Origin of the sequence: Paenibacillus sepulcri (genome assembly GCF_042647105.1) — a bacterium.
GTDB classification, from domain to species: Bacteria; Bacillota; Bacilli; order Paenibacillales; family Paenibacillaceae; genus Paenibacillus_Z; species Paenibacillus_Z sepulcri.
In genome coordinates, this window is record NZ_JBHRUP010000001.1 from 2,479,870 (window position 1) to 2,537,540 (window position 57,671).

Annotated in this window: 52 protein-coding genes and 1 pseudogene (2 of these 53 only partly in view); 10 read left to right on the plus strand and 43 right to left on the minus strand. The window is 51.9% G+C overall.

All coding sequences use genetic code 11. The features are described from left to right. The 12 genes from ACFOLF_RS11000 to ACFOLF_RS11055 all read right to left on the minus strand — a co-directional run. A protein-coding gene (locus ACFOLF_RS11000; RefSeq protein WP_210038196.1) for a DUF6382 domain-containing protein crosses the window boundary here: on the minus strand, nt 1–1,566 show its 5' portion. It extends 249 nt beyond the left edge of the window; 1,566 of the gene's 1,815 nt are visible here — the first part of the coding sequence; the start codon lies at nt 1,564–1,566; the stop codon falls past the left edge of the window. An 18-nt stretch (nt 1,567–1,584) separates the two neighbouring features. Continuing rightward, nucleotides 1,585–2,103: an A24 family peptidase gene (locus tag ACFOLF_RS11005; RefSeq protein WP_210038195.1), complete on the minus strand. Its 519-nt coding sequence runs from the start codon at nt 2,101–2,103 to the stop codon at nt 1,585–1,587. A gap of 30 nt (nt 2,104–2,133) precedes the next feature. Next, a complete protein-coding gene (locus ACFOLF_RS11010) occupies nt 2,134–3,105 on the minus strand; it encodes a TadE/TadG family type IV pilus assembly protein (protein WP_210038194.1) in 972 nt (323 codons plus the stop codon). Then, nucleotides 3,068–5,305 (minus strand): hypothetical protein, encoded by a 2,238-nt coding sequence (locus ACFOLF_RS11015; protein WP_379219447.1) that lies wholly within the window; start codon nt 5,303–5,305, stop codon nt 3,068–3,070. The genes ACFOLF_RS11010 and ACFOLF_RS11015 overlap by 38 nt, the downstream gene beginning before the upstream one ends. A gap of 29 nt (nt 5,306–5,334) precedes the next feature. Next, nucleotides 5,335–5,994 (minus strand): pilus assembly protein, encoded by a 660-nt coding sequence (locus ACFOLF_RS11020; protein ID WP_210038192.1) that lies wholly within the window; start codon nt 5,992–5,994, stop codon nt 5,335–5,337. Between the two features lie 43 nt (nt 5,995–6,037). Next, nucleotides 6,038–6,226, minus strand: coding sequence for a Flp1 family type IVb pilin (locus ACFOLF_RS11025; protein WP_210038191.1), 189 nt, complete (start codon nt 6,224–6,226; stop codon nt 6,038–6,040). 95 nt (nt 6,227–6,321) lie between these two features. After that, a complete protein-coding gene (locus tag ACFOLF_RS11030; protein WP_210038190.1) occupies nt 6,322–7,203 on the minus strand; it encodes a type II secretion system F family protein in 882 nt (293 codons plus the stop codon). A 19-nt stretch (nt 7,204–7,222) separates the two neighbouring features. Next, a complete protein-coding gene (locus ACFOLF_RS11035; RefSeq protein ID WP_210038189.1) occupies nt 7,223–8,062 on the minus strand; it encodes a type II secretion system F family protein in 840 nt (279 codons plus the stop codon). Further along, entirely contained in the window at nt 8,059–9,297 is a 1,239-nt protein-coding gene (locus ACFOLF_RS11040) for a CpaF family protein (RefSeq protein WP_210038188.1), read from the minus strand. Before ACFOLF_RS11040 ends, ACFOLF_RS11035 begins: the two co-directional genes overlap by 4 nt. Then, nucleotides 9,263–10,405, minus strand: a complete 1,143-nt coding sequence (locus ACFOLF_RS11045) for an AAA family ATPase (RefSeq protein WP_210038187.1) — start codon at nt 10,403–10,405, stop codon at nt 9,263–9,265. Before ACFOLF_RS11045 ends, ACFOLF_RS11040 begins: the two co-directional genes overlap by 35 nt. A 207-nt stretch (nt 10,406–10,612) precedes the next feature. After that, a complete protein-coding gene (gene ndk, locus ACFOLF_RS11050) occupies nt 10,613–11,086 on the minus strand; it encodes a nucleoside-diphosphate kinase (RefSeq protein WP_210038186.1) in 474 nt (157 codons plus the stop codon). A gap of 136 nt (nt 11,087–11,222) precedes the next feature. Next, on the minus strand, nt 11,223–13,046 hold the full coding sequence (locus ACFOLF_RS11055; RefSeq protein ID WP_210038185.1) for a M3 family oligoendopeptidase: 1,824 nt from the start codon (nt 13,044–13,046) through the stop codon (nt 11,223–11,225). Nucleotides 13,047–13,239: 193 nt separating this feature from the next. On the opposite strand from ACFOLF_RS11055, the gene ACFOLF_RS11060 reads away from it, so the two are divergent. Both ACFOLF_RS11060 and ACFOLF_RS11065 read left to right on the plus strand, forming a co-directional pair. Then, nucleotides 13,240–13,431, plus strand: coding sequence for a YycC family protein (locus ACFOLF_RS11060; RefSeq protein ID WP_210038184.1), 192 nt, complete (start codon nt 13,240–13,242; stop codon nt 13,429–13,431). Beyond that, nucleotides 13,428–13,658, plus strand: a complete 231-nt coding sequence (locus tag ACFOLF_RS11065) for a hypothetical protein (RefSeq protein ID WP_210038183.1) — start codon at nt 13,428–13,430, stop codon at nt 13,656–13,658. Before ACFOLF_RS11060 ends, ACFOLF_RS11065 begins: the two co-directional genes overlap by 4 nt. A 103-nt stretch (nt 13,659–13,761) precedes the next feature. On the opposite strand, the gene ACFOLF_RS11070 is transcribed toward ACFOLF_RS11065, so the two are convergent. Together ACFOLF_RS11070 and ACFOLF_RS11075 are read right to left on the minus strand one after the other, a co-directional pair. Further along, nucleotides 13,762–14,466: a DUF2225 domain-containing protein gene (locus ACFOLF_RS11070; RefSeq protein WP_379113924.1), complete on the minus strand. Its 705-nt coding sequence runs from the start codon at nt 14,464–14,466 to the stop codon at nt 13,762–13,764. A gap of 4 nt (nt 14,467–14,470) precedes the next feature. Next, complete coding sequence (locus ACFOLF_RS11075) at nt 14,471–14,869, minus strand: globin domain-containing protein (RefSeq protein WP_210038181.1); 399 nt, start codon at nt 14,867–14,869, stop codon at nt 14,471–14,473. 511 nt (nt 14,870–15,380) lie between these two features. Between ACFOLF_RS11075 and ylbJ the strand changes: the two genes are divergently transcribed. The 3 genes from ylbJ to ACFOLF_RS11090 all read left to right on the plus strand — a co-directional run bounded on the left by ylbJ (nt 15,381) and on the right by ACFOLF_RS11090 (nt 19,012). Then, nucleotides 15,381–16,406: a sporulation integral membrane protein YlbJ gene (ylbJ, locus tag ACFOLF_RS11080; RefSeq protein WP_379114081.1), complete on the plus strand. Its 1,026-nt coding sequence runs from the start codon at nt 15,381–15,383 to the stop codon at nt 16,404–16,406. Nucleotides 16,407–16,472: 66 nt separating this feature from the next. Further along, a complete protein-coding gene (locus tag ACFOLF_RS11085) occupies nt 16,473–17,270 on the plus strand; it encodes an NAD kinase (protein ID WP_210038179.1) in 798 nt (265 codons plus the stop codon). 2 nt (nt 17,271–17,272) lie between these two features. Continuing rightward, nucleotides 17,273–19,012: an ABC transporter ATP-binding protein gene (locus ACFOLF_RS11090; RefSeq protein WP_210038178.1), complete on the plus strand. Its 1,740-nt coding sequence runs from the start codon at nt 17,273–17,275 to the stop codon at nt 19,010–19,012. 105 nt (nt 19,013–19,117) lie between these two features. Here ACFOLF_RS11090 and ACFOLF_RS11095 read toward each other — a convergent pair whose 3' ends face one another. From ACFOLF_RS11095 to lipA, 3 genes and pseudogenes are all read right to left on the minus strand, one after another. Beyond that, entirely contained in the window at nt 19,118–19,717 is a 600-nt protein-coding gene (locus tag ACFOLF_RS11095; RefSeq protein ID WP_210038177.1) for a nitroreductase family protein, read from the minus strand. Between the two features lie 185 nt (nt 19,718–19,902). Further along, nucleotides 19,903–20,652, minus strand: coding sequence for a YutD family protein (locus ACFOLF_RS11100; protein ID WP_379114079.1), 750 nt, complete (start codon nt 20,650–20,652; stop codon nt 19,903–19,905). Between the two features lie 22 nt (nt 20,653–20,674). Continuing rightward, a pseudogene (lipA, locus tag ACFOLF_RS11105) lies at nt 20,675–21,628 on the minus strand (lipoyl synthase); the annotation flags it as partial. Nucleotides 21,629–21,695: 67 nt separating this feature from the next. Between lipA and ACFOLF_RS11110 the strand changes: the two are divergent. Then, entirely contained in the window at nt 21,696–22,730 is a 1,035-nt protein-coding gene (locus ACFOLF_RS11110; protein WP_210038174.1) for a M23 family metallopeptidase, read from the plus strand. A gap of 150 nt (nt 22,731–22,880) precedes the next feature. Here ACFOLF_RS11110 and yunB read toward each other — a convergent pair whose 3' ends face one another. The 3 genes from yunB to ACFOLF_RS11125 all read right to left on the minus strand — a co-directional run bounded on the left by yunB (nt 22,881) and on the right by ACFOLF_RS11125 (nt 25,575). Further along, nucleotides 22,881–23,744, minus strand: a complete 864-nt coding sequence (yunB, locus tag ACFOLF_RS11115; RefSeq protein ID WP_210038173.1) for a sporulation protein YunB — start codon at nt 23,742–23,744, stop codon at nt 22,881–22,883. Nucleotides 23,745–23,871: 127 nt separating this feature from the next. Continuing rightward, the gene (locus ACFOLF_RS11120; protein WP_210038172.1) at nt 23,872–24,558 is read right to left on the minus strand and encodes a TerC family protein; all 687 of its coding nucleotides are present in this window, start codon (nt 24,556–24,558) and stop codon (nt 23,872–23,874) included. Nucleotides 24,559–24,708: 150 nt separating this feature from the next. After that, a complete protein-coding gene (locus ACFOLF_RS11125; RefSeq protein WP_210038171.1) occupies nt 24,709–25,575 on the minus strand; it encodes an AraC family transcriptional regulator in 867 nt (288 codons plus the stop codon). Nucleotides 25,576–25,717: 142 nt separating this feature from the next. Between ACFOLF_RS11125 and ACFOLF_RS11130 the strand changes: the two genes are divergently transcribed. From ACFOLF_RS11130 to ACFOLF_RS11140, 3 genes are all read left to right on the plus strand, one after another. Then, the gene (locus tag ACFOLF_RS11130) at nt 25,718–28,381 is read left to right on the plus strand and encodes a family 78 glycoside hydrolase catalytic domain (protein ID WP_210038170.1); all 2,664 of its coding nucleotides are present in this window, start codon (nt 25,718–25,720) and stop codon (nt 28,379–28,381) included. A gap of 263 nt (nt 28,382–28,644) precedes the next feature. Further along, nucleotides 28,645–31,734 (plus strand): hybrid sensor histidine kinase/response regulator, encoded by a 3,090-nt coding sequence (locus tag ACFOLF_RS11135; RefSeq protein ID WP_379113922.1) that lies wholly within the window; start codon nt 28,645–28,647, stop codon nt 31,732–31,734. Nucleotides 31,735–31,901: 167 nt separating this feature from the next. Then, nucleotides 31,902–33,116 (plus strand): aspartate aminotransferase family protein, encoded by a 1,215-nt coding sequence (locus ACFOLF_RS11140; RefSeq protein WP_210038168.1) that lies wholly within the window; start codon nt 31,902–31,904, stop codon nt 33,114–33,116. A gap of 186 nt (nt 33,117–33,302) precedes the next feature. Here the strand turns inward: ACFOLF_RS11140 and ACFOLF_RS11145 are convergent, their stop codons facing one another. Next, nucleotides 33,303–34,049, minus strand: coding sequence for an MBL fold metallo-hydrolase (locus ACFOLF_RS11145; protein WP_210038167.1), 747 nt, complete (start codon nt 34,047–34,049; stop codon nt 33,303–33,305). A 129-nt stretch (nt 34,050–34,178) separates the two neighbouring features. On the opposite strand from ACFOLF_RS11145, the gene ACFOLF_RS11150 reads away from it, so the two are divergent. Beyond that, on the plus strand, nt 34,179–34,607 hold the full coding sequence (locus ACFOLF_RS11150) for an Lrp/AsnC family transcriptional regulator (RefSeq protein ID WP_210038166.1): 429 nt from the start codon (nt 34,179–34,181) through the stop codon (nt 34,605–34,607). Nucleotides 34,608–34,733: 126 nt separating this feature from the next. On the opposite strand, the gene ACFOLF_RS11155 is transcribed toward ACFOLF_RS11150, so the two are convergent. From ACFOLF_RS11155 to ACFOLF_RS11265, 22 genes are all read right to left on the minus strand, one after another. After that, a complete protein-coding gene (locus ACFOLF_RS11155) occupies nt 34,734–35,816 on the minus strand; it encodes a mandelate racemase/muconate lactonizing enzyme family protein (RefSeq protein WP_210038165.1) in 1,083 nt (360 codons plus the stop codon). Next, entirely contained in the window at nt 35,813–38,245 is a 2,433-nt protein-coding gene (locus ACFOLF_RS11160; RefSeq protein ID WP_379219449.1) for a hypothetical protein, read from the minus strand. Before ACFOLF_RS11160 ends, ACFOLF_RS11155 begins: the two co-directional genes overlap by 4 nt. Beyond that, nucleotides 38,172–38,660 (minus strand): hypothetical protein, encoded by a 489-nt coding sequence (locus ACFOLF_RS11165; RefSeq protein ID WP_379219451.1) that lies wholly within the window; start codon nt 38,658–38,660, stop codon nt 38,172–38,174. The genes ACFOLF_RS11160 and ACFOLF_RS11165 overlap by 74 nt, the downstream gene beginning before the upstream one ends. Next, on the minus strand, nt 38,623–39,156 hold the full coding sequence (locus tag ACFOLF_RS11170) for a hypothetical protein (RefSeq protein ID WP_379219453.1): 534 nt from the start codon (nt 39,154–39,156) through the stop codon (nt 38,623–38,625). The genes ACFOLF_RS11165 and ACFOLF_RS11170 overlap by 38 nt, the downstream gene beginning before the upstream one ends. Nucleotides 39,157–39,161: 5 nt before the next feature. Beyond that, a complete protein-coding gene (locus ACFOLF_RS11175; RefSeq protein WP_210038163.1) occupies nt 39,162–41,558 on the minus strand; it encodes a helix-turn-helix domain-containing protein in 2,397 nt (798 codons plus the stop codon). 113 nt (nt 41,559–41,671) lie between these two features. Continuing rightward, a complete protein-coding gene (locus ACFOLF_RS11180; RefSeq protein ID WP_210038162.1) occupies nt 41,672–42,532 on the minus strand; it encodes a carbohydrate ABC transporter permease in 861 nt (286 codons plus the stop codon). A 15-nt stretch (nt 42,533–42,547) separates the two neighbouring features. Then, the gene (locus ACFOLF_RS11185) at nt 42,548–43,510 is read right to left on the minus strand and encodes an ABC transporter permease (RefSeq protein WP_210038161.1); all 963 of its coding nucleotides are present in this window, start codon (nt 43,508–43,510) and stop codon (nt 42,548–42,550) included. Nucleotides 43,511–43,664: 154 nt separating this feature from the next. Next, complete coding sequence (locus ACFOLF_RS11190) at nt 43,665–45,230, minus strand: extracellular solute-binding protein (protein ID WP_210038160.1); 1,566 nt, start codon at nt 45,228–45,230, stop codon at nt 43,665–43,667. Between the two features lie 550 nt (nt 45,231–45,780). Then, complete coding sequence (locus ACFOLF_RS37990) at nt 45,781–46,299, minus strand: DinB family protein (RefSeq protein ID WP_446686460.1); 519 nt, start codon at nt 46,297–46,299, stop codon at nt 45,781–45,783. 150 nt (nt 46,300–46,449) lie between these two features. Then, nucleotides 46,450–47,016 (minus strand): hypothetical protein, encoded by a 567-nt coding sequence (locus ACFOLF_RS11205; RefSeq protein WP_210038159.1) that lies wholly within the window; start codon nt 47,014–47,016, stop codon nt 46,450–46,452. A 130-nt stretch (nt 47,017–47,146) separates the two neighbouring features. Further along, nucleotides 47,147–47,890, minus strand: a complete 744-nt coding sequence (locus tag ACFOLF_RS11210; RefSeq protein WP_210038158.1) for an SDR family oxidoreductase — start codon at nt 47,888–47,890, stop codon at nt 47,147–47,149. Between the two features lie 243 nt (nt 47,891–48,133). Further along, on the minus strand, nt 48,134–48,721 hold the full coding sequence (locus tag ACFOLF_RS11215; protein WP_210038157.1) for a TetR family transcriptional regulator: 588 nt from the start codon (nt 48,719–48,721) through the stop codon (nt 48,134–48,136). 182 nt (nt 48,722–48,903) lie between these two features. Continuing rightward, a complete protein-coding gene (locus tag ACFOLF_RS11220; protein WP_210038156.1) occupies nt 48,904–49,104 on the minus strand; it encodes an undecaprenyl diphosphate synthase family protein in 201 nt (66 codons plus the stop codon). Then, on the minus strand, nt 49,067–49,627 hold the full coding sequence (uppS, locus tag ACFOLF_RS11225) for a polyprenyl diphosphate synthase (protein ID WP_379113920.1): 561 nt from the start codon (nt 49,625–49,627) through the stop codon (nt 49,067–49,069). The genes ACFOLF_RS11220 and uppS overlap by 38 nt, the downstream gene beginning before the upstream one ends. Before the next feature lie 254 nt (nt 49,628–49,881). Then, on the minus strand, nt 49,882–50,160 hold the full coding sequence (locus tag ACFOLF_RS11230; RefSeq protein ID WP_210038154.1) for a hypothetical protein: 279 nt from the start codon (nt 50,158–50,160) through the stop codon (nt 49,882–49,884). Between the two features lie 67 nt (nt 50,161–50,227). After that, entirely contained in the window at nt 50,228–50,974 is a 747-nt protein-coding gene (locus ACFOLF_RS11235) for a class I SAM-dependent methyltransferase (protein ID WP_210038153.1), read from the minus strand. 186 nt (nt 50,975–51,160) lie between these two features. Next, on the minus strand, nt 51,161–52,459 hold the full coding sequence (gene melA, locus ACFOLF_RS11240; protein ID WP_210038152.1) for an alpha-glucosidase/alpha-galactosidase: 1,299 nt from the start codon (nt 52,457–52,459) through the stop codon (nt 51,161–51,163). A gap of 136 nt (nt 52,460–52,595) precedes the next feature. After that, the gene (locus ACFOLF_RS11245) at nt 52,596–53,480 is read right to left on the minus strand and encodes a carbohydrate ABC transporter permease (RefSeq protein ID WP_210038151.1); all 885 of its coding nucleotides are present in this window, start codon (nt 53,478–53,480) and stop codon (nt 52,596–52,598) included. Nucleotides 53,481–53,496: 16 nt separating this feature from the next. Further along, nucleotides 53,497–54,393, minus strand: coding sequence for an ABC transporter permease (locus ACFOLF_RS11250; protein ID WP_210038150.1), 897 nt, complete (start codon nt 54,391–54,393; stop codon nt 53,497–53,499). Between the two features lie 38 nt (nt 54,394–54,431). Beyond that, nucleotides 54,432–56,099: an extracellular solute-binding protein gene (locus ACFOLF_RS11255; protein ID WP_210038149.1), complete on the minus strand. Its 1,668-nt coding sequence runs from the start codon at nt 56,097–56,099 to the stop codon at nt 54,432–54,434. A gap of 254 nt (nt 56,100–56,353) precedes the next feature. After that, entirely contained in the window at nt 56,354–57,388 is a 1,035-nt protein-coding gene (locus tag ACFOLF_RS11260) for a response regulator (protein ID WP_210038148.1), read from the minus strand. After that, a protein-coding gene (locus tag ACFOLF_RS11265) for a histidine kinase (protein ID WP_210038147.1) crosses the window boundary here: on the minus strand, nt 57,357–57,671 show its final stretch. 1,452 nt of this gene lie beyond the right edge of the window; 315 of the gene's 1,767 nt are visible here — the last part of the coding sequence; the start codon falls outside the window, past its right edge — the gene reads right to left on this strand; its stop codon occupies nt 57,357–57,359. Before ACFOLF_RS11265 ends, ACFOLF_RS11260 begins: the two co-directional genes overlap by 32 nt.

Below are 57,671 nucleotides of genomic sequence, written 5' to 3' on the forward strand. Positions count from 1 at the left end.
GGCCACCATGGACACCTTGTCCATCTTGCCATCCGCTTCTCTTTCCAGCCATGGAGCAACCAGCTGTCGCTCCTGGGCTGCGGCAGCGTCACCTCCTAGCAGCACGGTTATATCCTGTTGAACCTCCATATTTTGCGTGGGCCCGGACCCTTCCTGGGAGGGAACAGTAAAAGAAGGCGATGGGGCTGCCTTTCCCCGTCCTGCATCCGAATCGTTAATAGATTGTTGGTTTGAGCGATGATAATCAAATCCTTGTGGTGAATGATTCATTGCGGATGCATCTGAAAAGACATCCGGGACTGCCATGGATGGTCCGGAAGGAACAGGGGGGCGACCCTGTGCGAATGCCAATGCCTGCGCTTTGAGACCTGACAGACGGGTTGACCAGGAGCTCATCACGGCTGGAAGCTCATGATTCATCGTAACGCTGCCACGATTTAATAACGATGAATCTGGTACAAACCCCTCTTCATCGTCGGACCATTTGCCCACGCTCTCCCCCTCAAGATCAGAATCCTCACTACCGCCGACTTTCCGTTTATAGAACAGCATCCCAGCTCCCACCATTAAAGTGAGTCCCAAACTGATCAACAGACTGGTCCGTGTAGGCGAAGCCATATACAGATATCGCCATATCAAGGCGGCAGCCAGAATAAACAGGCAGCCCAGGATCCATTTCGGTCTCGAAGAGCCGGCATCCGCTTCATCCCTCGCCTCCTCATCGTCAAGCTGCAAGAATGGCAGCTCTCCTCCCTCTGGAAGTGCTGAAAATCTCCCGTCTCCGGCTTTTTTTCCTGCAGCTGCTTCAACCTTCGGTGCCAGAGGTTCAGCTCTGCTTCGCGATATCGTCTCTTCCTGCACCGTTATGCCAGGCTCACTGAGAACAGGCTGCAGCAGGCTGTTCGGCTGTCCGGGAATAACCCTGCCCTTATTCAATTGAATCGATTCGGCAGGAGGAGGTACAGGTACTCTGTCCCGGACACCAAGGTGATGATCCTGAACCAAGGTCAGCAAGGTTTGTCTTAGTGCTCCCCAGGAAATATACTCACCCTTCAAATGCTGGAATACCCGCTGCAGCCCGATGCCATCCGGTTGATCAATATGCGCGATCCAGCGCACAGCCATCGCAAGCATAGCTTCACCCGCTGGGGGAAGAACCCCTTCCCCGCTCAGAGGGATATATGCGAGGCCGATATCCTGCCAACGCTCACCCACAAAGAGATACTGCTCATGCAGCATAAATCCGGCAGGCCTGAGCATATAATGCTGGCAATCATCGATTGCCTCCACGATCGCCAGCAGCAGCAAGTAGAAATCCCCCATCGTTAGCGTATGCGATTGCAGCTTATGCATGAGCATTCGTTTTCCGTTCAACGGATAGCGAAAGCTGACTCTCCCGTCGATATCAATCCATTCCACATCAAGCAGCTTAGGGATTTTTTGCGCCTGCAGCATATGAATTTCAATCTCATCCAACATCTCGCGGGTTATGCCCGATTCCCGGTCAACGATCATCTCGTGGCCGTGATTCATCGAAAAATCGATGCGAAAAGCTTCTAATCCCATCCTGCATTCCTCCTTCCTCTACAAACCAATGATTAACCAGAAGGTCAAAGCCCCGGGAGCAACCGCCAGCATAAATGGAAAACGCAAACCCTCCGCAGCCAATTCCTTGAACGACTCCCGCTTGCTCCATACGTTCGGAACAAGCAGAGAATACAGCCATGCTTTCATGCGTCTTCCGAGTTTGCTGTGAAAGAACAATAACACAGCACCAGCTGCACCAGCATATAAGATGGCGTACATCATGACCTGAACAACCGCCGCAGCGCCAATCCATGCGCCAAGCGCCCCGAACAGCTTTACATCTCCAGCTCCAATTCCCTTGAGCGCATATATGGCGAGCAGCGGCAGGAAACCCGCCAAAGCACCCAGCAACGAATGGTAACCGCCATTGATGCCGCCGGCGAACAGATGATAGCAGCAGCCAGCGACAAAAAAAGATGCCGTAAGCACATTTGGAATTCGCATTGCCCTGATGTCGCTAATGAAGGCTGCTAACAGCAGCAGCGCAGCGGCAGCGCCGGAAATCCATGATTCCATAACGGCAATCCCCCCTCTGTAGGGGAATGGTTACCCCGTTCTCTTCTGTACCACAAAATGTCTGGTAACCTTCGTACCATCATTAGCCGTAACCGTCAACTCCCATACGCCAGGTGTTGTATTGCCCGAAACCAGCCACTGCCAGACCACTTTACCTTCACCATCTGCCGTGGCTGCCCCCAAATGCTTCGCCTGGCTCCGCCCGCTCTTATAATCGATAACCAGATCAAGTGTCCGACCGGGATCTGTCTGAACGACCAGGCTCGCCTGACGCCCTGGTCTGAGAGGATCAGGTTCAATGGACACAATCTGGATCAGAGCCTCTGCTGTCTCCCCACCCTCTGCATCTCCACGCGGAGCCTGAATAGCATCGCTGACCCATACACGCTCCTCAGCCTGATCCTTAAGAACAATCGTTTTTTGGGTGAATGGAAAACCGAGCTTGAATGTATATTCCGCTTCGATCCGAAGATAAGGTTCGGCGCGATCTTCCAGATCCGGAAGTGAAAGGAGGCTCAGCTTAAGCTGGTCCGGCTCAAGAATCGACTGATCCGCCTCTTGCCGCAGCATCGGTTCTATTACTGCACGCGCCAGTTCGGTCGTTGCGGCATCCTGTACAGGCTTCCAATCTCCCGTCAACATCGCCGTCATCAACAAACCGGCAGGGGCAGGAAGCCAGTCCTCCAGCTTTTCAGCAACAAGGGGTATACCTGGAAGAGGCGGCTGAAATGCAGACGGTGAAGAAGGTTCGGATGAAAGCAGTTGCTCCGAGAGATAATGGGAAGCAAGCTCAACCGGACGGATATTGGCAGCCGCCTGCCGGACCGTCTGCGATGCCGCACCATGAAGAGCCATCTGCACCGAACATAAACGGATCAGACAAATGAAGAAAATAATGACCATAAGCACAATCGGCATGATAAGCGCTGCTTCAAGCGCAATGCTTCCCGATTCGCCCTGACGTCTACTGGTACGACCAGCCGATCGTTTTTGTCGCTTCATAGCGGCTGCCCTTCACCTTTCCATTCAAAATACCGGATGCCGTAAAGCTTTTCAGCAGCCCCGGCAAAAACCACAGATTAACCGAAGCGGTCAGCTCACCGGATACGCCCGTTGAGGTTCCGGACAGCGTGATTCCTGTATTCTGCTCGATAACTGCGATCGTCCGCGCTGTCCGCTTGTCACTGCTCCCATGCACCAGCAGAAATACCCGCAAATAATCAGGATAGGTTAAATCCGTGGAAACATATTTGGACAAGGGGGTCTTCCCTTCCTTGGCCAGCATCATCATATCCCCGATGGATTTCTCCAAGCCATAAAGTAAAGCCCCGGCAAGCACAAGCAGGGGATGCCCCAAACCTCTGCTTTCGACCAGGCCCTCCATGGTCCTGATTGCAAGCCGAAAAGCAAATATTTCACCGTATGCAGCGGCAATATTGGCAGCAGGATCGTGAAACCCGTACAATATATATTCCACCTCCTGATTGTCCAGGCTCAGGGAATCTGAAAATTCGCTTCCGCCTCCGCTTGTCATAATAGACTCAAAATGCTTCGGATCATAAGCATGGAAGCGGTGAACGATATATTCGTTCATATACAAGGGATCGCGAATGCCTGTCAGCATGTCGGCCATCCCCGAGAATATCGAACCCATGCCGTCCATGGAGGATGCTGCAGCATCATAAGGATCAAGCTGTTCAGCCTCCGGCAGCTCATTGTCTCCAGTCAGCTCATTAAAGTGAAGATTGGCTTCGAAACGCTGTTTGACTTCATCGAAAGCTTTTTGATTTTCCGAATTTGCGGAAGCGCTCATCCCACTCATCCAGCCGCGAACCTCGCTCCACTTGGATTTGGCCTGTTCTTCCTTCTGCTTCCGCTGTTCGTCTGATGACTGGCGCCCATTCATCTCATTGGCCCTGGCGCTGATAATTGCAGCCGGCCTAATATAGTTGGCCGTATAATGATTGAATTCATTTTGCAGTCCACCCGCGCTGGCAGACATTAATGAGCTTGAACCTGGGTTTGAGAGAGCCATCGATACAGCGCTTTGAAATTCCGCTGTCCCGTCATCAAATGCAGCAAAACCCGCCGTCTGTGCGGATAATTCCCCCTTGTATGCAGTAAACCAATCATCGGAGAGAAGCATATCCTCGGAACTCTGTCTAGCCTGCTGCAGCTGCGAAATATTCGCCGAAGCATCAGACGCCGGCTGATCATCCGTTTGCTCGCCGTCTATCCGGTCATAACCGCTGCTGTCCTGATTTTCCTGCAGCTGTTGAATAACCGTCCTCATCTCATTATTGCAGCGCCGGGCTTCCTCCAATTCCTGCGAAGCTTTCAGCTCAAGCTCCCGATGCCGCGCCAACGCTTTATGGCTTGCTTCTAATAATTCATTGGAGGCAGTTCTCGCCGAAAAAGCATAAGAGCTTATTTCCATCGCATACATGGGTCTCTCCCCTTCAGGGAGTGCAGAATCATGGGCAATCCAGCCGAGATATGAGCTATAACCGGATATAATATTTGCAGCCGTTCCCCCTGACGAGCCCGAACCGCCCGCCGGAAAGAAAGCAGCGATCCCCTCTTCCGCAGATTGAGCCGATTTTCGCTGCAGCTCCAATGCTTCCCGCAGATGCTTTTCCCGCTCGTCATACAGCTTGCGAACTTCTTCGAGCACCTCAACGGAAGCCGCAGCTTCCTTCATCGCCCCGGCCAAAGGAGCGAATTTGGAGACCACTTCGAGTGTAAAATCAATTGGAGCTTTATATTTCATCTCTTCCAGCACCTGCCGCTTAAAAACCTCATGCGTACCAAGAACCTCATAGCTGTTCACATGTGAGTTCTCTGATTGTATACGCAGCATTTGAAAAGCATTATGATCACCCATCCAGTTGTTCTGCGTGACATGCTGAAATATTTCATTCCGGTCCGTTCCGCCGGCGCCAAACAAGCCATACTTCTCATACAACGGGCCATCATATGCAGACAGCGCAGAGCGGACGCCGGATTGTGCCGCAACCTCCAGCTGCTTCTGAAACGCGGCGATCCGCGCATAATCAATAAGCAGTGATGTCAGCAGCAGAATACCTGTAGTGGCAACGATAAGATAAATCGAAACTGCACCATCCTCGCTATTTATAAATCCTCTCCGGCGCTCGCCTTGCTGATCATAATGCTTATATCCTCTGACGATCATCCCCTCCATTCGCAGCCTTTTTCCAAATCGGCTCCCTTCTACTTTTTCATCAGGGAACGTTTCTCAAGCACCTTCGAGGCTTGCTTTCGCTTGGAATCGGCGTCAGGCGCATTTCCGAATTTTGCTGTATAATACCTCACCAGATCGATGTTCCGAATCAGCTCTACAGGATCAACAACAGCAGCTTCGCTGACGGCTCTGGGCTCGGAATGCCCCAGCATAGTTTCCAAAGGCCCAATGGACAAAGGCTGCCTCAGCTTGACTCCGATTCGTTTCTGGAGCAGTCCGTAGGAGTAGCTCATTTCGCCCTCGAAGGGCTGCGGAATCCTCTGTGCGATCTTGCCCATTTTAGCTGCCGGAAGTGCGGAGGGAGTCTCGTCCACACTTTCATCCTGACCGCTGACGACGTCGCCACCTATAGCCACAACAAATTCACCGCTCCCGCTGCTCTCTCCAAAACCGAAGAGCGATTGCAGAGCGCCATTATCGGACATCCGCCAATAGAGACCATCATAATGACCTGTCTGCCCCATGCCGCTCAACGGGTCACGATAGCTGTTATCCCAACGGAATGCGGCCCGCTCCGCAGAGACCGAGGCGGCATCATAAAGAACGACCTTCTGGTACATATACATGCTCAGCATTATGAGAGTGAGGAGAGCGAAAAAGATAGCCGGAAGCACCATGGATGACTCCAAAGTGAAACTCCCCTCCTCCCCTTTAAGCCAACGCTGAAGCCGGCTATTCATTAAAAATTTCGTTGGCTTTGTTATCCGCTTCGCCCATGAGATTCTGCAGCAAGCCGATAATCCAATCCTTGAATAAAAGCGCCAGAATAATAATTACAGCAATAATAAGCACGATTTCCAGTGTGCCGATACCGTCATCGTCACTCCAAAATTTACGAAGACCGTTCATTTGTTTTTCCATATTCAAGCTCTCCTTTTTGTCGCTGCGGATATTCGCACTTATAATGAATTTATGTGTTTGCCGGCCATTGAACGCAAGTGCCGTATCGGCAGACTCTACCCGCCCATCAGCATAATAGCCGGTGAGGCAACGAGCACCATTAGAATAAGAAATATTCCTACAAGAGGAAAAACCAGCTTCGAGGATGCCTCTTCGCCCATGGATCTGGCAACGGCCTTGCGCTTGTCCCATAAAGTATACGACAGCTCCTTGAGCGATAGAGAAAGCTTGTCTCCACCGCGGCGGTAATTGAGCAGCAGCGTCGTGGTGAACAACGATACCTCCTGCACCGCGCAGCGTCTGCTGAAGGCTTCCATTGCGGCTGCGAAGGACTCGCCATTGCGGATGCCTTCATTGGCCCGGCGTAGCTCTTCGAGCAACACGCTCGACTGCTTGCCATCCTTCCGCAGAGTGCATCGCAGAAGCGCCCGCTGAACCGTTTCTCCCGCTCCCAGCAACAGCATGAGCTTGCTCAGCACTTCAGGAAGCATCAGCAGGATCTCCTGCTTGCGCCGCTCAACTTTCTTCCCCGCGTCCCTCCATCTGGCTGCCGGAATCCCTAACCCAAGCAAACCTCCGACAAGCAGCAGGGTGTTCTCCCCGCTGAGCCAGCTGAGCCAGCAGCTGGCGACAATGGCCAGGTAGCCGATTCCCACTGAAAAAGCAACAAACTGCCTTGTCGACTCGATTGTCCAGCTTGTTCCGCCCAGAATAAGCAGTTTTCCATGCAAACCTGCCAGCAGCGTCTGTATGCGATCCCAAACGCCGGACCTGTCCAGCAGAAAATAAAACGGCTTGATCACTATTTTTCGATTATTCTGTGTATCCAGCAACGATTGGCCGGTCAATGAGGCCGCGTAATGCTTGTCTTTTTTCCCCGCCATAATGAAGGCCCAGGCCCACACGAAGGTCAAAGCCGCTCCAAGCAGCAGGCTCATGTTTTTCCCGCCTTTCTCCTTACATCCGGATATCCATAATTTTAGTCATAATCCAGTAGCACAGAAGCAATAACAGAAGAGAAACCGTCAGCAGCACATAGCCGATTCCTCCATAAAGAGGTTCCATATAGTCGGGAGCACTGAATCCAAGGAACGCCAGGAATACGAATGGAACTGCCATCATAATCCGGGATTCATAACGTTTCTGTGCAAGCATAACCGTTATATCCTGTTGAATATCCAGCTTCTCTCCAATGGTTTGCGATGTCCTGCGGATCACTTCAACCAAATCTCCGCCTGAACGCTTGCAGGTTGCGAACACATCAACAAACTGGGCGATATCATCGATTCCAGCCCTCTGACTCAAATCTTCCAGTGCATGCTCAAGAGGCTCCCCATAGGCCATGCGGGTTCGGATAATTTCAAATTCGACCAACACCTCGGTATCGGGATCCGGGTAAAGCAGTTTCAGGTCATCCAGAGCAGTAACAAATGCGTTCTCCACGGAGCGCCCTGCAGCAAGTGAGGAGGTAACGGAATACAACGCCTCTTTGAACTGAAGAGTTAATCTCACCCTTCTCCTGACCAGGAGGCTCTTGCGGTTGATCCGTGGAGCGATCAAGCCGGCCAAAGATAGAATAAGCGCGACAATTACAGAGCGGTAGAAAAGATAGGCCGCGGCAAACATTAAAGCCCATCCGACAGCCGCGGCGAGAATGAACTGGCGTCTGCTCAGATGGTATACCGAATAATCCGGCAAACCGTTAATGCTCTGAACCTTACGGACCGAGTCAGCATCCAGAGGCCAGCCAAGCCATTCCAACCAGCCCTCATTGTTCTTCCTGATTTTCCGCTTCATCCCACCTCCTCCCTGATTGCATCCTCTAGACCTGCCATCTGGAGCTTCCATCTTCGCTTCAGCCGATTGCCGGTAGGCTTCAAGGCGCCGATTACCCGCCCGGCTGTCTCCCCCTCCTCCTCGAAACGGTAAAGCGACTGAAGCGACACTTCCCCATTCTGAACGCCGGTAATTTCACAGATCTCCGTCACGCGGCGCGTACGGTCGCGCAGGCGGGACAAATGGACGATAATGTCGATGGCCGAGCCGATCTGCTGACGGATAACCGTAATAGGCAGATCGGCTCCACTGAGCACCATCGTCTCCAGTCTGGCCATCATGTCGCGGGCGCTGTTGGAATGCCCGGTTGATAAGCTCCCATCATGTCCGGTATTCATCGCCTGCAGCATATCGATGGATTCCCCGCCGCGGACCTCGCCGATGATGATGCGGTTGGGCCGCATCCTCAGCGATGCCTTGATCAGCTCGCGCATGCTGATCTCGCCTTTGCCCTCGGTATTGGCATTGCGAGTCTCCAGCGAGACCAGATTGGGTATCGAGGCAATTTGGAGTTCTGCTGAATCCTCGATTGTAACGATTCGCTCATCAGCGGGAATAAACTGGGACAAGGCGTTTAGGAAGGTGGTTTTGCCCGATCCCGTTCCCCCGCTGATAAAAATATTGTATTTGGCGGCGACGAGCTTGCGCAGCATAGCCGCAGCTTCTTCCGTGAGCGCCCCGAGCGCAATCAAATCATTCATGTGAAGCGGCTGCTCCGGGAATTTGCGGATCGTCATCGTCGGCCCCTTCAAGGCAACAGGCGGAAGCACAACGTGGACACGCGACCCATCCTTCAATCGGGCATCAACAATGGGAGAAGACTCATTAACGACACGGTTGACTCCGGCCACTACCGCCTGAATCAGATCCTCCAGCCGCTCGCGGCTTTCGAAGGACTGCGGAAGCCGCGTCAGCTTGCCGGCACGCTCTATGAACATCTCCTCATGGCTGTTGATCATAATCTCCGTTACCGTCGGGTCATCCATCAGCGGCTGAAGCAGATCAAGCCCCCGGAATGCGTGGAACAGGCGGCGGACCAACTGCACCTTCTCGCTTGCAGTCAAGGGATGCTCGCGGGACCATTGAAAAACAGTCCGTTCAATCATTCCCATGAAATCCGCATCGGATATCGCATTATCCATGTCAAGCTGGCCGCGTATCTTAGCTTTTAGCTTCAGTACGATTTCCTCTTGCATCTTCCCCTCCCCTTTCCAAAATAGCCAGTCGGACCAGCAGCGCTTCAACAGCGCCCCGGTACAGGGGTGAGCTGCTGCCATCCGCCCCCTTATGCTCGTTCATCCATTCCGTCACAAAAGGCAGCGCCCCCTCCAGACGGAGCTTCAATGCCTCCTCGCAGATGGAATCATTATTCCAGAAACGGGCGTTAACAAATTTGAACTTTCGCCTGTAAGCCAAAAATTCATCTCTCCATTTCTGCTCGCCGTAGCGCAGGGCAAGCTGTGTTTTGCGGAGCACTCCCGCGTCCCCGGTTACCAGCCAAAGGGTATGATCTGCAGCCTGAAGCACCGCATGATGAAGCTCTTCCAATCTGCTGTCCAAATCAACGATGACCAGATCGTATTGCCGGGAACCGGCGATTGTATTGATTAACAGCCTTGTCTGATCCCCGTTTAACGACAGGAGCTCCCCGGCGTTTCCGCCCGGTGCAAAATAATCCATCTGGAGCGTAGGATGGCGTTTGCGCAGCTCCGGTAATCGAAGTGACGATTGCTCCGGCTGGGCCTGCAGGGTGTAAAGCATTTGCGAGAAATCCTCCGGACCGTCATCTCCCAGCCACAGCGACGTCGCATTCCACTGTTCCAGATTCAAATAAAAAACACGTGCACCGCGGACTCCCGCCTGCTGGGCAAGCTGAATCGCAAGTGTCGTCTTGCCCACTCCTCCGGCCGCCGAATAGACGGCAATCACAGGCGCATTCGCTCCCCCCTGCCGAACTCCCGTATGCATGCCTGCTGCGGCATGGACAGCGGACATAGCCTGCAGCAGCTGCGGCAGAGGCTGGTATTGCAGCACCTCCGTGCCTTGCGGATATTGCCCTCTTTGGTCGATAAGCGCTGCAACCGGTACGCCAATTGGCGGCTCGCCCATCTCTTCAAGAATGGATGGCTGGGCTGCAATCAGATCCACAGCATAGCCCCCGCGAATAAAATGCCGCAGAGCAGCCGGATTTGTAAAAGCTGTCAGCTGCCATTCCTCTCCGAACGGGGAATGACGGATATACTCGGCTAAGCGCTCGATATAGCCCGATTCCTTGACGGCCACGATCAAACTTCGTTTGTTCACGCTGTGTCTCCCCTCCCTGCTTTGCCTGATAAAGAGTCTGAAAAACACAAAAAAGCACCATAACAACGCAGATAAACTGCGCAATTACGGTGCTTCCGTATCGAACTATGAATGACCACAATTTACCACGACATCCTGCATATCGTCAACCCCCAAATTAACAAGATGAATTTGACCCGGGGTTGGGATTATGGAAGCTTCACCAACCTAGTGAACCGTGCCCTCCACCGGATAGCTATCAATCTCATCAATATTAAATCTTGGGATATCAGGCTCCTCTGCGTCTCCGAAAAACAAAGCGATTTCCCGGCCGGCACTTTCAGCGGAGTCCGAACCATGGATAATATTCTCCGAAACCTCAAGCGCAAAATCCCCTCGTATCGTTCCTGGCGCGGCGTTTGCCGGATTGGTCTGGCCGATGAGAAGACGGGCGCCAGCTATTGCATTCGGCCCTTCCCACACCATCGCACACACCTTTCCCGACGTCAGAAAGCTGACCAGTTCCCCGAAAAAGGGTCTCTCGCGGTGCTCCCCGTAATGCTGCTCCGCCAGCTCGCGATCAATCATCATCAGCTTCAGATCCTGGAGCTTAAAGCCCTTTTGCTCAAAACGTGTAAGGATCGGACCGACTAATCCCCGCCTTACCCCATCCGGCTTAACCATAACAAATGTGCGTTCCATGCGGCTTATCTCCTTTGAGTATCGGCTCGGCGGCGCAGCAGTGTATGCCGCACCGCCACATCTTTATAAGTCTTTCCATAATCCGCCAATATCCATTCATCGGGAGAGAATACATCCACAGCCGCAGGAAAACAGCCTATTTATTCTTTAAATCTTCCGTCAGTTCCAAAAAAGTTCGTACATCCTCTGTGGTCAGGGCAACCGCCGCGCGCCAGAATTCCGGCTCATCGAGGCGTACGCCCAAATGCTTCTGCGCAAGCTCCTCCACCGTCATCAGGCCCGTATCCCTAAGCAATGCCACATAACGTCCAGCAAATGCAGGTCCCTCCTGCCTGGCCTGCGCATAAATACCGCTGCTGAACAGATAACCGAAGGTATAAGGGAAATTGTAAAAAGGCACATCCGTCAAATAAAAGTGCAGCTTGGATGCCCAGAAATGCGGATGAGCCTCGCCGAGAATGCCGCTGTAGGCTTCGCGCTGCGCTTCCTCCATCAGTTTGCAGAGCTGCTCATGATCAACCATTCCCTCTTTGCGCATCTGGTAAAAACGGGTTTCGAAGAGGAAGCGGGCATGAATATTCATAAAAAATGCCGTCGACCGTTGAAGCTTATCCTCGAGCAGAGCCAGCTTCTCTTCGGGATCCTCCGCCGCCTGCATGGCCGAATCGGACACGATCAGCTCGGCAAAGGTGGATGCTGTCTCCGCCACATTCATAGCATATTCCTGGGCAAAGGGAGGCATATCATTCATCACATGCTGGTGATAGGCATGGCCCAGCTCATGGGCAAGCGTGGAAATATTGGATGCCGTGCCGGAATACGTCATAAAGATCCGGGTCTGTTCGCTTTTCGGAAAGGCCGTACAGAAACCGCCGGGCCGCTTGCCCGGACGATCCTCCGCTTCGATCCAGCCGTCGCGGAAGGCCATCTCCGAGAAATCGGACAAATCCGGACTGAACGCGCGGAACTGCTCCAGAATGAACGCCGCTCCTTCATCGTAGGAGACCGTCCGTGTGGCGGATCCAATCGGCGCGTCTACATCATGCCAGTCGAGCTTGGCGACGCCAAGCAGCTCCGCTTTGCGCTCCAGGTAGCGGACAAGCTCGGGTTTGCCTTCATTAACGGCTGCCCACATGGCGTCCAGCGTCTTCTCGCTCATCCGGTTCATGGACAAGGGCTCCTTAAGCACCGAATCCCAGCCACGTCTGCCATACAGCTTGAGCCGGAATCCGGCGATCCGGTTAAGCGTCTCCGCGCTCAGCTCAGCCTGTTCTCCCCATACTCGTTCCCATTCGGCGAAGGAAGCCTCACGTATCGCTCTGTCCCCGCTGGAGAGACGGTTGTGCATTTGTCCTGCCGAGAGGGATTTCACTGTTCCATCCTTCTCCACGGCTTCAAACCGCGCGCGGGATACGATCGTGTTGTAGAAATCGCCCCACCCGTGATAACCGTCAACCGCAAGCTCTCCGGCCAGCGCCTCCAGACTCGGCGGAAGCTTCTCTTTTGCCGCGCTGCGGCGCTCATTCAAGGTAAAGGCAAGCGGGCTTATATCCTCTTGTTTCAACCAGCTCTGCCACTCGGTCTCATCTGTCAATCGCAGCTGCTCGTCATAATCGGTGAGCGCTGCATTGAATTTGGAGGCCAGTGTTTTCACCCGGTCGCTAAGTCCGCTTGCCGCCATGTCCTTCACCTGCTGCGCCATCAGGCAGGAGACGAAAGATTCCGACTGGCGGAGCCTGAGCAGGATGGACTGAATGCGCTGCGTCCAATCCGAAAGCTGCCCCAGGGAAGCAGTCGATGCAGGCTCGCCCTGCCCCCCGGCTGCAGACGATTGCAGCCCTGCAGCCAACGCATCAATATCCGACCCGATGCCTTTTAATTCCGCTGCGAAATCCTCCGACTTTGAGCCTCCTTCGTACAGAACGTCCAGATTCCAACTTTGTGGATACACTTGCTCCATTGCCGCATTCCTCCTCCAAACTGATAATTGCCCTATCTTTTGCTCTCGCGTTGCGATTTCCACGTCATCGGTGTATAACTGAATTATAACGAAAGCTTGACCCCTATTGCCAATATTTCGTTATTAGGCTTGAGTTTTCGCGCGGCGAGACGGGATTTGCCCGGCGCCGGCCGCCATACGAGGAGTTGATTGCATGTCCAAACCGTTACAGCTCTCGGCCGAAACGGCCATCAAACTGTCCAAAGAGTTGAATGTTCCGCTTGAGCATCTGATGCATATGCCCAAACATATTTTATTGCAAAAGCTGGCTGAGCTTGCCAAGGCAAGTCCTGCTCCCGAGAATCCCGGATCTGATGAATCCGGCAAAGGAGCCTCCGATTCGTGATTCCCTTCGAGCGTACCTGGCCTTATGACATTCTCATGAAAGACCTTTACGTGCCGTCCTGTCCGTTCTGCGGCAGGGATAACGTGCTGCTGCCGATGAGGCCCAGGGAACTGGCTGATGTTCGAAGCGGCAAGAAGCGTCTGCTTGTTTTCCCCTGCTGCAACAGCCGTGTAACGGTCATTGATGCGGATCAGGACTATTTGCTAACGGATACCAAGCTTAGGTGACTTGTCTCAGACCTGTTCTTTCATACCATTTTCACTCCATGACAAAGAAGCCGCCTATAACCGGACGGCTTCTTTTTTGCATATTCCTTCAGAGACCCATTGCTTATGCGTTAATCTTGGCCTGCACACCATCAATAAAATCCGTATTTCCGGCATTCTCCAAGCGCAGCAGCTGCCATTGCTCGCGGGAAGCGCGGATCATCGAACCGTCCGTAATTTTCTTGTCGTTCACCACGCGTGAGAACCAGCGCACAGCGTCGATTGGCTCACCTAATCTCCGGTGCAGCTCGCCGATCAGAAACATCAGCTTGGCATTGTTCAAATCAACGCCTTCCGTCTCATAGACACGGACATAAGCACCGAGTGCAAACCGCAGAAAGCGAAGCTCCTGCTCCGTCTGCTCCTTATACCGGTAAATCCATGCGATATGATGCAGGATGCCTGCGATAACGCGTTCCTTGTCACCAATCACCTGGGCGCATATCAAAGCGAACTTGTAGCATTCGAGTGCCTGGTCCTGAGTCCGGCTCCCACCGTAGTCACGCACCACCCAATGCATTCCAATCCTGTCGTAATAAAGCTTCTTCTGTGCATCGCTCAGCTGTTCAGCGCTATTCTCAGTGGAGGCGAAGCCGCATTTGGGACATACCCGAACCACATAATAATCAGGATTGATTTCACTCTTGAAATGCGCACAAAAATCGCTGTCACGCGATGAAGCCTTCTTGAAGCTTGGTCTAACGCGCGAGCTCTGATACTCCGCTTCACAACAAATGCAAGTGACCGAGGTTAAATAGAGCGGCTCCATGCAATCACGTCTCCTGTTCGTTCGTCTCATTCGTGTTCACAAAATGATGGGCAGGGCCGGACAGCCGCTCAAGTACGATTTCCTGAAGCTCTGCCGGCAGGCCGTTCTCTTCCAGCGCTCCGCGCATGCAGGACAGCCATGCTTCGGCGCGTTCCGGCGTAATTGGAAACGGCATATGCCTTGCACGCATCATGGGATGGCCGTATTGATCGGAATAAAGCGCCGGACCGCCAAAAAATTGGGATAAAAACAATGCTTGCTTCTCCATAACGGGAAAAATGTCCTCCGGGAAAAGCGGGGCCAATAAGGGATGCTTTTGCACTCTGGGATAAAAAGCCTCGACAATTCGGGTTATGCCTTCAAATCCGCCAACAGCGTCATAAATAGTTCTATAGTTATTCATCGTCATATGCATCTCCATTTTGTAGGTCTTTGGTAATAGTTTACAAGTTATTTTTTTACGCCTTAAGTCTTAGGTGGTCAAACAAAAAAAATGCCCTTCTAAAGGAGGGCATTCGGTCATTGGATAGTACAAATAAGCAACGAAGGTCAGCTCTCATAATCCTCTTCACCGGGAGCCATCAATGACTCACGGATTACGTAAACGAATGCGCACACGAGGATGCCGGCAATAAAACTCATAAAGTCATCACCCCAAGCGTTCGATATACTTCTAGTGTACCATAAACATGTCGAAAATAATACCTGAATTGCAAGCGTTTTCTTTATTTATTTTTACAGAAAACTGTCAACAAAGCATCCGTCTTTATATATATATTACCCACAATTGTGATGATTGTCCCATTCCGCTCATATATCGATTAGTAGGCCTTTTATTAGATCGATTGGAGGGGGACTTTGTGCATATTGTCCGGTATTTGATCCGCCCGGCTGTTATCCCGGCCTGGTCCGCCATGCTTTTTGTTTTGCTTCTTGCCGTTTTTCCCGCCGCTTCGCTGGAAGCCTCCATTCGCGGACTTTCCATCTGGTGGCAGGTGCTGTTTCCGGCGCTTTTTCCCTTCTTTGTTATATCCGAGCTGCTTCTGGGTTTCGGAATCGTCCATTTCTTCGGCAAGCTGCTGGATCCCTTGATGCGTCCGCTGTTCCGGCTGCCGGGCATCGGCGGCTTCGTCGTGACAATGGGCTACGCCTCCGGTTATCCTGTCGGGGCCAGATTGACTGCCCAGCTGTGGGAACAGCGCCTTGTCAACCGCGCTGAAGGGGAGCGGCTTGTAGCCTTCACCACTACCTCGGACCCGATTTTTTTGATTGGCGCAGTATCGGTCGGCTTCTTTCATAATGTGGCTCTCGCCCCGCTGCTTGCAGTTTCCCACTATGGCGGCGGATTGCTCATAGGTCTTATGATGCGCTTCCATGACCGAAAATATGAATCATCGGCACATACGCAAGCCGCTCCCCCCGCAGGGAGGCGCAAGTCACGCCTTGTCGAGGCGGTTAAGGCCATGCACGAGGCACGGCTGCTGGACGGAAGGCCCATTGGCAGGCTGCTTCAGGATGCGGTACAAGCAGCCCTGAGGCTGATGATCGTCGTCGGCGGACTTGTGGTCGTCTTCTCCGTTATTATGGAGCTGCTGACAAGCGGAGGAGCGATCGGCGTGCTCACACATATACTCGGCGGAATCATGAATCTGTTCGGCCTGCCGCTGTCCCTTGCCAATGCCGTGATTAACGGATTGTTCGAAGTGACCCTTGGGGCGCAAGCCTCAGGCTCCGCAGCAGGAACCTCACTTGTCCATCAGGCTGCGATTGCGGCATTCATACTTTCCTGGGGCGGATTATCCGTACATGCGCAGGTTGCCAGTCTACTCAGCCGGACGAATCTTAGGTATATCCCATTTCTGATCGCTCGCTTGGTTCACGGCATCCTTGCCATGGCGCTTGTTTATCTGCTCTGGAACAGCCTGGGTCCCATCGGTTGACATTGTATTCAAGGGCGTTTTCCGATATGATCGAACTATCTACCGTTTTGGAAGGAGCTTGTTTCTTTGAACTACGCAGTGGTCGATCGAGGCGATAAACTGTCCCAGGAGCTGGCACAGCATTTTCACATCAAGGCAGCGGAAAAAGGATTTACGCGGAATGAGGAAAAACCGGATATCGTCATTTCCATCGGCGGTGACGGAACGCTGCTTCAGGCCTTTCATTCCTATTCCGACCGGGTCGCCAGCGTCGCATTTATCGGCGTTCATACGGGTCATCTCGGTTTTTTTGCCGATTGGAAGGCTGATGAGCTCGACGAACTGGTTCGCATGATGGCCGAAGATGAACCGAAGATCGTACGGTATCCCATCGCGCAGATTGAACTGGACACGACCGAAGGCATTTCAACACATTATGCGCTGAATGAATTCACCCTTAAAGGCGTGGACAATACTTTGGTTGCCCAAATCGATATCAATGACGAGCTCTTTGAAATGTTCCGGGGCGATGGCATCGTCGTTTCCACTCCATCGGGCAGTACCGCTTATAACAAAAGCCTGGGCGGAGCCGTTATCCATCCTTCCATAGAATCGCTGCAAATAGCGGAAATCGCCTCAATCAACAATCGGGTATACCGCACGCTTGGCTCTTCCGTCGTTCTGCCGCAGCATCATCATTGCGATATTATTTCGCGCAAGGATCAGCGGCTGCAGCTATCGTTCGATCATTTAAACATTACAAGAAACGATATCCGATCCATCCGCTGCAGTGTTGCGGGACATAAGGTCAGCTTCGCCAGGTACCGGCCCTTCCCGTTCTGGAACCGGGTGCGTGAGGCGTTTCTTGGATACGATGTGAAATAATTATGAAGCTTTTCCGATCTTATTTGCAATTTGTAAAGCCATACCGCTGGCTGGTCGCGTTCACACTGATCATCGGCATTATGAAATTCGCCATCCCACTGACGATGCCGCTTTTTATCAAATACGTGGTGGACGAGATCCTCACCGCAACGCTGCCCGCCAGCGAGAAACTGGATAAATTGGCGCGCGTTATTGGACTGGCTTTTGTGCTGTTTGTCATCGTCCGCTACCCCATTGAATACTTCAGGCAATATTTCGCGCAGTTCACCACAAGCCGTGTTTTATTCGATCTGCGCAACAAGCTGTATTCCCACCTGCAGCTGCTATCCATCCGCTTCTATCAAAACCGCAAATCCGGCGAGATCATATCCCGGGTCATGAACGACGCCGAGCAGACCAAGTCCTTGGTTGAAACCGGCCTGATGAACATCTGGCTCGACATGTTCACGCTGGTCATTGCGGTGGTCATCATGTTCAATATGAATGTGCCGCTCACCTTTGTAGCCATCGCCATCCTGCCTCTGTACGCTTATGCGGTCAAGAAGCTTTACAAGCGGCTGCAGGCTTATTCGCGTTCCAGATCCCAGTCACTGGCCGAGATGCAGGGCTATCTTAATGAGCATGTCAACGGGATTCCGGTGGTGAAAAGCTTCACTCTCGAGGCTCACGAGCAGGAGCAGTTTCAAGTCCGCAACCGGAGCTTTCTCGAACGGGCGTTTGCCTTGACCCGCTGGAACGCTCTGACACAATCCATCACCAATACTCTGACCGAGATCGCTCCGCTCCTGGTTCTTGCCTGCGGCGGTTATCTGGTCATCAAGAAGCAGCTTACCCTTGGCGAGTTCGTCGCGTTCTACGGGTATCTGGACAGGCTCTACGGCCCTCTGCGAAGGCTCGTGAATTCATCCACCGAGCTTACGCAAGCCTCCGCTTCGCTGGAGCGGGTCATGGAGCTGCTGAACGAGGAGCCTGAGATCAAAGATGCGCCGGATGCCATCGAGCTCAAGAAGGTGCGTGGAGATATCGAATTCCGCGATGTATCCTTCCGCTACCTGGATACCGGCGAATGGGTGCTGCAGCATATCAATCTCACAATTCCACAGGGCCATACCGTGGCGCTGGTCGGGATGAGCGGCGGCGGCAAATCGTCTCTGGTCAGCCTGCTTGCAAGGTTTTATGATATCCAGGAAGGGCAAATTACGGTTGACGGCCGCGATATTCAAGCCTTCAGGCAGCAAAGCCTGCGATCCCATATCGGCATGGTGCTGCAGGATAATATTCTGTTCAGCGGCTCGGTGAGGGATAATATACGGCTTGGCGATCCCGCAGCTTCCGAAGAAGCCATCATTGAGGCGGCGCACAGAGCCAATGCCCATGAGTTTATTACTGCGCTTCCTGCCGGCTATGACACGGAAATCGGCGAACGGGGCGTGAAGCTCTCCGGAGGCCAGAAGCAGCGGATTGCCATTGCCCGGGTATTTCTCAAGGATCCAGCTATTCTGGTTCTGGACGAAGCAACCTCCGCGCTGGATCTGGAATCCGAGCATGCGATCCAGGAATCGCTCGCGGTGCTAGCGCGGAATCGCACAACGCTGATCGTGGCGCATCGCTTGTCGACGATTACCCATGCGGATACAATCGTCGTCATTGAGCACGGGTCAATTGTCGAGCAGGGCAATCACGAGGAATTAATGAACAGAGACAGCGCCTATGCGCGGCTGTACAATGTCCAGCATTTATAAGATTAATTGAGAGCTGTTATTCATGAACGATCAAAAAGAGTACAGCAAGCCTGAAGAAGGCTCAGCTGTACTCTTTTGATTTTGCAAAGGATATTGCGGATTATATTATTTGAACACTTTCATGCGGTCTTCAATGGGGCTGAATTGTTTGTCGCCAGGAACTGCTGTAGGATTGCCAAACGGCATTTGGGCAACAAGCTTCCAGCTTGCCGGTACATCCCATTCCTGCTGCACAGCTGCATCAATCAACGGATTGTAGTGCTGCAGGGATGCGCCGAGTCCTTCATTCACCAGACCTGTCCATACCACCAGCTGAAGCATGCCGGACGCATGATGAGACCAGATCGGGAAGTTATCTTTATAAGAAGCAAACTGCTCTTGAAGTCCTTTGACCACATTCTCGTCTTCGAAGAACAGGACAGTTCCGTAACCGTTGTAGAATCCGTTGATCCGCTCTTCAGTGGAAGCGAACTGCTCAGCCGGAACAATTTTGCGAAGCTCTTCTTTAGTCAGATTCCACAGCTTGTCATGCTGCTCTCCGAGCAGGACAACAACGCGCGAGCTTTGGGAATTGAAGGATGATGGCGTATGTTTAACAGCCTCGGAAACGAGTTCTTGAATGCGGTCATCGGATAAAACGGATTCTTTTGAAAGCCCGTAGAATGTACGTCTTTCTTTGACTGCTTGATAGAAATCTTTAGCCATGTGTTTGAATCTCCTTTTTGTTGGTAATATTTTTTCACTAACTTACTTTAATATTGTAACTCATTTTTCATAGAAATCAAATTTTTTTATCGTAAATTTCCGCAAAGAAAAACCGCGTATACGGAAAGTAAACCGGATACGCGGTTTTTTAGTTTTGATGGGTTCGGCACATAGCCTGGCAAATCTTAAGCTTTTGGTCCGGAATCCTTCTGACGATTTCCCTGATTCTGCTTTGAATGCGTCTGGATTTCTGCTGCTGCCGCTACAGGTGCTTTAGGCGCGGTAAAATGAGGCTTGCGATGCCGGCCGCTGCGTTCGCGCTCTCCATTATTGGGCCGCTCCTCCTGCTGAATTGCCGACTGCTGGCGCCCGCCGTCCCTGTCCCGGTCTTTATCCTTGTTAAACGGCTTGCGGTTTTCCTTAACCGGTTCTTTCTCGACATCCTTGGGCGAATCCTTGCGAAGATGCTTGGGATGGTATTCACGTCTTTGATGCTCTCTGACGATCCGTGGAGTCGTCCGTGCCTGCTCCTGACCGGTTTCTTCACCTTGGATTACGTCACTGGCCTGTATAGAAAGCTCATAGGCATCTTCAATACCCTCAAACAGTTCTGCGTTATCCGTCTCGGAATCGAGCTCGCTGCCGTCCTCACCCTGGCGCTTGACGCCGGGATGCCTCTGCAGGACAAAATAAGCGCAGCCGAAATTGCAGTATTCATTAATATAATCAAGCATACTTGAGAACGCGCTGTCTCTTGTCGCTTTAGGATGATTATCCCGAAAAAAGCCCTTCAGACGAAGCTGATTATAGCCCCAGTCTCCGATAACATAATCGTAGCGCTCCAGCACCTCGCTGAAACGTTCACGAAATGCTTCGGGGTTCCAGCCGTCCTTGTTCTCGTGAATCAATTCATAGGCTCTGCCATTGATATGCATCAAGGGTGCTCCCCACTCCTTCTCACAATGTTGCTGTTCTTGCCTCCGTTGCCGATTGCACCTGCTCATGGGCATGATAGGAGCTCCGCACCAGAGGAGCAGATTCCACATGGCTGAATCCGCGGCGCAGCCCCTCTTCCTTCAGCTTGGCAAACTCGTCCGGGTGCACATAACGTTCCACCGCCAGATGATTGGGTGTCGGCTGCAGGTATTGTCCCAATGTCAGTATATCCACATTAGCCGCGCGAAGATCATCCATCGTCTGGAGGATTTCATCCCATTCCTCGCCAAGTCCAAGCATAATGCTTGATTTGGTCGGGATCCCGGGCTGCATGGCTTTGGCACGCTTGAGCAGCTCCAGGGAACGGGCATATTTCGCTTTGGCGCGAACGCGGTCCGAGAGACGCTCAACGGTTTCGATATTATGATTGAGGATATCCGGCTTCACATCCATTACGGTTTGCAGCGCGGCCTCGTTGCCCAGAAAATCGGGAATCAGCACTTCCACGCTGCATAGCGGCATGCGGTTGCGGACCGCTTTGACGGTCTCGGCGAAAATCATCGCCCCGCCATCCGCCAAATCATCGCGGGCTACAGAGGTGACCACGCAGTGGCGCAGTCCCATCTGCTCCGCGGCTTCCGCCACACGTTCCGGCTCCTGTAGATCAAGCTCGGTCGGAAGGCCTGTCTTAACAGCACAAAAACGGCACGCACGCGTGCAAATATCGCCTAATATCATAAAAGTTGCAGTCCGGTTGGCCCAGCACTCATAGATGTTCGGGCATCGGGCTTCTTCACAAACGCTATGCAGTGTCTTGGAACGCATCATATCTTTAATCTCGGCATAGTTGCCGCCTGTTGTTAATTTTATCCGCAGCCAGTCCGGCTTTGGCATAGCGTTCTTCTCTTTTGTCTTCATTGAAGCATACCTGCTTTCTGTAGTCTCCTGCGTCTTATTATAGCACGTTTCGGATAAAAACCAATGATTTGCAAATGATAACTACAGTCCATTTGGCCATTTCCGTCTGAGGAGGAGGGGATCCATGAAACGGTTTTTACTTTGTCCCATCTTGCTCCTGATATGCATGATGGGTATGCTGCAATCATTTGGCACCATTGCAACAGCGCAGGAGAAGCCCGCCGAACCGCCCAAGAAGGAAAATGAGTTCGAGCAGCGGAAGGCGCTGTATCTGCAAATAAGCAGCCTGACCGGCATTCCCTGGTACCGGCTTGCAGCCATTGATCAGTATGAGCGGACCATCACCAAAGTCCGCCCGAAAACAAGAAAACAGCTTGGAGAGTTTGTCAGTGTATTCGTCACGGAGCCCGGATGGACAGGCGAGCTGAATCCTGACACGGAGGATCAGCTTCCCGCTTCTATCCGCTGGTTCAGCGGCATCGGCAGGGATGGGGATGGCGACGGTCTCGCGAAGCGGACCAGCGACACCGACCTGCTGTATTCAGTAGCCGACCATTTTACGCACTTCGGGCCGTCGGAAGAGGACTTCGCCATTGGCGCCTGGCAATATTACCACAATACCCGGGCTGTCCAGCGGGTCCGCCAATTCTCCGCGTTGTATGCACATTTCGGCCGTCTGGAGCTCTTCGAGCATGCCTTTCCGCTTCCTATCGGAACCAACTACTCTTATCGCGGTACCTGGGGAACAAGCAGAAGCTGGGGCGGCTTCCGCATTCATGAAGGGACCGATATCTTCGCCAATTATGGAATCAATGTGCGAAGCACCTGCTACGGCATTGTTGAAATTAAAGGCTGGAATCCCTATGGCGGCTGGAGGCTCGGCATCCGCGATTTGAACAACAATTATCATTATTACGCGCATCTGTCGGGCTATGAAAAAAACTTGCGGGTCGGCAGCATCGTAAAGCCCGGCCAGCTGGTGGGCTTCGTCGGAAGCTCCGGCTACGGCAAGCCGGGAACGCAGGGAAAATTCCCGCCGCATCTGCATTATGGCGTTTACCGGGACAGCGGTCTGATCGAATGGTCCTTCGACCCCTACCCGCTGCTGCGGCAATGGGAAAACAGCGAGCGTAGGCAGCTGAGGCAAAGCAACCATTAATTTCGATGCGTAAAACAGGAAAAACTCCCGCCGCATATTATTGTAAGATCTAACGGAGCCTGACATTTCCCTTCTAAAAAGGAAGAAGCCGGTTATTTCAGGAAAAGGCGCCTGTCCTTGATGACAAGCGCCTTTTCCTGTATCTATTTTTCAACTGCCGTCATTCGTCGACCAGTCATTATCGGATTCGTTCAAATAATCAGTCGAGGTATCCGGCAGCTGCTGTTCATTGTCCGTCCCGCCGCTGTTTCTCGGGCTCGTCGTGGTAACGCCGTCCTGGCCTTCCTGCATGGGCAGTGAGATACTGGGAGCTCCTGACGCCGAATCCCCGACAGGATTACCCTTGTTATCATAGTAATACATGGGCACATCGCCTACCACGAGCAGATAGGAAATGGGAATTTCCGTCTCCACAAGCTCAGGTTGAGTATCGAAGGGAATGATGATCGAAACCTCTGCCACGATGCGCATATAAACTTCAACCAGAATCATATTGATTCCGGCATCCTGCTGCCTGGTCTCCAGATCCACCTTGACCGCTCCAGCCGGCTCGAATTTCACCGGAACGCGGGGACCGTAGGAAGCAATGATCGCACTGCCGAGCGCCTGGCCGACAGGAATCTTCTCCGGGATGTGTTTAATTTCATTCAGCATGCCCTGCACGCGGTCGGCGGTCTGGGAGGTAATCCGCATATGCTCCGCATAATTCAGCATAAACCCGGATATTTTTCCGCTATTATTGGTTTTCCATTCAATCAGCTTCTCGACATCGCCTTGGCTTGCGACCTGGTCGGTGATGGCTTTGTTAATTGCCTGCGTAGCCACCTGCTTGACCCTGACCTTGGCGACCGTCATCAGCGGTCCCTGCAGATTGCGCTCTACGAATATAAACAGCTGGAAAATAAACAGAAATACAATAAGCATGATGAGCAGCCACAGCCTCCGGCGGCTGCGGGGTTTGCCGTTCCGGCGTTTGCCGCTGCTGTGCCAGCCCCGTCTTCCCCACTTCGGCATAACTTTAGCGCCCCCTTTTTGCACCTTCGTCCGCCTTTTCTATCCAAGCTTATGCAAAGGGACGGCAAAAAAGAAGAAACACCCCTTAAGTGAGGTGTTTCCCCTTCCGATCTCAAGCCTGAAGTTCTCAGCGGGCGGCCTTTGCATCCGCCCGTTTATTGTGGGTCCGATTGATCAGATGGCCTACGGCAACGACCGCAATCGCCAGCACGATAGGAAGCAGATGATTCGTCCAGGGAAGCGTCGACTCAATAAAGGCGCTGACGCCTTTATCATCCAGAATCATCTCGCCTGCGGTGTAGCCAAGCAGTGCCGCTCCCAGCACGACAATGATCGGAAATCGCTTCATCAAGCGCATCAGCAGCTGGCTTGCCCAAATAATCAGGGGAATGCTGATTGCCAGACCAATGACGATAAGCAGGAGATTCCCGCCAGCCGCGCCTGCCATGGCCAGTACATTGTCCAGGCTCATGACGAGATCGGCCACAATGATCGTTTTGACGGCGCCCGACAGGCGTGAGCTCGATTGAATGTTTTCCGTCTCTTCTTCCTGCTTCAGCAGCTTCACGGCAATAAACAACAGCAGGAGTCCTCCAAGCGCCTGAACGAACGGAATGCGAAGCAGCCATACGGCGGCGAACGTCAATACGATCCTCAAGCCGATGGCCCCCATACTGCCCCAGAACACAGCTTTTTTCTGCTGTTCGGCAGGCAAATTGCGGCTTGCCAGGGCGATCACAACCGCGTTGTCGCCGCTGAGCACCACATTGATCAAGATCAACTCCAGCAAAACAAAAACAAAGTTTCCTTCCATTATGTTCTCCCTTGTGCAGCAATAGCCGGTTTCTTGAAGATGCAGGAAAATGTTGGCAGCTGTTTTGCCCTCTATAGTTCTGCCCCTATGCTGCAGGCTTTAAAACAGGACCGGCAGATTCAGCTGCAGTTATGCGATGCGAACCGTCCGCTATTCTCTGAACTGCCGTCGGTAGGCGCCGGGGGTTTCGCCAACCATCCTGCGGAAAAGGACCATGAAGGAATTCAGATCCTTGTATCCGACAGCTTCGGCTATTCTGCTTATTTTCTGCTGCGTGCTTCTAAGCTGCTCACAGCTTTTTTGAATCCGCAGGCTTTGCAAAAAATAATTAAAGCTTTGCCCTGTATGCTGCTTGAACAGCCGCTGCAAATGACGTTCGCTCCATTGGAACCGTTCGGTCAAATGGGATAATGTTATTTTCTCCGCATAATTCTGCTCCAGATAGCTTAATATCTGAAGAAAACGGGCGGGACTTCCGGGAGCGGTGCGGCTTGTTTCCGTATGCAGCCGGTAGATCGTTACAATCAGCTGCAGCAGCAGCGTGTTCAAATACGTCGTGGAGCCGCTCCGAGGCAGTGAATACTCCTTGTACAAAGAAAGAAACAGCTTTCCAATCTCATCATCCGTATCGAATACGGCGTGGTAAGGGAGGGTTTCTTCTTTGAGTCCTTCAAGGTAAACAGCAATAGGACCGTCGAAGACCAGCGGAATCAGATTGTCAACGAGCTGCTTCGTAAAAATGCAATTGTAGACAATTAACGGGTCCTGCAGTGCATTGGTAGAGGAAGGACGAAACACATGCGATGTTCCGATGGGAATTACATGCAGCTGGCCCCGATGAATCCGCTGCACATCGTCTTCAATATAATGAAACCCTTTGCCCTCGGCTACATAAGCCAGTTCAATAAACTCATGCGAATGCAGGGGCAGAGTGAAGTCCTCTACCGCCCGGTTGACGTAAAGAAGCAGATTGCTGAAAAACGATTCCGCTTTAAACGTTTGTCTGACCTGCTCCATGTCCCATCACCATTTCCTAAAATGTCGTGATTACCTCTACATATTGTCCTTTATACCGCATAAAAATAAAGAATTCAATCCTTATAATAGGGGGTATGCAGAGTAGAATGGACATTATATGTTGGAAAGGTGAGGATGCGTTATGACAATGGTTACGAAGCTTCGTTGTGAATACCGGGAGAATCCCATCGGCCTTGACATCCGGAAGCCGAGAATCAGCTGGCAAGTTCAATCCGATACGAGGTCGTGGGAGCAGTCGGCTTATCAGATTCAAGTTTCCCTGGAAGCGGATTTGAGCGCCGCGCTCTGGGATTCAGGGAAGGTTCAATCGGATCAGTCCACTCATGTTGCTCTATCGGAATTGAATGTTGAAGCCGCTCAGCGCTACTACTATCATATCCGGGTATGGGACAAACAAGAACAAGCTTCTCCCTGGTCTGAAATCGCTTACTGGGAAACGGGGCTGCTGGAGCCGGCCGGATGGCAGGCCGATTGGGTCAGTGCGCCGCTTGCCTCCTTCCCTCCGGATTCGGAGCAGTCTCCCCTGCTCCGACGCACATTCAGTGTGAAAGCCAAGGTGAAGAGCGCCCGAATCTACGCGACGAGCCTGGGAATCTATGAAATAAGCCTGAACGGAATCAGAGTGGGAGAGGATTATTTTACGCCGGGATGGACCAGCTATAATGAGCGCCTTCAGTATCAGACCTACGAGGTAACGGACCTGCTGGCGGAGGGCGGCAATGCCGTTGGCGCCATGCTGGGAAATGGTTGGTATAAAGGAAATCTGGGATGGGTCGATCACAAAAATATATACGGCGACCGGACAGCGCTGCTTCTGCAGCTGCACATCCGGTACGATGACGGCACCGAGGACATTATCGCATCGGATGCGCAGTGGAAGGTATCCGGGAGTCCGGTTCTGCTGTCTGAAATCTACCATGGAGAAACCTATGACGCGCGGCTGGAGAAAGCCGGCTGGAGCACAGCTGCCTATAATGACGGCGATTGGGAGCAGGCAGAGGTGCTGCGGCACACCAAAGACATCCTGGTCGCGCAGGAGAATGTTCCGGTCCGTAAAATCGAGGAGCTGCAGCCAATTGCCCTGATCACAACGCCCGCGGGTGAAACCGTTATCGATATGGGGCAAAACATGGTCGGTTGGGTCCGTTTCACCGTGACTGGCCAAGAAGGCCATGAGGTCAGCCTGCAGCATGCCGAGGTGCTGGACCAGGAAGGCAACTTCTATACGGAGAATTTGCGCAGCGCCAAGCAGGCGATCCGCTATATTTTGAAAGGGCAGGGACACGAAACCTTTGAGCCGCATTTCACTTTCCAGGGCTTTCGCTACGTGAAGCTGACAGGATTCAGCGAGCCGGTCAAGCTTGCGGATTTCACCGGCGTTGTGCTGCATTCGGATATGGAGGTTACAGGGGATTTCGAGTGCTCGGACCCGCTGATCAATCAGCTGCAGCATAATATTTTATGGGGCCAGAAGGGCAATTTCCTCGATGTTCCCACAGACTGCCCGCAGCGTGATGAGCGGCTCGGCTGGACCGGAGATGCGCAGATGTTCATCCGCACCTCTGCCCATTTGATGAACGTGGCCCCATTCTTCGGCAAATGGCTGAAGGATCTGGCGGCCGATCAGCTTGACAATGGCGGTGTTCCTTTTGTCATTCCGCATGTGCTTGACGAGAACAGCCACTCCTCGGCGGCTTGGGGGGATGCGGCGGTCATTTGTCCCTGGGTCATCTACCAGTGCTACGGGGACAAACAGATTCTGGAGCAGCAATATGAGAGCATGAAAGCCTGGATAGACTATATGCACGCACAAGGAGAGCAGGAATTCCTGTGGAATACCGGCTTCCATTTTGGCGACTGGCTTGGCCTGGATTCCAAACCCGGCTCCTATATCGGAGCGACTGACCGGGACCTTATCGCGACTGCCTTCTACGCGTACTCCACTTCCCTGTTCGTGAAAACTGCAGCGGTGCTCCAGAAGGAAGAGGACGTCTCGTACTATACGAATGTGTATGAACAGGTTCTGAAAGCTTTCCGGCATGAGTTCATCACACCTTCCGGCAGATTGTCGGTCCCGACCCAAACCGCTCATGTGCTGGCGCTGATGTTCGGTCTTGTGGAGGGTCCGGCCAAGGAAAGAGCGGCGAAGAAGCTGCTGGAGCTGCTGGAGGAAAGCAAGCACCATCTGACGACCGGCTTTGTCGGCACCCCGTATTTGAACCTGGTGCTCAGTCAAATCGGCAGCAATGACGCGGCCTATAAGCTGCTGTTTCAGACCGATTATCCTTCCTGGCTCTATCAGGTTACCAAAGGGGCGACCACGATATGGGAGCATTGGGACGGGATCAGGGAGGACGGAGGCTTCTGGAGCAAGGATATGAACTCCTTCAACCATTACGCTTACGGCGCCATTGGCGATTGGCTGTACCGCTGCGTGGCAGGGATTGATACGGATGAGGCGGCCCCTGGGTATAAGCATATCCGGATCGACCCGCATCCTGGAGAAGGACTGAGCTGGGCCAAGGCAAGCCTTGAGACGATGTATGGTCTTGTCGAGTCCGGATGGAGCGTGGGGGAAGGCTCTGCAATGGAGGTTCAGGTGACGATTCCGCCTAATACGACCGCTTCCGTTCAACTGCCCCATGCTGCTGGAGCAGAGGTTCAAGAAAGCGGAAAGGCTGTCGCTGAAGGGGATGGTATACATTCCATCGAGCGGACAGAAAGCGGAATTGCGCTCACTTTGGGCTCGGGCAGCTATCATTTTACGTATACAACCGTTCTGTAAGGGTCAGGCATATGCTTGGATATATAGGGATGATCAGGGGACGCGAGCCATTCGGGTCCCTTTTTCATATGCATTTGAAAAGCCGCCCGAACTACTTCTCAATTCGATCAGTCAGCAGCCTTCTTATGGGCCGTTTGGCTGCTTTTTCATCGTATTTAATTTAATTGAACCAGGCCGTTTGCTTAGGGTATACTTTCCATATTAATTGTGATAACTGCAATCTTTTCCCTTTTATGAAGTTTGAGCTGAGGAGACAGGCTATTTTGTCACATATTCTGCATAAGATTGGAAACCGGAAAATTTTTATTATTGCCAGCCTGTTTTTAATCGTTCTAACCGGTTCGCGCGTACTCTGGATTGTGTCGTTCCATGGTATCGATCAACCCTATGCCGTAAATGGATTTGTGGATTTGCGGGACTGGAATGCTGCGGAAAGCCGTACGATTACGCTGGATGGTCAATGGGAGTTTTATCCTGGTGAACGGCTGATCAACGATGATAAAGAAAGGGTCAAGCCTGTTAGGAAGTCCCAATATATTCAGGTACCGGGTAATTGGGATGCCTCCTTAAAACCGGGAGACAACACTCCATACGGTTACGGCTCGTATCGTTTGCGGATTCTGGTCAATCCGGACAACGATATCAACTTCAGCATTCGCGTTCCAAGCGTCCGAAGCTCGTCGGCATTGTATGTAAACGGCCGGCTGCTGGCCAAGTCGGGAGAGCCGGGAGAAAATGAGAAACAGTACACTGCGCGGAACGTTCCCTACTCCTCCTCCTTCACAGCGAACGGCAGCAACCTCATTGAGGTTGTCGTCCAGGCGGCCAACTTTAAGGATCCCCGACCCAGCGGCATTGTCCGGTCGATGAAATTCGGGACGGAAGAAGCGATTGACCGGGAGACACAGCTGTCCATGGCTATGCAGCAAATGGTCTCCGTCGTATTTTTGATGCATGCCATCTATGCGATTATTTTATTCGTGGTTGGAACCAGGGAGAAAAGACTGCTTTATTTTTCTATGCTCATTGTCAGCGCCACGCTTATGAATCTTCTGGGGACCGATGAGAAATTATTGCATTACTGGCTTCCGATCAATTACGAATGGGGATTTAAGCTGGTTCATCTGTCCATGACCGGTGTCGCTTACTCTCTGCTGCAAAGCGTGTCCCGGCTGCTGCCTTCCTTTTGGTCTGGAATTGCTCCGGGTTATGCACTTCTTTGCGGGGTTTCCGCATTATTAGCGCTGCTGCTGCCTGCCCATTATGTGGTGACGATACAGCCTTTATACGCCTCGATCGTAGGGATTTCCATTATATTAACGATCGTATCCATGCTCCGGGCTTCCAGGAAGGATTTCAAGGACAATGTCCTATTGCTGCTCTCTCTTATTGCCTTCACGAGCAACTTTTCATGGTGGGGCATTATGATGGCCAGCGGAATTAAAGTCGTCTATTATCCGTTTGATCTGATTGTATCGACGACCTGTTTTGCGTCTGTCTGGTTCAAGCAATATTTTCAAATTCATTTCGAAACCAGGAGGCTGGCGGCAAAGCTTCAAAAAGCGGATGAGCTGAAGGATGAATTCCTTGCCAATACGTCGCATGAGCTGCGTAATCCGCTGCACGGCATACTCAACATGTCGCAAGCCGTCCTGGAAAGAGAGCGGTATTCATTGAATGAAAAAAGCATCAAGGATCTGGAGGTCTTGTTGTCAGTGGGCCGCCGCATGTCATTTATGCTCAATGATCTGCTTGATGCGGCGAAATTGAAGGAAAACATACCCCGGCTGCAGCTCCAAAGGTTCTCCATTCAAACCATTGTAACCGGCATATTGGACATGCTTCACCATATGACGGAAGGTAAGCCGGTGCGGCTGAAGGATCGGATTCCCGACAATTTCCCGCAGGTCATTGCCGATGAAAACCGGGTTATTCAAATCGTATTCAATTTGCTTCACAACGCGATTAAATTTACGAATGAAGGCGAGGTTTCGATCCGGGGGTATGTGAAGGACGGGAAGGCGCATATTGCAGTAGCGGATACGGGCAGCGGCATGGACCACGAAACTATGCGACGCGTGTTCGAGCCTTATGAGCAGGGTGATCGCAGCCCAACGATGATTGAGGGAGGGTTTGGCCTCGGCCTCAGCATCAGCAAACAATTGGTGGAGCTGCATGAGGGAACGCTGCAGGTCGTCTCCGTTCCCGGCCAAGGGTCGGAATTCGTTTTCACCCTGCAGCTGGCCGAACCGGATGCCTTGCTCGAGGAAACCGTGAGCGGAATTCCCGAACCGGTCGCTTTGGCAAAATCAGCAGTGGCCGCAGCTTCAGAACAGCAGCCGCAGCTGCCTGCAGACCGCCCCCGAATATTAGTCGTGGATGACGATCCCGTCAACCTTAAAGTAATCGAGACGATTCTCTCATTGGAGAAATATGACATGATGACGGTGACGAGCGGCAGACAAGCGCTGGTTGCATTGGACTTCAGGGAATGGGACTTGATCATTTCGGACGTCATGATGCCCCAGATGTCGGGTTATGAGCTGTCGCGCACCATCCGCAACCGATTCACGATCACAGAACTTCCCATACTGCTGCTTACGGCGAGAAGCCAGCCCGGGGATATCGAGATCGGATTTCAATCGGGCGCCAACGATTATGTGACCAAGCCGGTGGATGCGCTGGAATTACGGTCGCGGGTCAGAGCGCTGACGGACGTGAAGCAATCTGTACGCGAGCGGCTGCGGATGGAAGCGTCCTGGCTTCAGGCGCAAATCCAGCCCCATTTCCTGTTTAACACCTTGAATGCCATTGCGGCATTAAGCGAAATCGATATGGACCGGATGCGCAATCTGCTTGAGGCATTCAGCAATTTTCTGAGGGATAAATATAAGCTTAAAAATATTGACGAGCTTTCCCCTATAGAAGATGAGTTAAATATTGTGCGGTCTTATCTGTTCATTGAACAGGAGCGATTTGACGATCGGCTTCATGTCATTTGGGAGATAGACGAATGCGAAGAATTAACAATCCCGCAGCTTACGATCCAGCCCCTGGTTGAAAATTCAATAAAACACGGCGTCATGAACCGCGCCCAAGGGGGAACAATTATGATCCGGGTCACGAACAATGAAACTTATGCGGAGATATCGGTTGAGGACGACGGCGTCGGGATGGATGAGGAATTGCTTAAACGTCTGCCGGAGAGCAAAAAAGACACCGGATCGGGAGTCGGTCTGCTTAATACGGATCTGCGGTTAAAACGGCATTTTGGAATAGGGCTTCAAATCAGCAGTGGTCCTGGCCGCGGGACGAGAGTATCGTTCATTGTGAACAAGAATAATGCAGGTTGAGATATAAATGGAACAAATGCGGTCAAGTGCTATGTCAAATATCCATCATAAGAAAGGATGCTCAGCATGTGGAAATCATTATTCTGATTCCATATTGCATTTATTATCACTAAAATGTATAATAATTCATTAATATTGAATAATTATGCGTCGGGGTGGTGGGGTTGATGGGCTTGGAAAAAGCAGAACTTTTGAAAGACGCAGTGAACTCCGTATTATTTACTGCTGATCGGCCTGATATCGTTATGGATCGCGGAGAAGGAATGTACATATGGGACACTGAGGGTAAGAGATACCTGGATTTTGTAGGAGGATGGGCGGCAGCAAGCTTGGGGCATTCACCAGATGCGGTTAAACAGGCCTTGAATAAACAAGCATCTGCTTTGATTACGGCCAGTCCAGCCTACTATAACAGACCCATGATTGAACTCGCTAAAAGGTTGACGGAAATCACCTGCTACGACAAAGTATTTTTCGCAAGCAGCGGTTCGGAAGCCAACGAAAGCGCAATTAAGCTGGCCAGGAAATATGGTGCTGCCTTTTTAAACGGTGCCAATGAAATCATAACGCTCACGAACAGCTTCCATGGCCGTACGCTTGCAACCATGTCCGCAACCGGGAAGGAGAAATGGAAGGATTTATTTGCGCCAAGAGTTCCCGGATTTAAACATGTGCCGCTAAACGATATTCTTGCATGCGAGTCCTCGATAGATCATAAGACATGTGCGATTATGCTGGAGCTCGTTCAGGGAGAAGGCGGAGTACATGCCGCTGAGCAGGATTATTTAAATCAACTGCGTCAGCTCTGCGACGAGAAAGGGATTTTATTGATTTTTGATGAGATTCAAACGGGAATGGGCAGGACAGGAAAGATGTTTGCCTATCAGCATTACGGAATAGAAGCGGATATTATGACTCTGGGGAAGGGAATCGGAGGCGGATTCCCGCTTTCGGCCATGTTAACCAAGGACAAATATAATATCTTTGATCCCGGCGACCAGGGAGGGACTTACAGCGGACAACCGCTGGCTATGAGTGTGGGACAAGCAGTCGTGAATGAAGTCATTCGATTGGATCTTTCGACTAACGCGCGGATTCAAGGGCTGTACTCTATCCAGGCGCTGGAGCAAATACAAGGCAAATTTCAGCTGTCCCATATACGGGGAAAGGGCCTGCTAATGGCTTTTGACCTGCCGCAGCCGGTAGGCAAAGAATTGGTTCAAGATTGTCTTCATGAAGGATTATTGATTAATGCTCCAAACCCCGATACGGTTCGGTTAATGCCACCATTAATTGTAACGGGACAGGAAATTGATCAAATGATTCAAATTTTAAGCCGCAGCCTGGCAAGAGTGCTTCAACCGTCTGTGAATGAAACCTGAATTAATCCAAGCCACCGTATAATATTTGAACGGTGGCTTGTTGTCTGACCATTCATTAAGTGCATAAATATACATTTCTGTTCAGTCAGAGATCATCCTGGCAAACCCGATCTGCTTTCCCGCAGCGTGTTGATCATAGACGCCGAATACGACAGCAGAGCTTTGCACCAGCAGCCTTATCTGGCGTCATACCCAGCCGCCATCCTGCGGAATGATAACCCGATCAAGCAATTCTTCAACTGCCAGCCGGCTTCGCAAATCCTGTCTTGTCACCAGACAATGATTAATCGCCTCCATGTGTACCGCCACTACTCTCGTATAGGCTGCATACCGGCATAAGCTTACCACATCGTCCGCATCCATAATGATAGGGTCGCCCACTGCGAACCGCGCCCCGCCTGCATTGACGACAGTCACATCGGGCCGATAGGCGTCCAGTGCTTCCTTGACATCTTCGCACCAGATCGTATCGCCTGCGATGTAGACAACTGGCTCTCCTGCTGCCTGAAGAACATAACCCGATACATGGCCCATCTTTTCGCCGATCTCGCCTGTGCCATGCCTGCCGCTGGTTCGGCGGATCGTGATTCCCTTGTATTCCAGCGTCGTATCAATTGCCGATACCGAGTCGAAGCCTGCTGAAGCGATTGCGGCGTCATCTCCCGGCTGGCAAAAAACCGGAACCGATTTATCCAGTGCCGTTATTGCTGCGTCGTCCCAGTGGTCGGGATGCAAATGAGTCACGATGACGGCATCCGGTGCAGACACTTCCCCGATTGGAACAGGCAGCGGTACAAGCGGGTTGCGCCTATCGTTCGTCGTATTAATGACCGGAGGCTTGGCTCCCATATCGCTGAACATCGGATCAAATAGGAAGCTCACACCAGCGTATTCCAGATACAGCGTTGCATTACGGATCAACTGCAGCTTCATGTTCGGTCCACCTCTTATCTTTCGTATTCAGTTCCTGTTACAATTATAGAATAAGTTGAACTATCTCTATACAGATGGATGAAATGAAAAACCGGTTTCTGTTTTCATATTGAAAGGAGTCTTATGGCGATGAACAATGCAACCATTGATGATGTCGATCTTCTAATTCTGCAGTGCCTGCTGGAAGACTCCGCCCGCTCGCATAAAGAGGTCGGACAAATGGTCCATATGACCGGCCAGGCAGTCGGCGCCCGAATACGGAAGCTGCAGGATATGGGGGTTATTGAAGGCTATACGCTAATCTGGAATCCGGACAAGATCGGGCTGGCGGTTCATGCCTTTATTACTGTGTTTATGAAATCAACCACAGCCCATCAATCCTTTCAATCATTCGCCAAGCAGCATGAGATGGTCGCTGAAACGCATCGCGTCAGCGGCGAAGGCTGCTACTGGATGCGGGTTCGCGTCCGCACGTCGCTTGAGCTCACCTCCTTTCTCGACGAGCTGCTGCAGTATGGCAACTACAAGGTCAGTCTGTCGATTGGACAGATAAAATAAAAAGAAATCAGAGCAGATGAATTCTCATGCTCTGATTTCCAGTGTTTATTTCAGGATTCCATGCTTAATTATGAAGGCAATTCCAAGCTTCCCTTATATTCTGCACCGGTTGGCCCCGCTTATACGCTATACGCGGGTCAGCAGCCGGTTCATTTTCTCCTCGTCCGGCTGAATGCCAAGCCCGTCTCCGTCGGGGATTTGGATGAACCCGTCCGCAACTACAAACTCAGAAGGCGCGAACTGCTCTCTTACCGTATCCTTCTCGATCGAATATTCATAATAGCTGGTGCATTCCGGCGTACTGGCCGCCAAATGGAGCGCTGCGGCAAAACCGACACCCTTGGTCGTATTGTGCGGCACGTAATGGATACCGAAGGCCCGGCATAATGTCGCAGCGCGCTTCGCCTGTGCGATGCCGCCGCATTTGATCGGGTCTGCCGCATACAGGTGGCAGGCACCCTTGGCGATAAAATCGCGGAATGTGAAAATATTCCAGTCCTGCTCCCCTACATGAATCGGAACCGGCAGCGTCTGGCACAGCTTGATATACGTATCAAGGTCATAATAGGGGCATGGCTCCTCATAATGATGCAAATTATATTGGCTTATTTTTTCATAAAATTGCACCGCCTGGATATACGTATACGAGCTGTTGCCGTCCACCATCAGGCGGCAGTCGGGGCCGATCGCTTCCCTCACGGTCTTGACCTTCAAGGCGTCCCGGTTCAGGTCGACCGGCAGTCCCGAGCCCATGCGCGGGCCTGTCTTGATCTTGACCGCCTTGAATTGAAAGCGTTCGATGCCTTCGAGCAGCTTCTCGGCTTCCTCGTCCGGACTGAGGTCCCGGCTCATGCTGGAGCCGTACAGCGGAACTTCCCCGCGGTATTTGCCGCCCAGCAAATTGTACAATGGCTGCTTCAGGAACCGCGCTCTGGCATCCCATAATGCAATCTCGATGCCGCTGTACGCCATGGCAAGCAGCTGCCCGGAGATTTTATAATTTTTTCTTAGAATAATCTCTTCCAGCTTCTCTGTTTCGAACACATCATGGCCGATGAGTTGAGGCTTAATGACGGTCTGAATAATCGACAGCACCGCATCAACCTGCATGGGGCTGCATTCCCCAAAGCCCGACACGCCTTCGTCCGTCTCCACCTTCACATAGAACAGACCTTTGGCAAAATAGCAAATCACATTCGTTACTTTCATTGCTGCGCCTCCTTGGGATTCACTTCAGAGCCAAACCGGGCTGATTCCTTCACCTGATGGCTGTCATAGTCAAAATAAGAGCCGTCCAGCCTGAGACCCAGCGCATTGTCGACCCGCAGCTCAAGCAGGTTCTCTCCAGGCTTCCACCATTGTCCAGATCCCTTCCATACATACGGCGTCCATGGGCGAACTCCCAACGAATGCCCGTTCAAGATCACCTCCGCACAATCATGGAAATGCTCGCTTAATCCTGTGAACGACAGCTCGAATGTCTCTGACCGGGCCGCTTCATCCTGCACGGCAATCCGGCGTCGGAATACCAGCGTTCCCGAATAGTAGGGAGATCCATCCGGCACGGGACGATTCGGATTGCCGGCTAACGGCAGGTCGGTGATCACGGGACGCTGCTCCGCCGTGAAGCGAACGCCAAACATGCCGCGCAAATAAAGCGGATCGACAACGCCGTCATGCGCATGCCTGATCACCATTCTGATCATGATCGTATTGGTTCCATTGATCAATTCAGGCTGCCCGCCGTCCCACTCGATGCCGTTGACGAACAGGCGGTATTCGCCTGCGATGGCCTCGCGGTCCATCGTCAATTCACACCATTCCGGTATCCGGTCGGCATCGAAAATAATTCTGTACCAGCAGACGACCGGATAAGCGACCGTTACTTGATATGGCGTCCCGAACGAGCGGCTGTTGAAGCCCAAGGCATGCCGGAGAACCTCTTTATGATCGGCGCATTGGTTAATCCACGGCTTGGTCTCCACATCCAGCCACTCCGCTCCCGGCAGGGAGCTGTGATTCAACTGCCACCCCTGCTCCAGCCCCTCATCCTTCATGTCCAGCGACATTTGAAGCTGCCCCAGCCTCAACAGATTCGGCTGCGCCAGCTCGAATTCCCAGTCGGTGTCGGCTTCGACTTGAATATGGGGAGCCGTCTGCTGCCCGCCGTCAAGCTGACTGATAATGCCGGGATGGCCGACCGGCTTCGCGGCAGTTTCGTCCTGAACCCGAACGATTTCGATCAGATGCGACTGATACGGCGCGAATGTCAATAACGCCATGCTGCCGCCGTCGCCGGATTCCGATGACAGCGGACGGATTTCGCCAGTCTCCAGGTTCCGGTACAGCCACTTCGGACGGGAGCCAAAATGAGATTCCGAGAGCCGGATGTACACCTTTTTCTCCAAGCCCTCGTGATTGGCGATAAATATAATGTCGCTTTGCCCGTCAAGCTGTCTGTGCTGGAGCAGCAGACAGCCGGTTTGACCATCCTCTGAGCTGAGTTCAACAGCGCGCGGAAGTGTTTGGTCCAGCAGATGCAGCAGCGATGTTATGCCGTCAACCCCGGCAGGACGCGACGAATTTGAGGAAGCCGGACCATGCGGGACGAAATAGGCCTCCTTCTCGCCTTTCCTCCAAGCCGCTGGCGACGCTTCATCCGGCAGCAGGCCATGCCAATAATGCGCGGGATCCTCTGCCTGGGCGTGAAACAGCGCCGCAGCCCCTTCAACGGCTACGCTATGAGCCTCTATCTGCTCATAGGGAAGCAGCCCGACGCTGATAACAATTCCGCCCTGATCGGCGAATGATTGAATCCGTTCCCAGGCGGCAGCCTCCAGATTGGATACCGGCGGAATAATCAGCGCCTTGTACCGGCCTGCGCCGATGTTCAGTGAACCATCCGCAATCTCAGCCTGCATCAGCATTTCCGGGTCGAGCGTATCGTAGTCGCGCTGGTTGTTCAGCAGGGCGGTTTGAATGGAAATCCAATCCGACTTCATTCGCTCCAGCCGCTGCTTGTCCTGCGGGTCCGTTCCGGCAAAGCCGAACTGGTGGAACGGATTGCCCATTTTGGTCCATAACGAGGTCGTTGGATCCAGCACCGCAATGTCGATCTTGGCGCTGCCCTCGCTCATGATGTAGCTGATGCGGCCAATATAATCGCCCAGCTGCCGGAAATGCTTCCAATACGGATTCTGATCGAACTGCGAGGGAGCCGCGTCATGCTTGCGGAGCCCGTCGATCGAATAGAAGAACGCATGAAAATTAAACATATTTGTGCCCATGACGGCCATCCAGTCAATCATCCAGCGCGCATCCTGCAAGGTCATCGTCCAGCCGATACTGTGGAAGCATTCAATGAGCGCCCGTTTTCTGCCAAGCTGGCGGGCCAGCGAGCTGCCCATCTTCGGATTATGCCTCAGGCTGTGCGCGTAGCTTTCCATAATGGCCGACAGCGGCTTCCCGAGCTTCTCGTGAGCGCTGTCGCCGCCCGGAATATGGCTGTACAGCTGCGTGGTCATCCGGACGCCGGGTACCTCGGCGATATATTCCATTCGAAACTCATCGCACCATTCGGCGACCTTCTTGTGAAAGTTGTCCCGGAGCATCATATGAATGCATTGATAAAAAATCATAGCGGACCTTCGCCGTATCGGGCCCGGCATCTTCGAACAGGCAGGGAAGCCGGTCCAGCAGGCTGTATCCGCACCGCTCCTCGAAGAAAGGCACAATGAGCGGAGACCACGGAATTTTGCCGGCCCGCAGGCCGACTTCATCGGTGAACATCCCTTTCACGGTATCTCCGAAATATTGGCCCAGCTCCTGCGTGTACCGCTCATGCGTCAACCGCATGAACGTATCGACGGCCTTGGGGTGCAGCGGGTCAACAAAGGTTCCGTAATATTTAAACTCTTCTACCTCCTGCTCGACAATGACAATGATCTCCCACTTCGCGCCATGCTCCGGCAATCTATAGTCCAGCCGCTTAACCGTATGATAAGTAAAATAGCGCTTATGGCTGTGCTTGGTCAAACCCGTCTGCTGAAACACAGTCTCGTCCTGAAAGCTGCCTATCCACGGCGCAATGTCCACCGCCTGCCCCCCATTCCCGGGCACCGTTTCCGGAGAGGGGAACCGCCTTGGCTGTCAGCACCCTGCCCCATGGCAAATTCAGCTCGACATGCTCGCCAGCATCCGCCTCCTGCGCCGTTCGCGACAGCATGCGCTGCACCGTCTCCGGATGCTCCAGCGTTACTTCGCCTCCGGCAATGCCGCTGGGATACGGGTATTCGTCATACAGCCAGACGCTCAGACCCGCTTGCCTGGCCGCCTCCACAGCGAATTTCACCCGGTCGAACCAGACACGGGACAAATACGAAATCGTCATGCCCTGCCGGGCGCAGATGAAGAATCCGCCTACGCCCTTCTCTTTCATCTCTTCTATCTGCCTTAGAATCTCGCTTTCTTCCATATCCCCATTCCAGAACCAGAACGGCTGCACGCGATAATCCACAGGCGGATTCTGAAACCAGCTGTCGTTTATCAATGCGATCACTCTCCATCCGTTTCATTGCCGGCATCGTCTTCGCCATTCCTGCTGTTCTCCCTGTACCGGCTTGGCGTAACTCTCGTATGCTTCTTGAAGATCCGGCTAAAATAGCTGTGCTGGTAGCCCACATGCTCGGCGATATCATTCAATTTCATGTCCGTTCCCCGCAGCAGCTCTTTTGCTTTCTCCAGCCGCACTTCGGTCAAATAATCAATAAAGTTGAGGCCGGCCGCCTGCTTGAACATGCGGCTCAGCGTATAGGAGCTCAGTCCCTCCGCTTCTGCAAGCGAATCAAGCGATAGCTCCTCCATATAGTTCTCGTGAATTCTCGTGACGACCCGATCCACTGCCTGCTGCAAAAAAACGTCCTGTTTACGCGTCATTTCCTGCATAAAGGGCGTTATAACCTGGTTCAAAAACCATCGCTCGATCTCCTCCGGCTCCTTGATCTGGCACAGCTGCCCGTATAGATTGGCCCCTTCGTAAAGCTCGCTGAGATTGACCCCGGTCTGCATCATCGAATGCTGCACGGACCCGAGCAAATGAAGCATGCCCTGCTGCACCCACAGCTCCTTGCCCGCGGATACCCGCAGCTCCTGAAGGAACTGCTTGACTGCCAGCGCCGTCTCCTCTTCAAGCCCTGAGCGGAAAGCGCGGAGCACCTCTTTTTCCAGCTGAAACGGGAACTCGGAAGCCTTCTCCCCCTGCGTCACCCATCTGCTGAGGTCGATAATCTGATTATCCTCCTGCAAATCGCGGAAACGCAGAGCATGCCTTGCTTCCTCCAGCGTCGCCGGAACATCCTTAATCTGCGATACCGGCCGTCCGAGGCCAATCGCGACTCTCACATGCAGGAATGTATTCAGCCTGCTTGTGATGTCGTGGAGCAGACGGTATATGCGGTCGCGCCACTGGTCCAAAGGCTCCTCCAGCGTATCGCCCAGCAGCAGGCCGATCGTCAAATCATGAAAGTTAATCGAATCCGCCTGCTCAAAGGCCTCCTCGGCCAGCTCCTGCACAATATTTGCAGCGGCAAACGTGACCAGCACCTCGTCGCCTTCGGAGAAACGCCCCATCAGGCTTGAGAATCCGAGCAGCTGCACGAATACGACCGTAAACCGGCTGGCTCCCGCGTCCCAGCCCAAATTTCCCATCCGCTCCTGCAGATCCGACTCGGACAAATAATACAAATACCCTTGGGCAAACTGCAGCAGGAAGCCCTCGCGAACCTGCGGCAGCTGGCTTTCCAGACGCACCTGCAGCGTCTGGCTCTCCCGCGTCACATCATTCCAGACGCTCTCGAACAGCTCAAATTCATCCCTGCCGGCATGCTTGGCCTGATTGCCGTGTCCGCCAAGCAGGTTTACAAGCCGGGCCACCGGCTTATAGAGCCGCTTGGACACGAACCAGGACAGCACAACGGCCAGCAGCAGCCCGAAGCAGCTGAAGCCAAGAATAATCCGCGATATGAACACGACTGGTCCGGTCAATGCTTTGAGCGGCGTTGCCGAGATATAGATCCATTCCTCGCCGAGCCGGTTCAAAGTGCCGTACGAAACCGAGTAGCTCTCCTCCTGCCACTTGAAGATAAAATGATCCTCCGCCGCGTGCTCCTCCAGCACCCGTGCGCGCAAAGCTCCGTTCAGGCCCTTCGCGTCACCGCCCTGCCCGAAGGGCGGGATCCATTCCCCGTTTCCTTTCATCAGAAACGAAGTTCCTTCGTTGCGGGGAGTCAGGATTGTGACAATCTCCTGCAGCTTATCCGGATCGACGGTCACCAGGAACATCCCGAAGGGACGGGGGCTGCCGCCCGGAATTTTATGAATCAGCGACAGAGGAGCCGCCAATTGCGGCTCCTTGCCTGCTGCTCCTTGTTCGGGATCTTCCCCTTGCCCGATGTATCCCTCTTGTTCGGGATCGAAGCCGCTCCATGCCGCCTGATTCTGCTGATTCATCATAATGTCGTGGTACTCCTGGTACTGATCGTCCGTCAAGCGGACAAAACCCGCCTCGGTAAACAGCAGCGGAGCCGGCTCTTCCACATACAGCCTGACCTGCTGGATAACCGGATTGAGCTGCTTCATAACGAGCAGCGTCTTATAAATATCCTGTACCTGGTTGTAGCCATAAACCGGGTCCAGCTGCTTCAGCTTATCGTCAAACTGCGGATCGAACGCCCAATGAGAGAGGGAAATTTCCAAAGCGGCAAATTGATCGTCAATGCTTTGGCGCGCCTTTTCCAGCTGCTCCTGATGGAGCCGGTTGGTTTCGCTTGCAATTTGCTCGCTGCCGACAAAATAAATCCCCGTTCCAATCAGCAGCCCCGGCAGGCTGGCAATAACAATGACCGTGACCAGACTGCGGCGGAAGAAGCGTCCTTCACCTTGAAATCCGTACACTGAGCGAAGAAATTTCTTAATGCTGTTCGTAGAAATCGTAAGTCCCCCTTCCCTCGCTTCAAATAACCAATTAGGGATGAGGGACCTGATGTCCTTCTTATCTGAACAACTTTTTATCCCTTAATGGAACCTACCATAACGCCTTGGGCAAAATGCTTCTGCAAAAACGGATAGATGCATAAAATCGGTACGGTCGCGATGACGACCGCCGCCATCTTGAGCATTTCCGCCGGAGGAGGCTGATGGAGAGGGTCCGCCTCGGCGAGCGGATTCTCCGCCAGCATATTTTGCAGAAGCACCTGAATCGGCCATTTGTGATAGTCGTTTATATAAAGCAGCGCCGTAAAATACGAGTTCCAGAACTCAACCGCATAGAACAAGCCGAACGCCGCAATCGCAGGCAATGACAAGGGCAGCACGATACGAAACCACGCCGTTATTTCATTACAGCCGTCAATGGCGGCGGCTTCGTCAAGACTGTCCGGGATGTTGTCAAAAAAGCCCTTCATCAAAATAACGTACCAGCCGCTGGACAGCACAGGCAGGATGAGCGACCAGATATTATCGATCAGCCCCAAATTTCGGACAAGCATATAGTTCGGAATAATGCCGGGATTGAATAAAATCGTAAATAGGATCAGCATCAGGATAACGCGTCTGCCCATCAGCTTTTTCCTCGATAGCGTATAGGCCAGCGAAGCGGTTATGATCAGGCTGCAGGCTGTTCCGGCAACGGCCAGAAAACCGCTGACGCCGATTGCCCGGATGATGGTCGGACTGCTTAATAAATACTCGTAGGAGTCGAAGGACCAGGTTTCCGGAAATAAAATGATGGTTCTTGATAAATATTCCCCAATATCCGTAAATGAAACGATAAACACATAATAGATCGGAAATAAGGTGATTAAAGCAACGACAGTCAGAAATACGATATTAGCGGCATGAAACGTCCGGCTTCCGGTGCTGTTGTCCATTTGCTTCACCTCCCGTCAATAGACGCCTTCCTCGCCGAATTTTTTTGCAAGTTTATTCGCAGCAATAACCAGCGTCAGCCCGATGACCGATTTAAACAGCCCTACCGCCGTACTGAAACTGAACTGCCCCTGCTGGACGCCGAGCCGGTACACATAGGTGTCGAATACTTCGGCTACATTCGATACAGCTCCGTTATACATGAGGTAAACCTGCTCGAAGCCGATATCCATCATATGGCCCAGACGAAGAATCAGCAAAATGAAGATGACATTGCGGATGGACGGCAGTGTAACATGCCACATTTGCCGGGCTTTGCCCGCTCCGTCCATTCGGGCCGCTTCATAAAGCTGAGGATCGGTTCCCGCAATGGCCGCAAGGAAAATAATCGTTCCCCAGCCGGTTTCCTTCCAGATCGTCTGCACCGTCAGGATGATCCAGAGCAGATGGGGATCGTTCAGAAACTGGATTTTGGCCATGCCCAAAGCCATCAGAACCTCGTTGACAAATCCGCGCGATACGGACAAGAGCATGAACGTCAGACCGGCAATGATGACCCAAGACAGGAAGTGGGGCAAATAGACAACCGATTGAATGATCCGCTTGAATACTTCGTTCTTCAGCTCGTTCATGAGCAGGGACAATAAAATCGGCAGCGGAAAGAAAAAGACTAGGCTGAGTATATTGATCATCATCGTGTTTCGAAACAAAATCCAGAACTGAGGATCGGAAAAGAAGCGCTGGAAATGCTGGAATCCGACCCAGGGGCTGTTCCATACTCCCGCTATAGGGGAATAATCCTGGAAGGCAATGACGACTCCCGTGATGGGGATATATTTGAAAATAAGAAAAAACAACAATCCGGGAATCGCCAAATAGTACATATATTTATCGCGTCTTAACCGTCTGAAAAAAGTTTGCAGCCTGCCCCGCTTCTCATAGCCCGCTATGGTGCCTGCGTAAGTGTGCTGATCGGCCATTCTTTAGCAGCCTCCTCTCTTGAAATGTCCAGTGAAAAAAGACGGGCTGCGCATGCGGAACCGTCTTCTAATCACCGCGCTTCTTGCTATTGTTAAAGAAAGCCCCCAGCTTTCCTTGCCGGTTGGGGGCTTGGATTCTAATAAGGCTCATTCATCACTTGCCGCTTCGCTCCTGATAAGCATCGTTCATTTCCTGAACGATTTTCGTCATTTGCGGATCGCTTTTCATTTTATTAACGAAATCATCCCATGCGGTGAGCGGCGCAACACCCAAAATAACTTTCGTCTTTATATCCTGAGCCTGCTTGGCAAGCTCCGGACCGTAGGATTGGAAGGTCTCGGAATAAAGTCCGATGCTTTCGTCCGGCTTGCTTGTTTTGGCCTTCTCGTCCTGCAGCTTGGTATACAGATCGATGCTGGCTTGAGGAAAATTACGGTGCAGCGAGTTGGCATACGGATCGGCTACGTACACGATCTGATTATAATTTTCGATGCCGGAAGCCTCGTATTTATCCTGGATCGGTTCCTTATTGCCGTCTTTGACTGTGTAATGCGTGCCTTCTATTCCCCATGTTTGCAGATCGAATACTTCCGGAGTCATCCACTTGTCAATCGCGGTCAGGATGGCATCCAGCTTTTCCTCAGGCACTTTCTTGGAGATCGCGAGCATGCCCAGGAACCCGGGGCCTTTCGGGTTGTAACCATTAATTGAAGTAACCGGGTAGAACGCCTGCTCATCCTTGGCGGTGGGATCGACCTTGCCCAGCTTGCTGATCATTTCCTGCATATTGCCTGTTTTGTCGGCGATGATGCCGGCTTTGCCGGATGCGTAAATTTCATCGACCTGGCTTGGCTTCAGGGAAGCGAAGTCGGCCGGGATCAAACCGTCTTTATAAGCCTTGTTCAAATACTCCAATGCCTCTCTGGTTTCCGGCAGCAGATCCGCATTCTCCAGCTTGCCGTCACGAACGACCCAGCTCCCGGTTGCTCCCGTTCCATTTGCCCCGGTAAAGCTGTTGATAATGATGCCCAATGTTCCCATATCTGTCGGCAGCACATTTGCTGTGAAGCCGATTGTATCGTCCTTGCCGTTCCCGTCGGGGTCCTGTTCTTTAAACGCTTTCATAACCGTGTACAGCTCATCGGTTGTGGTCGGCACTTGAAGGCCCAGTTTATCCAGCCAATCCTTGCGGATGACAAAATAACGCGCGCCCTCCGCACCGCGGGGTCTCGGAATGCCATAGTTTTTGCCGTCCTGCATTTTGGACGCTTCCCAGGCTGCAGCCGGAACCTGTTTGAGAATATTGGGGTATTTGCCGTACAGCTCAGTCAAATCCCAGAATGCTCCCTGCTTCGCCGATGTGCGGAATACCGTGGAGAACGGATCGTCAATCATGACCACATCCGCAATATCGCCGGATGACAAGCTTACATTGAGGCGCTCCTTGTAGTTGTTGGCGGATACCCATTGAATGTCCAGTTTGGTGTTCGTCGCCTCCTCAATCGCCTTTTGCACATCGCCTTTGGGATCAGGCGGATTTGCGGTTGAAAACGCACTCATAATTTTGATCGCTGTTGGTGCGCTTGCCGCTTCTCCCGATGCTCCGGATGGGGCATTTCCTTCGCTGCCGCCTGGCGAAGCATTTCCGCTGCAGCCCGACAATACCGTCAAGCCGAATACCAGTGCCGCTGCCAGCATCATTTGTTTCTTTCTTTTCATGTACATCCTCCCTTTTCTTTGCGGTCAACATTGAAGCAGTGATTGTTGAATACCTGTGATACGACTTGAAGTCTATATGAGTACGCATTTTCCAACAAGCTGACTTTTTTGTATCGCCGGATGGGCATGCATTTGCACATTTTTGCAATTATCAGGGTTCTGCAAGAGAGGGATAAATGCGCCGGAACCCGCAGCACTGCAGCGTTTTGAGGTACAAGACGAGTTAGAAGCCCCCTGCCCGCAGCAATCCCTTCCGGGTTGCCTGAAGCGATATGGAAAAATCGCCCCCTGCCTTATCAAAGGCGGGGACGATCCGGATGTTTGCGTCTGATGCGGTCTTATCGGCCGCATATCTGAAAGTCTGACCGGTGTGCAGCCGGTCATTATCGAATCGAGACTTCGAATTGCTTAATTCTCAAGCAGCCCCTTGATCCGCAGCAGGCGCGCATCCCCTTTTCCGCAAGGTTCTCAACTCAGCTTCCTGCGGACAGAATCGCCTAAGTCAGTGAAAACCTGAGGATACTCCTTGCCTGCTCCATGCTTCAGGCCATTATTGGCTCAAGGTGTAGAGGTAGTAACATAATCCGTCGGCGTACCTGGATGTCCCAGCTGCCTCAGAATAGCCGTGATATTCCCCCGGTGGTATGTCCCGTGATTTACTAGGGTGCTGGATGAAATCCACATACCGGGCCTTAAACTCCCCCGAGGGGCACATGGCTTCAATATGTTCATGTATCGCGATAAATGCCCGAAAACGATTACTCAATCCGCTCATCATCCCGCCAAGCTCTTCAATAGTCTTGCCTTCTGTATCCGCCACCAAACGATTCGTGGATTCTTTTAATTCCTCTACATATTCGGCTGACATGTCGGTTACACCGCCTCCGGCAAGGAACGCCAGCCAATTGCAATCGATAACATAAATATGCGTCATGGCATCGTAGATTGTCGGGAACACACTTACAATCTCCGAACGGTACACTTCATCGGAAAGCTCCTGTAAATATGCACATACCTTCTGGTTAGCCCAAACATGGTAATCGTACTGCTGCAATGCATGCTGTTTCAATTGTTTTTCCCCTTTCAATGGGGAATCACGCAGTTTATGGGCTATTATGCGCTATGCCCCTTACGAGTTGTTTGCCCTGGAAAGTTGTTCGTTCTCATTTCAAACGCCTCCTCTTTCTTGATAACCAATATTTTAGCATATATGAGGCACTCAAACCGCCGGTATTTGAAGTTCACCAACGGGAAACCAATCCTTGGATGCCGTATCCTTCAGATACACGCGAATGGGGTAGTCTCCTTTTGCGCTGAACGTATAGTCAAATTCGCTTGACCGAAACCAAAACTTCTCTTTTTTATCTTCAATGTGCTGTGTTTGAATGGTTTTGGTTTCGTCGTTGGGGTCGGTTATCTCTATTTTCAGATCGGAGATGTCAGTTTGCAAATTATCCACCTGCACAAATACAGTGAATGTATTGCGGGAACCCCCTTTTACTCCCCCAAAAATCTTTTGATCGTCATCCAATACTGCAATATTAACATTTGGCTTATAGATGTTCACTGTGTTCCTGGATTCATCCCATGAGACTAATGTGTGGCTCGTATCAGATAATTGATCTACAGACAGGTAAGCCTCCCCCTCGGATAACAGGCCTTCCCGGTCTTGCAGTACATTGTTGAAATAAACGGCTATTGCCGAATTGTTCGATGCCGCATAAATCACGGTTCCCCCCGAAAGAATCATGGTCATAAATAACAAGACATATCTTCTTAGCTTCATCTAAGCTTCCTCCTTTTTATGGTCTATGTTGGTTATACCTTCCATATTTTAGAAGGTTGCGCTTATCCAATAAGGCATACAAAAAAAGGAGCCGCCTGTAGCAGCTCCTTCATCATGTTTATGAATGATTTTAAATAAAGCCTCCATTGACACGAATGGTTTGTCCGGTAATCCACTGAGATTCTCCGCTTGCCAGGAATAACACGACATTCGCAACATCATCAGGCTTTCCCAAGCGTCCGAAGGCGTTCGTTTTGCGGGTAGCATCAATTTGCTCCTCCGTTTTGCCAACGGTGAAAAGCTCCGTATTAATCGGGCCTGGCGCAACCGCATTGATCGAGATCCCTTTGGGACCGAGCTCTTTGGCAAGCTGGCGGGTAAACTGCTCCACGGCTCCCTTGGTTGCAGCATACACACTGTAAGTAGGGAACATCTGACCGACAACCGAAGTGGAGAAGTTGATAATACGGCCGCCGTGTTCCATATGTTTTGCGGCCTGCTGGATCGCAAAGAAGGTCCCTTTTACATTAATGGCAAACTGCTTGTCAAAATCCTCTTCCGTCATGCTTGCAATCGGTTTGGTTATCATAATGCCTGCGTTATTGACAAGAATATCGATTCGTCCGTAGACCTTCAATGTCTCCTCAAACAGCTTCTCCACTTCAGCTGCGCTGCTGATATCCGCCTGGATGGCTGCCGCTTCCCCCCCGATGTTCTTGATTCCGGAAACAACCTCTTCCGCTTTGCCCGGGCTGCTCGCATAGTTAACCACTACCTTGGCCCCGTTCCGTGCCAGCTCCTCAGCTATTTCACGACCCATTCCTCTTGATGCGCCTGTTACTAACGCTACTTTGCCTGCAAGTTTGTTTTCCATTATGATGAACCTCCCAATTTTCTAATTAAAGTATTATGATGACCCAACTTTCCTTGGACAAACCAATCATCGTTCATTCAAAGCCAACCCTGTATGTTCAACTCGTTCTTGTTGATATGATTATATAATATCGAAAATCAATAATCAAGTGACATATTTTAATTTTTGTCATTTGTTTATCAGGGTAACAAAAAAGAGAAAGTCTTTCGGACGGTTAGCGTCAGAAGTTCTTCCTCTTGTATATCATCGAGTTATCCCCGAAAGGAGCAGGTCCCAGACGGCATCAAATTCCTGATCAATCGTGGAAAGCGACCATTCATAGGCATGCGCCGGATGATGAAAGCGTGAAGTCGCGATAAACATTGCATTGGCCATTAGCTCAGGCTCACCTGATTTAAACTCAAGGAGCTGCATCCCCCTCTCGATGATTCGGGAAACCTGAAGAATGAGGTTGTGGATATGGGACTTAATCATGTCCACAGATTCCAGGGTAACAGCTGTATACATCGCGAACATCTCCGGGTCTTCCGCGGCGTATTTCCTTTTACTTTGTACCAGCGTTTCAAACCACAACCGCAAACGTTCGGCAGCCATGCCTTCAGACTGTATGGAGATCGTGGCCAGGGGATCGGATATCTGATGCAGCCAGCGCTCGGTCACCGCCTCCCTCAGAGCGGCTTTACTGGGAAAGTGGCGGTAGATGGTGCCATGACTGACTTGAAGCGCGCGGGCCACATCCACAACGGAGGTTTTGTCTGGTCCAAAGCGCCGCAGCACCTGCTCTGCCGCATCTAAAATCGTTTCTTTCGTTAATGGCAGATCATTTATCATATTCTAGTCGAAGAGCAAACAAATCCCGGTATAGGAGCCGGTTTTATTTCCCTGCCCTTCTTCTCAACCTCCTTGTTTATATTACAACCAACCATAACATAACAATAATAAAGTATCAATATTGTTATTTTGTTATTCGCCTCCGGTCTTTCATTGCTTCATGCATGCTGTTTGCGGCACTGTTAATCATAAATAGCCTTGTAGAACAGATACTCATTGAAGCTTGGCCACATCTCATCAGTAAACCATAGTTCGGACATCGAAGACTGCCAAAGCAGAAAACCGCTTAATCTTTTCTCCCCGCTTGTTCTGATGATAAGTTCCGGATAAGGGGATTCGGAGGTGTTACAGGAAACGTTCGAATTCCTCTTCGGTAAGCTCATGCGCTCCGTCCTTCAAATACGACTTCAATGCATGGATTATTTCACTGCGTCCACAATAATTCACAGCAAAATTAACGGTCATATCCGTGTTCGATTTTGTTAGTGCGGCGGCGTGTCTCATCATGTCCTGAGTTTCTGCTGAAAATCTGGAGATGTCGCCAATAAAGTTTATCCTGATCTTGTTTCTGTTCATTTCATCCAATGTATCATCGGTTATAAATTCATGAATCAGACTGATAATATAATCAATCTCTGCCCTGGGACGCTTCCAGTTCTCCGTGGAGAAGGCATACAGAGTCAGAAATTCCACGTTGTTTTTCCTGCAAAAGCGTATGGTTCTTCTCATGGTCTGCATTCCTGCAAAATGTCCTGCTGTACGAGGCAATCCCCTTCGGGTTGCCCACCTTCCATTACCGTCCATCATGATCGCGATATGTCTTGGCAGAACGGCATTCCAATTAATTTTTTCCCTCCAAAACCTTGCTCGTACCGAATGATTTAAGCCAAAAAGCAAGTTCCACACCGCCTTTCTTGAATATACATTTCTAGCGATTTACGCTCTTCAGCAGTAAATAAAATAAGAGGAGATGCTTATTCTCCTCTTATTTTTTACCTGCTATTCAATGTCTCACCAGGATAACCAACCGCTGGTTCGCTGATCATTGTGCAATAATTTATATTCTTCACGCAGGATCCTTGTATGTTTCATTTCCAATTTATTTTACCATATTTGGATTCTTGTTTACTGCAGTGAATTTACGATGAAAAGAGAGCAATTTACTTCTCTTGAAAGGACATCTCGGATTGCATGATATGATAGCCATTTTCATCATGTGTGATCACTTTTATATAGCTGCTGTTCGCATCAATTAACCATACCGTATCTTTATCGATTTGAACGGTTGAAATTTGGGAAGTCGCCGCCTGACCGGGAATACCAGTAAGATGGAGCGATCGTGTATTTTCAAATGAGGTCGTTAAACGGTTCACCGCCCAAACCGTTAAAATTGTAAGCCAGATCATCATCAGACCAAGAAATATATTGTTTTTGGACATATCATTCTCTCCTTCAACTGGAGAAGAGGAGGAAGTCAAGCGCTAATCCGCCCCTGCCCTCTTCGAATTATTTTCTGGCTATAATCATGAAGCGTTTGGAGTTGGTCTTGATTCCTTTGCCGGTCTGGTTTTCTTGAATGAATGCTTCAAGTTTGGCAAAATCATCCGAGCCTTGACCGAAATTCGGGATGATCGGGGTATGCTTCAGCAGGAACACCAGGTCTTCGTATGTTTTGTAATATTCCGTTGCATCGAAGTCAAACGACTGGATATCGCTGAACCCGGCTTCACTCAATTCTGAACTATATTTATTTTTCAGTGTCCCGTCCTGAGCCGCTTTCTGGCCTCTGCCAAAAGCTCGGATGAGATTGAGCTTATCGTCTTCGCTTACTTGCTGGGTCAGGAAAACACCGCCACCTTCTAAAACCCTGGCAATCTCCTGTGCGGAAAAGGGCGCATGCCGGCAGGACACCACATTAAAAAATGCCGCAGGAAAATCGATTTTTTCAGCATTCATTGGCAAAATGCGCACATTGGATTTTTTCGATTGTTCCAGGTTGGCAAGTGCCTCTTGAATCATGCCGGGTGAATCGTCAATTCCCACCAGGAGTGCAGCACAATCGGCTATCGATAAGAGAGCTTCCCCGCCGCCAGTCCCGATATCCAGCAGCAGATCGGATTTCCTGCACCTCCGGGTAACCTCAGAATAAAAGTCCCATTTCACGCCTTCAGACTCGCATTGCACCTTACTGAAATCCCAACCGTTTAATTGTCCAACCCGATCGTAAAACTTCCTGTATTCCAACTCGTTCATATCGTTTCTCCGCCTTTTCAAATGAGATCAAAAACCGAGCTGCCGGCACCCATTTTTTCCTCTTTCTGTATTCGAGTTTTCCTCTGCTTTTCCCTCCTTATCACGACGCCAGCTTGGCTTCACATGAAAAAAGCAGCCATCGTGCAAGGGCACACGATAACTGCTTCTTTTAGCAGGCTTCAGCTCTTACCGGTAATCCGGCAGAAAATGTTGATTTACTTCGAGCATCTCATCCACCAGAGCCTTAATGGTGTCAATCGGCAGCTCTGCGGAAGTATGCGGGTCAAGCAGAGCAGCATGGTAGATATGCTCGCGTTTGCGGGTTACGGCGGCTTCTATGGTCAGCAGCTGCATGTTGATGTTCGTCCGGTTAAGCGCAGCAAGCTGCGGCGGAAGCGCGCCGAACCGGGTCGGCGTCACGCCCTCTCCGTCTACGAGACAGGAGACTTCTACGCAGGCTTCCTCGGGAAGGTTCGAGATCAGGCCGCCTGTGTTCAGGACGTTGCCCGCGATTTTGAACGGCACGTTCGTCTCCATGGCCTCCATAATATAGGAGGCATATTCATGCGTACGGACATGGGATACCGACGTGTTGTGCACCAGATCATTCATCGCCTGCTCCCAATACGCCTTGCTGCTGCCTCCCCATCCCTTGAAATTTTCCGTAGGGACATTGTATTTTTCCAGAAGCTCCGGATACGCGTTCTTGATAAAATAAGGCACGTACTCGGCTCCATGCATGCTGGACTCGGTTACATAGTAGCCGAAGGTTTTCATCATCTCGTACCGGACCATATCGTCATGCGGTCCCGGCCTTGCGGCCGCCCGCCGTTTGATCTCCGGGTAGAGATCCTCGCCGTTCCGCGTAATATCCAACAGCCAGGCTTGATGATTAATGCCGGCAATCCGCCAGCGCACATCTTCGGTACTCATACCCAGGCCTTCAAGAAGCTCCTTGGCACATACCTGCACGCTGTGGCAGAGACCGACCGCCTTAATGCCGGTTTCCCTCAAGACGGCTCCCGTGAGAATCGCCATCGGGTTCGTGTAATTCAGGAACCAGGCGTCGGGACACAGCTCTTCCATATCCCGGGCGAATTCCAGCATGACGTCAATGGTCCGCAGTCCCCGGATAAGGCCGCCCATTCCCAGCGTATCCGCATAGGTTTGCTTCAAGCCGTATTTGCGCGGAATTTCGTGATCGCTGCGGATGACGGGCTCGAAAGCACCGACGGAAATCGCGTTGATCACGTAATTGGCTCCTTTAAGCGCTTCCCGTCTGTCTGCATAAGCCTTGATGGTCGCCTTCCCGCCAAGATTCCGGTTCAAATTGACAAGCATCTTCTCCGATTCCTTCAGGCGCTCCAGGTCGATATCGTGCAGCGCGATATGCGCATCGGCGAGAGCCGGCGTTAGCATGCAATCCCCCAGAACGTTTTTGACGAAAATGGTGCTGCCTGCACCGATGAATGCGATTTTTGGCATGGCTTCTCTCTACTCCTTTTTTTTGATGTGCTCCTGCTAATGTGTAAATAATATCTGTTCACCCGAGAGCCGCTCCAGTGCCATGTGATCTTCCGACCGCTGTTGTACCCTTGGCATGGCGCCTGCGCTTGGGCGATTACCCCTTCACGCTTCCCATGACAATGCCCTCCGCGAAATACTTCTGCAGGAAGGGATAGACGAACAGGACAGGAAGCACCGCGACGAATACTTGAGCCGCCTTCGACGTCCGGTCGGATACCTCGGCCCACTTCAAGACATCATTCGCCGTCATCAGCGATAAGTCGCGGTTGATGATAACGGTCTGAAGATAGCTTTGCAGCGGATAATTGTCCGGCCTGTTCATCAGTATCAACCCGTCGAACCAGGCGTTCCAATGCGTGACAATGCAGAACAACGTCAGTGTAGCGACTGCCGGAGCCGACAAGGGAACGGCAATCCGCCACAGCGCCTGCCATCTGCCTGCCCCGTCGATCTGTGCGGCCTGATCGATCTCATCCGGCAGCGATTTGAAGAAATTCAGCAGCAGGATGACGTTGAATACCGGCACCGCTCCGGGAAGAATAAGCGCCCAGAACGTGTCGATGATGCCAGTCATCTTGATGGTCATATACCAGGGAATCAATCCCCCGCTGAACAGCATGGTCAGGACGAAATACCAGGCATAGAAGTTCCGGAAACGAAATTCCCTGATTCCCTTTGACAAGGGGTAGGCGATCAAGATCGTAAGCAGCATGTTCAGCGGGACGCCAACAGCCACCCTGCCCAGTGAAATAAGGAAGGCTTGCCCGAACTCGGGCTTGCTCAGGACAAAAGAATAGGATTTCAGGTTAAAGCCGACAGGCCAGAGACTCACCTTTCCCGATCCCACTGCGTCGCTGGAGCTGAACGAAATGGCAAGCACGTTCAGCAACGGAAACAGACAGGCCACGGCTACCGCCGTCAGGAACAAGTAGTTGAACGCGAGAAACGTCCGTCTGCCCATAGATGCGTGTTTATTCATGATCAACCCACTTTTCCTAGAAAATCCGATAGTTCGTCAGCCGGTAAGCGAGTACGTAGGACACGCCGATCATGACGAAGGAGACGACCGATTTAAACAATCCGACTGCTGTTGCTACGCCGTAATTGGCATTTTCAAGCCCGATGCGAAAGACTAGCGTATCGATAATATCGCCTGTTTTGTAGACCTGCGGGCTGTACAGATTGAATACCTGCTCGAAGCCCGCATTGAGCACATTCCCCAGACTGAGCACCGACATAAGCACGATCATCGGCAGCAGGGCGGGCAGCGTCACGCTCACCGTCTGCCGGATTCTCCCTGCCCCATCAATTGAAGCGGCTTCATAGAGGGCCGGATTGATGCTGGTCAGGGCAGCCAGATAGACTATCGTTCCGTACCCGAATTCCTTCCAGACATCGGTCAGCGCCAGCGTGTAAGGGAACCAGCCGGGATCGCCCAGAAAATAAACGGAGGGAATGCCGAGCGAACCAAGCAATCCGTTGACAATGCCTGTCGATGGAGAGAGGATATCAATCAGAATCCCGCTCAGAATGATCCATGACAGGAAATGCGGAAAATAAATAATCGTCTGCACACTCCGCTTGAACAGGCGGTGACGGGCTTCGTTCAGCAGCAGGGCGAAGGTGACGGGAACGATAATGCCCCCGATCATTTTCATTCCCGCGATGAAGAAGGTGTTGCCTAGCACGCTTAACGTTCCGGGGAGATGCAGCATGTATTCGAAGTTCTTCCATCCAACCCAGGGGGAATGAAACATCCCCTTGGACGGAACAAATCTCTCAAACGCCATTATGATTCCTGCCATCGGCACGTAGCTGTAGACGAGCACCAGGAGAAATCCGGGAAGAATCATCAGGTGAAAGGGCAGTTCCCGGATGGTCTTACGTTTCATTGCGTATTCGCCTCTTCCCTCCCGGAGGAAGCTCTCCCTTAATGGGAGGCTTGCCAATCATTCACTTCTCCGGTAATCGTACTGCCGCCAAGATCATTCCACTGCGTTGCAAATTTATCGAACCCGTCGATGGAGCCGCCCATGATGATTTGGGTAAACACTTCAAGCTGCAGCTTCTGAAGCGTCGCATTGTTATCCGTCATTCCCTGCGTCGGAGCTCCGTAGTAGGCATCGTCGACAAGCTGGGATTTCTCGGAGTAGCCTTCGATAACCGCCAGTGCGCCTTCAGGACCGTACATCAGATTATTGCCCCACATCTTGTTGTCTCCTGCGCGGTAGGCCAGAATATTGTCGTAGTAGCCCTTCTCTTCCGTATTCAGAGCAGACGGATCCTTGGAATCCAGCGCCTTGACCACATTCAGATGAGCGTCCAGGTTCTTGCGCGGCGCTTCGCCGTAGAGGAGCGCGTATTCGAACAGCGCGATGTTGTTGCTTGAGCTGTACACATCCGGCTGCGCCGTTTTGCCCCAAAGCTTCTCGAAGTCAAAATTCAGCAGCTTGACGGCCGCTTCCGGATTTTTGGCTCCTTTTTTGACCACATAGTACGTGCTGATGGCAAAAGGCACCTGAGCCTTGGCCGGCTGATCATCCGCCGAAACGATCGGAATCGCCCTCCATTCCATGGCGGGATCCACATTCTTGCCGTCCTGGAGCCAGCCCGCATTCCAGAAGAAGCCGTAGAATAATCCCAGCTTGCCGGCATTGGCGGATTCGCTTACCTTCGTTGCATCCTTCGTGCCGAATTCCTTATCAAGCAGTCCATTCTTGTACATTTCCTGCAGTTTGAGCAAAGCCGCCCTCGTCTCAGGCTGTACGCTTCCATAAACCAATTTGCCGGAAGCATCCTTCACCCAGGTGTTGGGGTAGGAATGAAATCCGTTGAAGAAGCCCTGCATACCGGCGTAGAACCCGAAAATATCCTTGTTGATGCCCAGGCCGTAAGTATCCGCTTTGCCATTGCCATCCGGGTCGTTCTTGACGAAAGCCTCAGCGGTTTTGATCACATCATCCATCGTCTTCGGCTCAGGCAGCCCCAGCTTCTTCAGCCAATCGGTCCGCACCCACAAAACATGCGTTTGGCCAAGTCCGGAGGTCATGTTAGGAAGGCCGTACAGCTTGCCGTCGAAGGTTGCGGATTTGATGGCATTGCCTCCGTCCTGCGACATGATGTCCTTCGTAAGCCCGGATCCATATTGATCATAGAGGGAGGTCAAATCCTCCAGTGCATCGTCTTCGACAAGGCCCTTCAGCTGCGATGCGCTGACCGGCGTAATATCGGGCAGATCGCCCGAAGCGATGGCGATATTCAGCTTCTGGTCATATTGGGCGGTAGGCGTCGTCCATAAGTATTTGACTTTAACGCCCAGGTCGTTCTCATATGCTTTCGACCAGACGTTATTTTCAAGCGATTCCCCTTCATTGTACTTCGTTCCCTCGGTTATCCCCCGCACAGCCGTTACTTCAATCGGCGGATCATATTTGCCCAAAGGCTCTGCCGGAACATCCGGTTTGGGAGTTTCATTGGCTGGTGCGTTCGCTTCGGGCGCCGCTCCTTCGTTATTCCCGTTGCCCCCGCTGCATGCTGCCAGCGTCAGGATGAGAATGACGGATAGTAAAAGCGCAATTCCCTGTTTTCGATTTTTCATGATGAGGATATCACCTTTCCCCTTATCTATTTTCTATTGCACCATGATTATAGCAAACGCTTGCACAGCCCCGTGAGCGGCTCTGATTCTAAGTAAGTTCGAATATTTTCTTCTCATTGGAGCCTGGAGAAAATATTCGCCGCAGCTTTTGAAGAAAATGTTCTCTCTCGGCTGATGATTCATCATAAAAAAGCACAAAAACCCGATCGCGTTCAGGCTGAAAGGCCGTGATCCGCTCTCGGGTTTGGATAGAATCAGGCTCGCTCCGCATGCCGCTGTCTGTATTCGCTTGGCAGCAGTCCGGTTTGTTCCTTGAATAATTTGCTGAAGTAACGCTGATCCGTAAAGCCGCATTTCTCGGCGATCCAATAGACGGGATGGTTCGTTGCAATGAGCAGCTCCCTTGCCGCATGCAGGCTTGCGGCCTGCAGGAAGTGGCTGAACGTCAGCCGCGTAATACCGCGGAAGCTGGTGCTGAAATAACTTTTGCTCAGGTTCACCAATTGGCTGATCTCACTCTGCTTCATATGCACGCCAGGCTGCTCCGTGATCAGATCAACCGCCTTGACGATTGAGCGTATGACATCCTCGGAATAGGCGGAGCTACGCAGCCATGCGGCCAACTCAGCGCGAAGCCCTTGCAGCCAGACTGCTGTCTCCTCCCCAGGCGGACTGGACCATTTGTCCCAACCGAACATCGGGAAGCTCCGCCTCCATCGTTCCATGGCGGCTAGCAGAATCGGCTGAAGCTCCGCAGCATCGCTTCCTTCCAGCTCCGCGACCGCATCCGCCAATGCCTGGAAGCTACCGTCATCCATGACCCACAGCGCTCCCGCCGCCCGCTCGGCTGCCGCCTTCCGCGCATGCGCAGGCTTCGTTTTGACAAGAGCGCTCCCTGGAAGATCCTGGCGGACAGCTCTGAGGATTCGCTCCATCGTGAGGTCCAGATCGATCTCCTCAAGCTGGGTCTTGACGATATAATCGACCGCTCCCATGCGAAGCGCTTCCTGGATGAAATCGAAATCCTGATGACAGGTCAGAATGACGACCTTGATTGCGGGATCGAGCTCCTGCGCTTGTCTGACCAGCTCCAGCCCTGACATCCCGGGCATCGTAATATCGGTCATCAGCAGCTGGATGGGGTGCGCCCGCAGAAACTCCATGGCCTTCTCGCCCGTCGCCGCTTCCCCTGCAATCTCAACTCCGAATTTATTCCACGGGAACATTAGCCGCATCCCTTTGCGCACCAGGCTTTCGTCATCCACGATCAGGGCCTGAATCAAGGACATCCACTCCTCTTAAGGTATCCGGGAGCCGAATAGCGATCGTCGTACCGATGCCGGCTCCGCTTTCAATCATCAGCTGCGCTTCTGCGCCATAATAGACGGATAACATTTTTTTCACATATCTTAAACCGATCCCAAGCCCCGACTTGTGCAGCTGGATGTCACTTTCCTCCAGCATCTCCAGCAGCTTTTCTTCCGGCACTCCCTTGCCATTGTCTGTCACCCGCAAATAGAGCGCATGCTTCTCCCGGGTTATCGCAACTTCGATTTCACCTTTATCGTCGTC

Coding starts and splice junctions, on each gene's coding strand:
- ACFOLF_RS11220 (WP_210038156.1), bottom strand. CDS start 49,104: ATGAGCTTACCGAAGAGGAATTCGAACGTTTCCTGTAACACCTCCGAA.
- ACFOLF_RS11130 (WP_210038170.1), top strand. CDS start 25,718: ATGACAATGGTTACGAAGCTTCGTTGTGAATACCGGGAGAATCCCATC.
- ACFOLF_RS11035 (WP_210038189.1), bottom strand. CDS start 8,062: ATGAAGCGGAAAATCAGGAAGAACAATGAGGGCTGGTTGGAATGGCTT.
- ACFOLF_RS11120 (WP_210038172.1), bottom strand. CDS start 24,558: ATGGAAGGAAACTTTGTTTTTGTTTTGCTGGAGTTGATCTTGATCAAT.
- ACFOLF_RS11125 (WP_210038171.1), bottom strand. CDS start 25,575: ATGGAGCAGGTCAGACAAACGTTTAAAGCGGAATCGTTTTTCAGCAAT.
- ACFOLF_RS11030 (WP_210038190.1), bottom strand. CDS start 7,203: ATGAGCCTGCTGCTTGGAGCGGCTTTGACCTTCGTGTGGGCCTGGGCC.
- ACFOLF_RS11230 (WP_210038154.1), bottom strand. CDS start 50,160: ATGTCCAAAAACAATATATTTCTTGGTCTGATGATGATCTGGCTTACA.
- ACFOLF_RS11235 (WP_210038153.1), bottom strand. CDS start 50,974: ATGAACGAGTTGGAATACAGGAAGTTTTACGATCGGGTTGGACAATTA.
- ACFOLF_RS11185 (WP_210038161.1), bottom strand. CDS start 43,510: ATGGCCGATCAGCACACTTACGCAGGCACCATAGCGGGCTATGAGAAG.
- ylbJ (WP_379114081.1), top strand. CDS start 15,381: ATGCTTTTTGTTTTGCTTCTTGCCGTTTTTCCCGCCGCTTCGCTGGAA.
- yunB (WP_210038173.1), bottom strand. CDS start 23,744: ATGCCGAAGTGGGGAAGACGGGGCTGGCACAGCAGCGGCAAACGCCGG.
- ACFOLF_RS11140 (WP_210038168.1), top strand. CDS start 31,902: ATGGGCTTGGAAAAAGCAGAACTTTTGAAAGACGCAGTGAACTCCGTA.
- ACFOLF_RS11145 (WP_210038167.1), bottom strand. CDS start 34,049: ATGAAGCTGCAGTTGATCCGTAATGCAACGCTGTATCTGGAATACGCT.
- ACFOLF_RS11070 (WP_379113924.1), bottom strand. CDS start 14,466: ATGGAGCCGCTCTATTTAACCTCGGTCACTTGCATTTGTTGTGAAGCG.
- ACFOLF_RS11180 (WP_210038162.1), bottom strand. CDS start 42,532: ATGGACAACAGCACCGGAAGCCGGACGTTTCATGCCGCTAATATCGTA.
- ACFOLF_RS11025 (WP_210038191.1), bottom strand. CDS start 6,226: ATGGAAAAACAAATGAACGGTCTTCGTAAATTTTGGAGTGACGATGAC.
- ACFOLF_RS11100 (WP_379114079.1), bottom strand. CDS start 20,652: ATGCATATCAATGGCAGAGCCTATGAATTGATTCACGAGAACAAGGAC.
- ACFOLF_RS11095 (WP_210038177.1), bottom strand. CDS start 19,717: ATGGCTAAAGATTTCTATCAAGCAGTCAAAGAAAGACGTACATTCTAC.
- ACFOLF_RS11210 (WP_210038158.1), bottom strand. CDS start 47,890: ATGGAAAACAAACTTGCAGGCAAAGTAGCGTTAGTAACAGGCGCATCA.
- ACFOLF_RS11060 (WP_210038184.1), top strand. CDS start 13,240: ATGTCCAAACCGTTACAGCTCTCGGCCGAAACGGCCATCAAACTGTCC.
- ACFOLF_RS11015 (WP_379219447.1), bottom strand. CDS start 5,305: ATGGAGGGGATGATCGTCAGAGGATATAAGCATTATGATCAGCAAGGC.
- ACFOLF_RS11205 (WP_210038159.1), bottom strand. CDS start 47,016: ATGAAGCTAAGAAGATATGTCTTGTTATTTATGACCATGATTCTTTCG.
- ACFOLF_RS11075 (WP_210038181.1), bottom strand. CDS start 14,869: ATGAATAACTATAGAACTATTTATGACGCTGTTGGCGGATTTGAAGGC.
- ACFOLF_RS11055 (WP_210038185.1), bottom strand. CDS start 13,046: ATGGAGCAAGTGTATCCACAAAGTTGGAATCTGGACGTTCTGTACGAA.
- ACFOLF_RS11260 (WP_210038148.1), bottom strand. CDS start 57,388: ATGTCCTTGATTCAGGCCCTGATCGTGGATGACGAAAGCCTGGTGCGC.
- ACFOLF_RS11150 (WP_210038166.1), top strand. CDS start 34,179: ATGAACAATGCAACCATTGATGATGTCGATCTTCTAATTCTGCAGTGC.
- ACFOLF_RS11155 (WP_210038165.1), bottom strand. CDS start 35,816: ATGAAAGTAACGAATGTGATTTGCTATTTTGCCAAAGGTCTGTTCTAT.
- ACFOLF_RS11090 (WP_210038178.1), top strand. CDS start 17,273: ATGAAGCTTTTCCGATCTTATTTGCAATTTGTAAAGCCATACCGCTGG.
- ACFOLF_RS11040 (WP_210038188.1), bottom strand. CDS start 9,297: ATGCAAGAGGAAATCGTACTGAAGCTAAAAGCTAAGATACGCGGCCAG.
- ACFOLF_RS11110 (WP_210038174.1), top strand. CDS start 21,696: ATGAAACGGTTTTTACTTTGTCCCATCTTGCTCCTGATATGCATGATG.
- ACFOLF_RS11215 (WP_210038157.1), bottom strand. CDS start 48,721: ATGATAAATGATCTGCCATTAACGAAAGAAACGATTTTAGATGCGGCA.
- melA (WP_210038152.1), bottom strand. CDS start 52,459: ATGCCAAAAATCGCATTCATCGGTGCAGGCAGCACCATTTTCGTCAAA.
- ndk (WP_210038186.1), bottom strand. CDS start 11,086: ATGGAACGCACATTTGTTATGGTTAAGCCGGATGGGGTAAGGCGGGGA.
- ACFOLF_RS11190 (WP_210038160.1), bottom strand. CDS start 45,230: ATGAAAAGAAAGAAACAAATGATGCTGGCAGCGGCACTGGTATTCGGC.
- ACFOLF_RS11160 (WP_379219449.1), bottom strand. CDS start 38,245: ATGATTTTTTATCAATGCATTCATATGATGCTCCGGGACAACTTTCAC.
- ACFOLF_RS11010 (WP_210038194.1), bottom strand. CDS start 3,105: ATGAAGCGACAAAAACGATCGGCTGGTCGTACCAGTAGACGTCAGGGC.
- ACFOLF_RS11250 (WP_210038150.1), bottom strand. CDS start 54,393: ATGAAACGTAAGACCATCCGGGAACTGCCCTTTCACCTGATGATTCTT.
- ACFOLF_RS11255 (WP_210038149.1), bottom strand. CDS start 56,099: ATGAAAAATCGAAAACAGGGAATTGCGCTTTTACTATCCGTCATTCTC.
- ACFOLF_RS11245 (WP_210038151.1), bottom strand. CDS start 53,480: ATGAATAAACACGCATCTATGGGCAGACGGACGTTTCTCGCGTTCAAC.
- ACFOLF_RS11005 (WP_210038195.1), bottom strand. CDS start 2,103: ATGGAATCATGGATTTCCGGCGCTGCCGCTGCGCTGCTGCTGTTAGCA.